Source organism: Gluconobacter thailandicus F149-1 = NBRC 100600 (assembly GCF_000964465.1).
In the GTDB taxonomy this organism is placed as follows: domain Bacteria; phylum Pseudomonadota; class Alphaproteobacteria; order Acetobacterales; family Acetobacteraceae; genus Gluconobacter; species Gluconobacter thailandicus.
The window spans coordinates 1-57,671 of record NZ_BANH01000028.1; the positions used below are offsets into that span (position 1 = coordinate 1).

Consider the following 57,671-nt stretch of genomic DNA (forward strand, 5'->3'; position numbering starts at 1 on the left):
TAAGACTACCCACCGAACCCGTCAATCACAAAATCATAAAAAAAACGAAAAAACTCCACCCTTCGCTTCTCGCCGTTCATGATGGTCAGATAAGAAGCACTCTGTTAACGCTACAAAAAGCTTTCCGCGGTATTCTTCACCGAGAATCAGAGCGCACTTTTGCACTTTGTATCGTACGCATCCCTATTTCTCGTGAGCCGTTTTCCGTTCCAGGAGTCTCCGTTGACGGTCGATACATTGCCCATAACTACCGCTTCCCTCTCCCCGGATGAGATGGAGTGGCAACTCATCATCGATGCCGTAGAACCCGCTATCCGCTTGATTGTCGCCGATATCGTGGAGGACAGGGCCCCTGCGGGTGTGGAACACTTTTACTCCACTCTTTTAAATCACCCGGAAGCAACCCCGTTCCTTTCTAACCAGATCGTCAATGACCACTTACATGCCGCGCTCCTAAAGTGGTGCCAGTCTCTTTTCACTCCTGTTGCTCCGGATCTATCTTCGCTCGTTGCAACTCAGCGAAGGATTGGCCTTGTCCATGCCCGAATCAGGGTTCCCCTTCACGTTGTCATGCACGGCGCACGCCTTCTTAAAAGCACTTTGAGGCAATCTCTTTTTGAAAGTCTGACCTCCTCAACAGATCTGGCGAAAGCGATCGACTATGTCGAAAACATGATGGATCTCGCCATAGAGATGATGAGTCGAGAATTCGTCAGGGATCTTCAGAAGGAAATTGAAACCGACGAGGCATATCGACTGGTCACATTAGGGCAGGACGTTACTCTTGAGAGAGAAATCCAGCGTGCAGCTCTTCTCGACTGGGGCCACAAAATCCTGCTTGCTATTTGCTGTAATGCCCCCCCTCCCCTTCCCCTGCTTGAAGCATCGGGTTTCGGGTTGTGGCTCAATCACAAAGGTAGTCTTCTTTTCCCTAATACCGGCGGGATCGAGCATATCAAGATTGCCATCCGCAGGATCGATCAGGTTCTGATTCCATCCCTCGCCACGGAAACTCCTCCGGCTGCAGCCCGCATTCATGAACTCCAGGCGCAAATTGAAGAGATCCGATTTTTGATGGATGATCTTTTCAAGAAAAGTGAAGCGCTTGAAAGTGGTCGCGATCCCCTCACCTGCACTCTGAACAGACGATTTCTGCCTACCATCATGGCGAGAGAGGTCGCGCAATCCATCAGAAGAAAGGTTCCTTTCAGCATTCTGATGATCGATATCGACTACTTCAAAGCAATCAATGACCGTTACGGCCACACTGGAGGAGATGCTGTTCTCCGGGAAGTCGCTGAAAAATTGATAGCATCCTGCCGCACAAGCGATTTCATTTTCCGTTACGGAGGAGAGGAATTCCTTGTCGCCCTGGTGGAGACCGACCTGCAACGTGCTTTCCAGATCGCTGAAAGCATTCGCGAAAGTGTCACCAAAGTCTCAACACAACCCACCGGAACCGCTCTGTCCGTAACGGTCTCGATTGGCGTTGCCCACTTCGAAGGGCATCCTGACTATACTCATCTTATTGAGGACGCCGATCGCGCCCTCTACTATGCAAAAGAACGCGGCAGAAATTGCACTGTCATTGCAACTCCAGATCTGGCTAGCTTGCCGCGTTTGTAGTTCTCAGGACGAGAATGTTTAGAGAGCGCGTCTGGGTTTATTCATGACCAAGCGCCGCATTCAGAACTGCGGCCAGCCGGACCCCTGCCTGCTGCAGGCGAAGCTGAATAACTGGCCACGCAATAGCCGTATAGGCGTCTCGAATGTCCGCTCCGTTGACGTGTGGAAGAGCACCATAGGAAATGGAACGGGCCAGTGCATGACTTTCATCCGCCCAGTCGACCACCGCATGGTGAACATCGCCGTCGGAAAGGTCGGCAACCCAGTAGGCCGTTTCATCTGCTGTAATAGTTGAGCCAAGCTGGTTCGCCTCCGTACGGGCCTTGGCAAAATCAATCGTATAATGCGGCCCAACCACCAGCGATGCCTGACGATCCAGCACACCCTCATCCCACAAGGCATGAAGGTTCATATGCCCGTTTTCCGTCTCTCCATAATAAGAAAGCCGAACGGCGTTCCCTCCCTTGTCATGGTCCCGCTCAGCTGCATGTAAGGGCTGATGAAGATCGCCGACAAGATGAACGACCCATTTAAGCGCATCCAGCCTTTGCTGCGATGTTGCTGAGCGATCTGCCAGTTCTTTTTCCAATTCGGGCAGCTTCTCGACAACACAATTTCCGTCAGCACAATCACGCTCACGTTCGTAGGCCGGATTGGAAACGTCCGTGTCCACATAATGCCACACCAACGTTTCCGGGAGGCCGCCTTTTTTCTTTGGAACATGCCCTATCGTATCAGGCCAGGATGCGACCTGATCCAATGTCTGGTGCCCTTCCTGCGCGAGGAGAGCCTGTACCGCCTTGGCGGCTTCCGGGGTTAAACGATCCTGAGCAATATCAGCAACAATAGCGTGACCATAGGGGCCCCATGCACGAGCCTGCGGAACACTCATGACTACAGCCGCACAGACAAACGAAACAGGTAAGATCCACGAGCGCATAGAGAATATCTCAGATGAAAATGAAAGCTGACTTCGTTCTCTCATCCTTATGCAGCCCCCACAAGGAAAACTGATTTGTTCACAATGATGGACGAGCCCCATCCGTCCTCAATCAAAAATGACCGAACGGTTCAGTTCCCCCTTTTCACTGGAGAAATCTGGTCCTACACAAGAGAAAGAACAAGCTGACGGAAACGACGAGGCAAACTTGCAACAGCCGGATTTCCCAACAAAAGACACAGCCGCTCCAGACTGGCATCTGTCTTCTGGCGAGAGTGGTCCGGTTTTGACCCTGCAAGGCTCCTGGATGGCCCGTACCGGCAATATTCCGTCGTTTCCAGGAAACGGCCTTGATGCCGCTCCTGCCGGCAGCACTCTTGCATTTGATACGCGGGCAACGACCCGTTGGGACACAGGACTCATCGCCTTCCTGTGGGACGTCAAACGCGTAGGCCATGACAGACACATCACTCTGGATACACAAAGTCTTCCGGCACCGATGCGGCAACTCCTTGATTTGCTGCCTGATGTGCCGGCCGACAAGCCGACCTCCCATAAGAAACGTTCTACTTTTCTGGAAGTTATCGGCGCGCGCACGCTGAACGGTCTAACCGAAATCGGAACCGTTGCGGAGCTTGGGGCCATGACCGTCAAAGGTGGCTTCCTTGCCTTGACCGGTCGCAGCCGCATGCGGTTTGTCGACCTACTGACAGACACAACGAATGCTGGTCCTTACGCGCTCCTGATCGTCGGGATCGTCAATTTCCTTGTCGGCGCCATCCTCGCCTTTGTTGGTGCCGTCGAACTCCAGAAATTCGCGGCTGGCATCTATGTTGCGAGTCTGGTCGGTATCGCGATGGTGCGTGAGATGGCAGCCGTCATGACCGCGATCATCATGGCCGGCAGAACCGGCGGGTCTTATGCAGCCCGTATCTCGACCATGCAGGGCAATGAAGAAATCGACGCTCTGAATGTTTTCGGCATCCCAACGTCCACCTATCTGATTTTGCCTGCCGTCCTGTCACTCGTCATCACCATGCCGTTTCTATATCTCTACGGCTGTCTGGTCGGGATTCTTGGCGGCTTCGTCGTGGCTATTTCAATGCTCGATATTACGGCTGCCGGATATTTTCATCAGACCGTGATTTCATTCGGGATCGGTCAGTTCATCTTTGCTTTTGTTAAAAGCATTGTCTTTGGTGCATTCATTGGGCTCACCAGCTGCCGCATTGGTCTGAAGGCTGGACGATCAGCGGCGGACGTCGGAATTGCCGCAACCCGCGCCGTGGTCGTGGGAATTGTCGGCGTCATCGCCATCGATGCCATCTTTGCGGTTATCGCCGATGTGGTGGGGATCTGATCCATGAGCGATACCAGACCAACCGTTCTTTCCATGAAAGACGTCACACTCGCCTTTGGCCCCAAAGTGATTCAGAAGAACATCACGCTGGACGTTAAAAAAGGCAGCATTTTTGCTGTCATGGGCGGATCAGGCTGCGGCAAGAGTACTCTGCTGAAAAGCATGATCGGCCTCCTTCGCCCGACTGCTGGTGAATACCTGGTCGATGGCGACAGATACTGGGACGGCTCGGAAGCAGAGAGAACAGAGCTGAATCATCGGTTCGGCGTTCTTTTCCAGAGCGGTGCACTCTGGAGCTCCATGACAATCGGGGAGAACGTCGCCCTCCCCCTCCAGATGTTTACGGACCTGAAACCCGACGTTATTCGCAGACTGGTTGAACTGAAGCTTGGCTTTGTGGGCATGCTACAGGCCATAGACCTTCAGCCCTCCGAAATTAGCGGAGGCATGCGCAAACGAGCGGGCCTGGCGCGTGCCATCGCCCTTGATCCGGACGTTCTGTTTTTTGACGAACCCTCCGCCGGCCTGGACCCTATTACATCGGCCCGTCTGGATGACCTGATCCTCAATCTTCGGGATGGGCTGGGTGCGACGATTGTTATCGTCAGCCATGAACTCTCAAGTCTCTTCCATATCGCTGATGATGGCATCTTTCTGGACGCCAAAACCAAAATACCCATCGCCCATGGGTCTCCGAGAGACCTGCGCGATCACTGTGATGAACCTCAGGTCCATGCTTTCATGCACCGGGAACGTGACGAAGAAGGACGCAATTGATGAACAGGCAAGCTCTTGTCGGTGCCTTTGTCGTAGGCGGTATCGGGCTGGCCGTTGGCGCATTTGTGCTTTTCGGCAACTTCCATCCGTTTACCCGCATGGAAAAGGCTGTTCTGATTTTTCACGGCGCCTCATCCGGGCTTTCCGTCGGGGCACCCGTTACGTTCCGGGGCGTACAGGTTGGTGCAGTGGACAAGGTCGTCATTGAATATAATCCGGAGACGAAAGACGCCTACATCCCGGTGTATGTGACCATGCGCCCGGACAATATCAGCTTGACCAGCAACGCTACGCATCACCTGCCAACAATCAAGGATCTGGTCTCCCAGGGACTACGGGGAGAAATGAATCTCAAAAGCTTCGTTACCGGCTCGTCCGAAATTGATCTGGATTTTGCCCCGGAAGTTCCTGCCGTTCTGCACCCTGCGATTGCAAAGGTCACCGAGATCCCGACCAAGCAGTCCTCCATACAGGCCATGTCTCAGACCTTGCAGAACCTTCCCATCAAGGAACTGGGGGATAATGCCAACGCCTCTCTCGCAGCAGTGCGGGAACTTTCCGACAGGCTGGATCGCGACCTGCCAGCGCTGATTGAAAGCGTGCGCTCTACGTCCGATCATAGTCGCGATATGGTGGATGCCAGCCGCAACCTGATTACCCATCTTCAGCCCGAACTGGAACAGACGCTCAAAAGCCTGAACAGGCTGGCAGATACCGGATCGGAGCAACTGAGCGCACGCGGAAAAGAACTCCACACACTTCTGGAAAACAGTAATGCCACGATCCAGAAAGCTGATCAGACTTTGGCCAATATCCAGAGCATGACTTCACCCCGTTCCGTTGACAGAGCCAATCTCGATGCCAGCCTGCGGGACATTGCATCAGCCGCCTCTGCGCTGCGCGGCTTTGCCAATGATGTCGAACGCAATCCGCAACTTCTGCTGACGGGACGCCACCAATGAAACTGTCTTTTGCTTCTCTGGCCGTCGCAGGACTTCTGCTGAGCGGGTGCGCGTCTGCCCCCATCAAGTTCTACACCTTGGGGGCACCGGCCATCGCAACGGCGACAAGCCCGCTGAATGCGACAACCTCTGTCCTGTTGGTCGATCCCATTCTGCTGCCTGACTATCTGGATAGTCAGGACATGGTCGTCAGACACGGCGACTTACTGGATCGCAGCACAAACGGTCGATGGGGCAGTCGTCTGTCGCGTGGAATGACAGATCTGGTGACAGCAAAGCTCTCGCAGATCTGGCCAACTGTTTTTGTGACCTCCCATGCCTCCTCCTCGACACATGGCACAAGACTGAACATCAACGTCACCCGACTGGATATTGCAGCGGACGGTCAGGGTACACTGGAAGCAGACTGGTCTTTCATCCCGTCAGACGAACAGAAACCCGTGACGCATCATCGCGCAAGTTTCACAGCACATGGGCCGATTGCTACAGATGCCGAGAACGTCGCTCTGACACGTGAGCTTGTTGAGCAGCTTTCTGCAGCAATTGGAGCCTCAACTCCGTCCTTCTGACGCATCCCGCAGAGGGCATTGAATTCCCCCTACGGTTTTAGCTCAATCAATTCTCGGGCTGAGCAGACATCAGGGCCGTGACAGCATTCCACTCCGGCGCTGCATCAGCCGCACCATGACGTGTTGTCGCGAGTGCCCCGCACGCTGATGCGATACGGACCGCCTTTTCGAGCGTTTGTCCCTGTGCCAGAGCATACGCCAACCCGGCATTGAAGCAGTCTCCTGCCGCGACCGTATCGACAGGCTGTACCTGAAATGGCGCGCTGTACCCGCTGCGCGTGCCATCGTGCCAGAACACACCCCGGCTTCCCATTTTCACGAGGGCGGCTTTCGCCCCTTTTGCCAGTAGAACCTCCGCTGCGCGCGCTGCGTCCTCAACAGTTTCGGCACGAATGCCGGTCAGCTGGAATGTTTCACTCTCATTAGGCGTCAGAACATCTATTTCCTGCCAGAGCGCTTGCAGAAGTCCATTTTCCGGCGCAGGAGCAGGATCAAGGACAACAATCGCCCCCGCGTTCCGAGCGCGGCGTGCTGCGGCAAGAACCGCAGGCTGTGGGATTTCCAACTGAAGCAGCAAGACTTTTGCACGGCTCAGCCATTGTTCAGCATGCAGAACGTCTGTCTCATCAACAGCCATGTTTGCACCGCCAACGACGGTAATGCAGTTTTCGCCGCTTCCATCAATTCCGATCAGGGCAATCCCTGTTGGGTTGGCAGCATCCTTAAGTAGAGGAGAAAGATCTACGCCGAAACGCTCAAGCTCCTGATGCGCCTGCACACCAAATCCATCCTTCCCGATCCGCCCGGCGAGTGCGACCTGAACATTCGAACCTGCCGCAAGACGCCCCGCTGCTGCTGCCTGGTTACTTCCTTTTCCACCAAGCATGACAGCATAGCTTTCCCCATGAACTGTCTCTCCGGGTCGCGGCAGACGAGCAGCCCGAGCCGTGACATCTATATTGATGCTTCCAAAAGAGAGGATCAAAGGGGTGTTGTCTGGCATGGCTTCGTCTCAGCAATAAGGAAGCCCTCCCATTAACACTTCCAGCCGGTGTCCGTCAGTATGCCGTATAATCCTCGCCGGGAATTTAATCAGGCATCACAGCGCGCTAACGGAAAAGTCTCGTGTATAAGAGGGTTGGGTTCGGGAACGTGACTGCCGAAGACCATGGATCGCCGCATCTTCTGGAAACAGGCACTTCACATGCCAGGCTGTATCAGGAGGGGAGCCTTGATTAAGGTAAGCCAGTCGAGACTTCCCGTCTTAAAGCCATGCAGCTGAATAGCACTCGTCCCCGTACCCGCTTTCATTACGGCAACTGATGGGAAATACACCTCATAGATCTGTTTTGTAGGTATGGTCTCTTCCGATGCCGTATGTTGAAAAAACATGGTTTTTTTGATGACCCTGAACGCTGTGTTGTCGAGACGCGCCAGTTTTTTGTGTAAGGAACAAGACACATCTGATTGCCTGACAACCAATGAAGCAAAATCCGCAGAACAGATCTATCATGGTCCTGTTGATCCAATACCTGATCAAGTGATTTTCTCGGGTCCTGCGAGAGAAAGCTTTTCCTGTCGCTTTGGAGCTCTTTAAATATACGGCTTTCCAGAATCCGGAATGGGACTGGAACACAGGCACTGCCAACGGCCACACGCAAGCTCGGCCCGTGCTGCATGGTGAAGAACAACCTGACACCTTTCTTCCAGCATGCGAGGAAAGCTGTTGATGTATATTGACTGAAATACCGTGCACAACCCTGAATAACTAATAATATATTTCGTTATCGTTATAAATAGACCAGATCTTCTTCCAGGAATTCTGCTCGCCTTATGACTATCTCCGGCATGCAGCATTACCAAGATCAATCCGTATTCGATACATTTAGCACGTCGGAAGCCAATGATGGCTGGGTTTCTAACGGGCAGTCACCTGAAATAATTTTCGCGTCCTGTGTATCCGACGAATAAATCCTTCGGACAAGCCGAACCTGTTCGTGGCCAACAGTAGCGCATTACAACACGCAAGATAGTGTGAATACAGTATCCAGCTTTGCCTGCATCAAGGCAAACACAGTAGCCTCAATGACACGAGGCATGTTGTATTTGTTTAAGACGCCCCTAAGGGACGCACCTGCGCAGGCGCCCCATGGGAATGAAAAACTTTGTAATTGCGTTAAAAAACAAAAATCGTCCGAACTCCTTGTATTTGACCCCCTAAAACCTTGCAGCGATGCAACGCTATTCGATAAATAACGGCGGATAACGGATGTTTTCTCACACGCAACATGATCTTTTGCACACCGGATCTGCATCAATGCTATTTCCTGTCACAATAGTGCAAATTTCATTTTAATAATTATCTTGTTAAGCTATCGTTCACTCATTCGAGACGTTTTGCACTGAGGTCTGGATGGGCCTTCTGTGTGTCCCGCTCCAAACAGATATAGCTCAAAAGGTTCCAGCCATTATGTCTTCTACCAGCCGCCAGACATCCCCCCGTCCCACATCAAAAAAAACTGCAGCATCGTCTCGCGCGAAAAAAATTGCTCCGGTTGCAGAAGCTGCGCCAGAACCTGAAATCACAGTCGTAGAGACAATTGCCGAAATCGCAGAGCCAGTCGTAAATCCTTTTCTCACTGACATGGTCTGTGCTTTTGACAGAGCGTGGTACGAGCGCGAATACCCGGACGTTGCAGCAGCCGGATTTGACGCCGCGACACATTATCGCGAAACCGGGTATCGAGAAGGCCGCCAGCCAAACCGCTTTTTCAATTCCAATGATTATCGCGCTGCCAATCCTGATCTTCAGGAATATGACGGCGATCTTTTCCTGCACTTCATTTTCTACGGCATTCAGGAAGGCCGACGTCTGCGCTAATTAGCAGAGCAAACATTGCCTGACCGGTTTGTGCATTAAAATCGGACTCTAGGCAGATTGCACTAAAACCCTGAACGGGAGAGACTTCTTCCTCTGATCCCGTTCAGGAGTCCGGAAATCGTGAAAAATAATCGCCTCCGCGTTGCTATCGACATGGACGAAGTGATTGCAGATACTTTTGCAGCACAACGTCTCTGGTATCTGGACGTCCATGGATACAACTGGAACGATGAAGAGCTGAAAGGCTGCCATCTCGGTGATTTGGCTGCCCCGGAACATGCCGAAGCCATGCAGAGCGTTCTTCATGCTGGAGCGTTCTTTGCCGAGCTGGGCGTTATGGAAAACGCACAAGATGCTCTGAAGCAGCTCAGTCAGGATTTCGATATTTTCATTACGACGGCAGCAATGGAATATCCTGCTTCCTGCGGGCCAAAATTTCAGTGGCTTCAAAAGAATTTTCCTTTTATTTCCCCTTTGAATATAGTCTTCTGCGGACATAAAAATATTCTTGCTGCCGATTACCTGGTTGACGACAATGTCCGACATTTTCATGATTTTCAGGGTCAGGGTGTTCTATTTTCTGCCCGTCACAACCAGAAGGTCAAATGGTCTCCACGCGTGAGTAACTGGCGCGAGACCGTTTCATACCTTACGGCACAACGTCTGGCTAAAAACCCGTAAACCCTCGGGACGACCGCAAACGACAGAGACAGTTCGTCGAAATTACAATATTGTAAGCCTTTCCGGTTTTTTGCTTTTGGATTTGTGCTCCAGTTTACGATACAGCTTTGCTCCCGTTTTTAAGCTTCTGGTCTGTGAGCACGTTTCCTTTATGTCCACTCCTTTCCGCTCTGGTGCGTTTCGCCTTTCCCCTTCCGATTATCGCGCCCTCACAGACACAGCGCGCCAGAACCCGGAAGCTTACTGGCAAACACAGGGCACGAGACTGGAATGGGTGAACGCGCCCTCCTCAGCGCAGGATACCGGAAACGGCTGGTTCGCCGATGGCACACTGAACGCCAGTGTAAACTGTCTGGACCGCCATCTTGAGACCAGAGGCGATCAGACGGCCCTGATCTGGCGGGCGGAAGAAGCCGATCATGTTGTTCGCCTGACATACCGTGACCTGCATGCGCGCGTCTGCCAGATGGCCAATGTCCTGCGTGCCCATGGTATCTCTCGCGGAGACAGGGTTGCCATTCACCTTCCTACCGTCCTCGAAGGTGTGATCGGCATGCTGGCCTGCGCCCGGCTGGGTGCCATTCATGTTGTTCTGTTTGGCGGATTTTCTCCGGAAGCCATTGCAGATCGACTGGCCGATAGCGGCACGGCACTGGTCATTACTGCCAATGTCGGGCGTCGTGGTGCAAAACGCATTCCTTTCAAGACCACCATGGACTCTGCTCTGAGCCTGCGGCCTGAGACCCTGTTTGTCCGCAGCGTTCTGGTTGTCAGTGTAACGGATGAACCAGTTCCCATGCAGGCGGGTCGCGACGAAATGCTGACCCCGCTTCTGGAAAAGGCCGAGGCCTCCTGCCCTGCCGAAACCATGGCCTCTACGGACCCATTATTTCTGCTTTATACGTCGGGCAGCACCGGGAAACCCAAAGGCATTGTGCACGGAACGGGTGGCTACCTGACATGGGCCTCCTATACGCATGAACTGGTTTTTGACCATCAGCCGGGCGATGTCTTCTGGTGCACAGCAGATATTGGCTGGATTACAGGCCATAGCTACGTCGTTTACGGCCCGCTTTCGAACGGTGGCACCATTCTTCTGTTTGAGGGCATGCCGTCTCACCCGGGTCCTGGTCGTTGGTGGGAAGTTATTCAGTCCCACAAGGTTACGACATTCTACACGTCCCCAACGGCCATCCGTGCCCTGATGCGGGAAGGCAATGAGCTCCCACGTCAGTATGACCTGACGTCCCTGCGTGTTCTGGGAACTGTCGGCGAGCCAATCAGTCAGGAAGCCTGGTCCTGGTTTGATGACGTGATTGGCGGTGGCCGATGTGCATTTGTCGACACATGGTGGCAGACCGAGAGCGGCGGCATCATGATTTCCCCTGTGCCAGGTGCCGTAAAGGAAAAGCCGGCGTCTGCCACCCTTCCCCTACCGGGCGTTCATCCTGTGCTTCTGGATGACAAGGGGCAGGTTCTTGACGGCGCAACAGAAGGTGTTCTGTGCCTGGATGGGTCCTGGCCAGGTCGCGCACTGACGATCTGGAACGACGATACGCTCTTTCAGACAACCTACCTGCGCCCCTACCCGGGCCATTACTTCACGGGTGACGGCGCCCGACGGGATGAAGACGGGTATTACTGGATCACCGGGCGCGTCGATGACGTGATCAACGTATCTGGTCATCGTATCGGATCCGCCGAAATTGAAGATGCCCTCGCCGCCGAGCACGCCATTGTTGAAAGCGCGGCCATTGGCATCCCACATGACCTGAAGGGCCAGGGGATCGTCGTGTACGCTGTTGCCCGCGATCCGTCTCATCCCGAACTGGAAATGCTTGCGGTCCGCGCCATCACAGCCAAGGTCGGACGCTACGCGGCACCGGAAAAAGTCTACATCGTACCGGATCTTCCAAAAACCCGTTCGGGGAAAAACGTGCGCCGCCTGATGCGCAAGATTGCCTGCGGAGAAACAGACGGGCTGGGTGATCTGTCCACGCTCGCAGACCCCGAAATTGTGGACGTTCTGATCCGCATCGTGCAGGGCTGACTGATGAAACCTGCCGGATTTTGGTCCAGGATCTGACGAGGTATCCGAAAGGCGAATAATATGGGGCAGTCCTGGCGCAGAGTTCTTCCTGCCACCTGGCGGAGCGACATTCTCGCCGGACTATCTCTTGCCTTTACCAATATTCCGCAGGTCCTGGGTTACGCCCGGATAGCGGCCATGCCAGCAGTGACAGGTCTCTATACTGTTCTGCTTCCGCTGGCGGGTTTTGCACTCTTCGGATCATCCAAACACTTGGTTGTTGCTGCTGATTCTGCCACAGCGGCTATCCTTTCAGGCTCCCTCAGCGCCTTGGCCCCGCTTGGAAGTGCTCATTATATAACGCTTGTCAGCGCGACGACGCTGATTGTGGCGGGGCTGCTCCTTGTCGCGCGCCTGTTCCGGCTTGGCTTCCTGGCAGATTTTCTTTCCCGAACAGTGCTAATTGGCTTCATGACGGGTGTGGGGCTCCAGATCATGATCGCCATGCTTCATGAACTCATTGGCGTTCAAACTGATGCCCACAATCCCATTCTCCAGCTTGCACAAACCGTTGCCAACCTACATCACGCCAATGGCGTTTCAGCATGCCTTGCAGCAGGAACAGTAGGCGTCATACTGCTTCTCAACCATTTCTGTTCGCGCTTTCCCACCGCATTGTGCGTGGTCGTCGGAAGCATAGTCCTGAGCAAATATATAGGGCTTTCGCGCTTTGGCGTCTCTACTCTCGGGCCTGTCAGTGGGGGCCTTCCTCATGTCCGGCTTCCGGTCATTGGGTAAAATGAATTCGCCTCTCTTCTTCCGGTCGCAGCATCGTGTGTTTTCGTGATCATCACGCAGAGTGCTGCAACCTCTCGCTCTTTCGCGACACGTTTCAACGAAGCGCTCAACGAAAACCGGGATCTGGAAGGTTTGTGGATCGCCAATGCGGCGGCGGCACTCAGCGGAACATTCACAGTCAATGGCAGCCCCACACAGACAGCCATGGCTGTTCGCTCCGGTGCCCGCAGTCAGATTGCGCAACTGACTTTCGTAATCGTTACCCTACTTGTTCTGCTCTTTTTCACTGGACCGTTGCAGTATCTTCCACAGTGCGTTCTGGCAGCGATTGTTTTCACTGTGGCCATCGGCATGGTCGAAATCCGTGCGCTGCTGGCTATCCGCCGCGAAAGCCCCGGAGAATTCTGGCTCGCGCTTACAACGGCGGTCATTGTTCTGGCCGCCGGAGTTGAGCAAGGCATTCTTATGGCCATTGCCCTTTCGCTCTTTCGCCATGTCCGCCATAGCTACGCTCCTCATACGGCGGTTCTTCAGCCTTTCGGAGCAACGGGAGCCCTTGAATCTGTTCCAGCCCATGGAGGCCTCGAAACCCAGCCTGGTCTCATCATCTTTCGCTTCTGTGCAGACCTGTTTTATGCGAACTCGGCCCGGTTCAGTCGGGACGTTATCACCCTCCTGAATGATGCCCCTCATCCCGTTCGATGTATTGTGGTAGAGTGTAGTCCGATCACGGATATTGATTATTCGGCTGCGGAGGACCTGCGTGCCCTCCTCAAAAGTCTCAAACAACGGGGAGTCAGGATGTTTTTCGGGCGCGTCAGTCCTGAGCTGAAAGCAGACATGAACCGCCATCGGCTTGTAGGCGCGATTGGCGCTGAGAACCTGTTTGAAGAACTCCACACCGCTCTGGCTGCCGCCAGACAGTCCATCCAGACTGCTGCAACGCCATGATGGACGGGCAGCAGGATGACAAAAAAGACCTTACCCGCCGCCAAAGCAAGAAAGACCGTACGGCCACAGCTCTAGCGTGGGAAGCCTTGCGGCTGTTCTCAACGCAGGGATACGAGGAGACATCCGTCGAGCAGATTGCTGAAGCCGCCAATGTCTCGCGTCGGACCCTGTTTCGCTATTTTTCAGGGAAAGGCGATATCATCCTCGCCTGGACCAGTGAAATGACAGAGGCGCTGAAGAACGCAATCGCTTCAGCCAGCCCGGATGCTTCTCTTCAGGACATGGTGCTGCTGGCACTTCTGCCCGTGGTGCATCGTATTACAGCGAACAGAGAGTATGCTTACGCTCTGGTCCAGCTCCTGGAGCTTGAGTCGGCATTACGCAGCGTCAGTTTGCAGAAATATGAAGAATGGGAGGAAGCGCTGGCCAAAGCTTTGATGGCACGCCTTCCTCCCACCGATATGCCCTCTCTTGCCGCGCGGTTGATTGCCCGCACGGCCATCGCAACATATCGGACGGCAGTTGATGAATGGATGAAAACGGAAGGCAATGCAGATCTTGAAGGTCTGCTTCGTCGCGCCTTTACCTTCCATCCCCTTCTCTGGATGGAAGACAGCCCTCTCAGCCTCGGCTGAAAGGGCTCATGCGGCTCAGAGATCCAGTTCGATGGAGAAGTGGTAGGTTCTTGGCAAACCCGCCACTGCGGAGTTAGTGGCCGTACCGCCACCATTGATGCTGGAGGGGTAGACAGATGCCCAGTAGTTCTGGTTCGTCACATTATTGACCCCGAAGCGGAAGACCAGTGGCTGCTGATAAACATGCGTTGCGTAACGGGCACCCAGGTCAAGCGTCACATAAGATGGCGCGAAGGTGGTGTTATAAACATTCGCCGCACGACGGCCCATGTAATGAACATTCGCATTCACCGCTCCGCCCTTCAGGAAGGGCAGACGGTAATCGAGCAGAACATTCGCCATCAGCGGTGGTACGCCCACGACCTGTTTGTAGGACGTCTTCGCCACCCCTGTGTTCAGAAGCTGTGCATCAAGCCATGTCATACCGCCAAGAACACTCAGGCTTTCCGTGATGTTTCCAGAAGCCTGGAACTCGACACCATAGTTCCGCTGTATGCCGTAATTCGCATAAACATTGGTCACAGGATCCGTATAGCCAAACGGCCGAGCCATGCGGAACCCGGCAACATTCAGCTGAAGCCGTTTTGCGACAAGGATCTTGTAGCCAACCTCATATTCTTCTGAACGCAGCGGTGCCGTAACTTCGTTTACATTGACAGCCCCAGATGGAGCCGTCGTTCCCGCCTGCAGAGAACGGCCCCATGTGAAATAGACCGTCTGATTGGAGGCTGGCTTGTAAAGCAGGCTCGTCATCGGACTGAAGGCCGCAGAACGGCTATAGGTCGATGTTTTGACAGCGCCTTTGGAATAGTTGTTTGTGCTCAGCCAGCTCCAGGCCAATGTGCCCATGATGGACCAGTGCTTGCCAAGGGAAATCGTATCGCCCGCCAGCAGGGACTGCGTCATGGTATCTGCAGACTTGTAACGCCCGGAATAATAAGGCTGGGCGCTCGAAACGGTCTGCGGATTGCCGATCGTGGCCTGCCCCAGGGTAATATTTCCTGTAGAGGATGTCGGGTTGTAATTCCCCATAACATAGCCGTTTGTCCCAACCTCGATCTGATGCTTCAATGGCCCGGTATGGAACACGCCATTCAGGTAGGCCATGTTGCTGCCCGAGACGAAATCGTTCGCCGTTGTGGCTGCCGAAATCGTCTGGCTGTAACGACCGGCAGAATTGAGCAACTGATTACCAACACTGAAGACGTTTCTGCCTGCATTTTCCCACATGCCGCCCAGCTTCAGGCTCCATTCATCATTGAAGTGATGAATGATCTTCATCAGAGCTGTGTCGGTTTCCATATTGTAGCCAGCTTGCTTCTGGCCGTAGCCCTTCTGGCTCAGGTCCGGCGCATCAGGCAGCTGAATAGCGGTGCTGTACGAAAAGCCACCCGGATATCCGCGCTGGGCGTAAGTGTACTGGCTGGCATCAATCTGGATGACGGTTTTGGGTGAAATGTGAATGTCGAAGTCACCACTCACCAGATTTCGGCGCATATGGGAATCTGCAACATACCCTTCACCATTCTGGTTCAGCAGGTTCAGGCGATATCCAAACCACTTGTTGTGTCCGACACGCCCTGAGACATCCACGCTCTCCATCGGCGCACCATTTGAATCTACACCGACGACAAAGCGCTCGGTCTGGCGATCCGTCGGGCGCTTCAGGGTAAAATCAAACGTGCCTGCTGGATTTTGCGGCCCATAGACAGCACCTGCAAGACCATTGAGAACCTGCAGACTATCAAACTGCTCGGCAGCATAAGGCGTGGTGATGACCATGTTGAGGCCATCCATCCGGGAGTTGGCGATCACATCCCCTTCAAACCCACGGGACTGCGGTCGGCTGGTGTTTGGATCTCCACGCATCTCAAGCTGGGCAGATGGTACAAAAGCAATGAGATCGTTGATGTTTCTGGATTGCTGATTGACCAGGACGTCATGGGGCACCACCATCACGGACATCGGCGTATCCAGAATGGAACGGCTTCCAAGAGGGCCGAGGGCAGCCTCCTTCGTCCGGTAATCTGCAACCGTTCCGCTTCCACTCCGACGGTGAACCGTAATCTGCTCAGCTTTGGGCGCACTCACGGCTTTTCTTGAAGATGACGGATGTTTCGCAGCATCTGTCTGGGTCTCCGCAGCGTATACCGAGACGCTGCTCATGACTGAGCCAGCCAGAAGACACATCGCAAGCCGCGAGATTTTCATTCCATTATCCTGTATGCTGTCTTTCAGATTCTGTGGGCTTTCTATATTTTGGCACTGAGTGCCACAATTTATATAAGCTTCGTTTTCGCGTGGAAGTGCAATTTTCCGGGCCGAGTGTTTCCAAACTGGCACAGTCTGACCTGAATTTTTGTTACAATCCGAGATTTTCCCTCAGGGGATACGCCATATTACTGCCACGCTGGACCCGTCATATTTCTCTCAAGACCATGTTCGGACAAGTGGTTCTGCCCCTCCCCGAACCATGTTGAGAAAGGCAGTTTTATGCGTAAAAAAATTATTGCTGGCACTTTGATGAGCTGCATGCTGGCAATCACGATGAACCCGGCTTCCGCCGACCCGCGCGACGGCGGTCCAGGTGGACGTGGTGGCCCGGGTGTACAAGACGGGCCGGGTAATCAAGGTGGCCCGGGCGGACAAGGCAGGCCAGGTAATCAAGGTGGGCCGGGCGGCTTTCAGAACCGTGGCGGCTACAACGGTGGTCCAAACTCATTCGATCGCAACCGGGTGTGGCGCAAGGGTGAACGCTACACGGGACCACGGAACAACGGATGGATTGTCAACAACTGGCGCGGTCGCCCAGGTCTTTGGCAGCCGCCTCGTGGTTACTACTGGATGCAGTACGGAAACCAGTATCTGCTGACGGCTGTTACAACCGGCCTTATCGCAGGTGTTGTGGGTGGAATGGTTGCCAGTCCCCAGCCAGTGGCTCCGGGGTATCAGCCAGTTCCTCCCCCGCCGCCGCCGCCTGGCCCCGGCCCTTACTGAAGCACAAACAGGCTCGGGTGAATATTGACCCGAGCCTTTTCTTATCTATCGACGATATTATTTTCAGACGTCTGGATTTCGACCGCTTGCACGGTCTTCCCCCCCACCCACCTCCGATAAAAGAATATTTTAGATGCGCCAGACGAATGATCTGGATATGTGCATCTGATGTTTTCAGGAAGGGGTCTTTATGCCGCTCTCACCTAACTCCAAGGACTGGTTAGGCTTGGCCTCGGCCCTCGTTCTTGTTGCGGCTTTGAGCTTATTCGGCTGGCTGGGTTGGGAGAAAGTCTCGGGCGATGATTCCATCACGCATGTCGCGATTGCCAAGGTCATCAGTGTCGAAAAAATCACCGGGGATAGTGATGATCCTGTCTCATACAAGGTAACCTATGATCTCCACGGCCATCCCTTGAGTAACTATTTTTCTGCCGAATGGTACGAGAATCACAAGACAAGAAAGCACTTCCTGATTACCTATCGCATGGCCAACGGATACCACATCGACAGCGTTCGATAAGCCTCGCCTGCTCTGCGTAGAAAGCCGGGCCAACAAAGACCCGGCTTGACCGTTTTGTAGCTCAGGCGAGCCCTTCTTCCTGAAAGGCACGCTTCGCAGACGGGCGCGCCATGACCTTTTCCCTCAGTGCCCAGGCTTTGCGATGATGGGAAATATCCAGCTTCTTGAATACCGACCATGTCATGATGACAGCAGCATAGGCATCAGCCTGAGTGAAATCGTCGCCCAGCCAATAGGCATGCTCATCGGAAAGCATCTCTTCAAACTGGCTCATTCGACGATGGATCTGCTCATGAACAGATTTCTCGGCCTCGGCCGTCAGGCCCGGCGCAAACAACCCGCCAAAAGCACTATGCAGGTCTCCACAAAAGCCGAGCGCTTCCTGTAGGCGGCCGCGTTCCAGGGAACCAGACGCGGGTTTGAACGCGGCAATATCGGAATGGTCACCGATATACTGAAGAATGGCCGAGTTCTGTGTCAAAACGACACCTGGCTCAATCTCGATTGCCGGAACTGCACCACGAGGATTGATGAGAAGGTAATCTGCGCCAGTTTCCGTCTTTTTGGTGGATGTATCCACTTTCTCAAGACTGTAAGGCTTCCCGATCTCATTCAGAATGATGTGGGTAGCCAGTGAACAAGCGCCTGGCTTGTAATACAGCTTCATAGTACTCTCCTCATTTACAGCACGTACGCCGAGTTGCGCTTATTCAAAGAGTGAAAGACGAGAGGCCGCGGCCTCTCGCCTTCCCTCACCTGAACGCTTACGGCTGCTTTTCGAATGCACCTGCAATTGTCAGGTTCACGTCATCGCTGACATAAGGCACGTACTTCTTCACCCCGAAGTCGCTGCGATGGATTGTCCCTGTGGCCTGAAAACCTACCGTGTAGGCCTTATCCATCGGGTTCACGCCAGCACCGACGAAATGCACATGCAACACGACCGGCTTGGTCACACCATGAAGTGTAAGGTTGCCGCTCACAACAGCGTCTTCCGCACCGGCCGGAGAAACCTCTGTCGAGACAAATGTCGCCTCAGGATACTTTGTGGCATCAAACCATTCATTGTTCTTCAGTTCATCTGTCAGGACTGTGCTGGACGTCGCAACGCTGGAAACTGGAATGGTCACTGACAGCTTTGACGCTGACGGATGAGCAGCATCAAGCTTCAGGCTGCCGCTGACGTTTGAAAACTGTCCCGAATAATACGTAAAGCCAAAATGCAGAACGGAAAAATTGACCTGGGTATGGCCGGCCTCAACCTTGTAAGTACCGGATTTAACGTCTGCCGGAGCCGCCGCAAGGGCGCTGGTGGCGGCAAGCGTAAGCGAAAGAGCAGCGACGGCGCCGGAGAGAATTGTCTTCATGACAAAGTCCTTTTCTGAACGTTAAAAAAAGAAAATGGTGTCAGCCGAAACGGAAGCCGGACAACGTTTTTCCCATGATGGTATCACTGTAATCCCGAGAACCAGGATCAGTTCCCGCAGCCCCGGCAACAAACATCAATGGCATCAGATGGTCTGCTTCCGGATGACACGCCTTCGCGCAGGGAGCATCTTGCCAGGAGGCCAGCAGGGAAGCACGCTGCGAGGGCGCAGCCTCGACGGCCTGGGTCAGCCAGTTGTCGAACTGTATCGCATGATGGGCCGCTTCGGCATCAGGCCGCAGAAAGCGGCGCAGGTTATGATAAGACATGCCAGCCCCGACCAGCAGGACATTTTGATCCCGCAGGGGCTCGAGTGCTCTGCCAATATTCATGACCTGGTCTGCTGAAGCATGATGCGGCAGAGACAGTTCAACGACAGGGATGTCCGCTTCCGGGAAAGCCAGCATGAATGGAATGAACACACCGTGGTCGAAACCGCGCTGATCATCTTCATCACCGGCAATACCGGCCTCTTCCAGAAGATGCCGAACCTGACGTGCCAGATCCCGGGATCCAGGAGCGGGATACTGGAGTGCGTAGGTATGTTCCGGGAAGCCGTAATAATCGTAAATCAGTGAAGGCGTTTCACCGGATGTTACGGTAGGGCGATCAGTTTCCCAATGTCCGGACATGACGACAATTGCCGAGGGGCGGCGTGGCAAGGTACTCCCGATGCCACGCAGGTGCTCTTCCATACGATCCCAGACGGGAGACCATCCCATGAAAAAGCATGGGCCGCCGCCATGAGGCATGAAAATCACGGGCTGCCGTTTCCCATCGACTTTCTTCGCTGAAATGTCTGTCATCAGAAGCTACCTCCCTTCATCTATTGAAAGGCAGATTGTCATCGAACCGGCATGACGATAATCCTGACTTCAGGAAAGTCATTTAACACCTGGAGTGTGAGATGCTGGATCGCATAACCAGTATGCAGGTTTTTGTCCGGGTGGTCGGGCAAGGCAGCTTCGCAGCGGCAGCCCGCTCTTTTGGGCTCTCTCAGACGATGGTCACCAAGCATGTCTCAGCCCTTGAAGACCACCTTGGCATCTCGCTGTTCCATCGTAGTACCCGGGGTCTGTCTCTGACGGAACCAGGGCGCCTCTATCTGGATCGATGCCAGAAGCTGCTTTCCAACCTGGAAGAAATGGAACAGGAAGTGTCCGCCGAGGCCCTGGAACCACGAGGCCTGCTGCGATTAAACACACCGGTCTCATTTGCAATCCGCCATGTCGCGCCTCTGTTGCCTGCCTTCAGCCGAAAATACCCGCTTGTAACGGTTGAGCTTGGTATGGATGACCGCCGTGTCGATCCCCTGACGGAGGGTTGGGATCTGACCCTGCGCATAGGTCATCTCTCGCCCAGCAGCCTCAAAGCCCGGCGCTTGGCTCACATCACTTTCACACTCTGCGCGGCTCCATCCTATCTGGAGCAGCATGGCACCCCGAAAACAGTCAGTGACCTCCAGCAGCATGCCTGTCTTGGATATACATTGAGTGATGCCGGGGGCTCAACACGATGGAGTTTTGGGCGAAAGGGAGAGCGCACCATTCCCATCCGGAGCACTCTGAGGGCCAATAACGGGGACGTCCTGAGAACGGCAGCCCTTGCGGGCCAAGGCATCCTGTATCAGCCGACCTTTATCGTAGCGGACGAACTTCGCTCCGGACTATTACGCCTCATCACCCTCGATATGCCTGTTCTGGATGGGCCTGACCTGCATGCCGTCTATGTTCCAACTACGCATGTCCCCCTGAAAGTCCGGGCGATGATCGACTTTCTGGCTGAACGCTACGCTCCTGTCCCCCCTTGGGAAAGCCCGGCTCCTTAACCGTGAACGCGGTATCGGGCGCGAACGAGGACATCCTGCTCCAGCAAGGCAAGAACTTCGGGACGTTCATCCGTCTTCACGAGCAACACAACTGTACTGAAGGGTTGCCCAACGCCCAGAATACGGTCCTGAAACAGTTGCGCCATGGTGACGGAAAGACCTTCCCGCGAACAGCAGGAGCAACCGGCCCCATGAACTTTGCGAAACGGAGATGGAGGAGGAAGCGAAATCTGTCTCGCCCAGCCTTCTGCAGCCTGATCCGCAACCAGCACAGCGCCAGACCGGCGAGCCAGCGGCCAGTCTGACAGATCCGTCACGACATAAACGGAAAGCTGCATCCCGTTATCCCAAAGTCCGACCAGCTTTGGAGATCACAGTGCGTCTTCCCCAGGTGTTGGTCAGCACCACACCTGCCATGACGATACCTCCTCCCAGAAGCGTTCGAACTGTCGGGATTTCATTCGTCAGAATATAGGCCAGAAGCATTGTCACGGGTGGCAGGAGATACAGAAGCGCAGCCCCACGGGTTGCCCCCAGATGGCCAATCACGAAGGCCCATGCCGCGTACCCTATGGCCGCCGGAAAGGTACCCAGTTCCAGCACCGAGGCCTGACTTGCAAAAGACCCGTGGACGAAACTGCGGATCCCAGCCGGAAGCCATGGGCTGAGAAACAACGCCCCACTGATCAGCACATAAGCAATGGTTGTCAGCGCGCCATACCGGTGGATAAGCCCTTTTTGCAGATTGGTGTAAAGCGCCCCACAGACGGCAGCCCCGAAGACCAGCGTCGCACCAGAGCCGAAGGACAAGCCGCCTGACTGCCCTTCTGCAATCAGGACCACACCTGCAAAACTAAGCACGGACCCAGCCCAGCCCCAGAGAGACATGCGCTCTCCAAGAAAAGCCATGGCCATCAAGCCTGCCATCAGAGGAGCCGCACTGATGAGAAGGCTTGCCGCGCCAGCGGAAACTGTCATTTCTCCGCAGTTAAAGAAGATATTGTAAAGCGTGATGCCGACCACACCACAGGCCAGCACCTGCGGAAAGTCAGAGAAACGTAAACGTGCCGGTCGCTTCCAGAGAAGCCATCCCGCCGCAATGACTGCCGCAATCGCATAACGCAGGGCAGCCAGAGGGATAGGAGCAAAATCATGAAGAGCAATTCGCACAACCGGGTAGGCACTGGCCCACGACAGAATGGCGACAGCTACGAACAGGAGAAGAAAGCGACCATCTGAATTTTTCATTACAATGCCGTAGCAAATATGTGTCCCCTCGGGGAGGTAGTTCTCATTATGGCAGGAGGCCCGAAAGAAGGACAAGAGAGATCCGGTTTGCCAGCAGCTTCCGGGAACCGTTATACAGGCGAACCTCCGACGCAGACTATGCCCGCGTCATGGTCTGTCCTGTTCCGTTTCCTTCCTGAAGAGCGCCTCAATGTCCTCACGTCCCCATCTTCTTGATGCCCTGTCAGACCAGGTTCTGCTCTGTGATGGTGGTATGGGATCGCGTGTACAGATGCTCGATCTGGAAGTTGAAAAAGACTACTGGGGACAGGAAAACTGCACGGAAATCCTGAACCTTTCCCGCCCGGAACTGGTCCGTGAAATTCATCGCGGCTATTTTGAAGCCGGCGCAGACATGGTGGAGACCAACACGTTCGGCGGCTCCATCATCACACTTGCCGAGTTCGGTCTTCAGGATCGCGCCCGTGAGATCAATCGTGTCGCCGCGACCCTTGCCCGTGAGGCCGCAGACACGTTTGCAGACAACCGACACCGTTACGTCATGGGGTCCATCGGGCCGGGCACGAAGCTCCCAACGCTAGGCAACATCGACTACGACACGCTTGAAGCTGGTCTGGTTGAGCAATGCCGCGGTCTGATTGACGGTGGCGTGGATGGCTTTCTGATCGAAACCTGTCAGGACACGCTCCAGATCAAGGCTGCGGTGAACGCTGCAAAGATCGCCCGGATCGAACTTGGATCGGACGCACCGATTTTCGTGCAGGTTACGGTTGAGACGACCGGTACCCTTCTTGTCGGGCCGGATATTGCTGCTGCCGCGACAACCGTTAATGCACTTGATGTTCCGTCGCTCGGTCTGAACTGCGCAACCGGTCCGCAGGAAATGGCCGAGCATGTGCGCTGGCTATCTGAAAACTGGCCGGGCCTGATCTCCATGCAGCCCAATGCCGGTCTGCCGGAACTGGTGGATGGCAAGACGGTCTATCCGCTCAGCCCCGCTGAAATGGCTGTCTGGATGGAGCGTTTTGTCCGTGAAGACGGGTTGAACCTGATCGGCGGCTGCTGTGGAACATCCACGCCGCATATTCAGGCCCTGGATGGCATGCTGCGTCGTGTAGGTGGCGACAAATATCGTCCTGCGCCCGTCAAGCGTAGCACGATCTGGATGCCGTCCGTTTCCAGCCTCTACACCCAAACGCCACTGCGGCAGGAAAACAGCTATTTCTCCATCGGCGAACGTTGCAACGCCAACGGTTCAAAGAAATGGCGCGAACTGCAAGAGAGCGGTGACTGGGATGGCTGCGTTGCCGTAGGCCGCGAACAGGCTGCCGAGGGTTCCAACGCGCTCGACATCTGCACAGCCTTCGTAGGACGCAACGAAACCGCGGAAATGAGCGAAATCATCACGCGTTTCACGTCCTCAGTGAATGCGCCACTGGTGATTGATTCAACGGAAACGCCCGTTATCGAAGCTGCCTTGAAGCTGCATGGTGGCAAGCCGATCATCAACTCCATCAATTTCGAAGATGGAGAAGAGCACGCGCACGACCGCATGAAGCTGGCCCGAAAGTTCGGCGCTGCCATGATCGCCCTGACGATTGATGAAGTTGGTATGGCGAAGGAGCCGCAGGACAAGCTGCGCATCGCTGAACGCCTCGTCGATTTCGCCTGCAATCAGTATGGGCTACCCCAGTCTGACCTAATGATCGACCCCCTCACCTTCACGATCGCCACTGGTGTGGAAGACGATCGGAAGCTGGGTCAGTGGACGCTTGAAGGTATCCGCATGATCCGGGACAAATTCCCGGACATCCAGATCATCCTTGGTCTTTCCAACATTTCCTTTGGTCTGAATCCGGCCGCCCGTGCAGTCCTGAACTCTGTCTTCCTTGACCATGCCGTCAAGGCAGGCATGACAGGCGCTATTGTCCATGTCTCCAAGATCCGTCCGCTGCATCTGATTGCGCCTGAAGAAGTCAAGGTCGCGGAGGACCTGATCTTCGATCGCCGGACCGAGGACTACGATCCGCTCCAGAAACTCCTTGAACTGTTCGCCGGACGTAAGGCTGCCGATGCTGTCAAAAAGCGCCGCGCAGAAACCCCGGCTGAGCGCCTCAAGGACCGGATCGTCGATGGTGACCGCAAGGGCATTGAGGAAGATCTCGAAGCCACAATGCAGGAAATGCCCGCGCTGGACATCATCAACAACGTGCTTCTGGATGGCATGAAGGTTGTTGGTGAACTGTTTGGTTCAGGCAAAATGCAGCTGCCGTTCGTGCTGCAATCCGCCGAGACCATGAAAACCGCCGTTGCATGGCTCGAACCGCATATGGAGCGTGTCGAGGGCCAGCATCGTGGTACAATGGTTCTGGCGACCGTGAAGGGCGACGTTCACGACATCGGTAAAAACCTTGTCGATATCATCCTGACCAATAATGGCTACCAGGTCATTAATCTGGGCATCAAGGTTCCCCTCGCGGACATGATCACGGCGGTTAAGGAGCACAGGGCCGATGCCATCGGCATGTCCGGGCTGCTGGTCAAATCCACGGTCATCATGCGCGAGAACCTGGAAGAGATGAGACGTCAGGGCTTTGATGTTCCCGTCATCCTGGGGGGCGCCGCCCTGACGCGAAATTACGTCGAGGAAGAATGCGCCCTCTCTTATGGCGGCGAAGAGCCCGGTCGCGTGGCCTATGCGCGTGATGCGTTCGATGGCCTCTCTCTCATGGACAAGATTTCCCAGAAGGAATTTGACAGCTATCTGGGGGCCATCCAGACGCGCCGTGCTGGCAAGGCCAGCCGCAAAAACGCCCGCGCACCAGAAACAGCAGAGACACGCGGCTTCGGTGCCGTAGATCCGGCTGCGGCCCGCGAGCGCCGGAACCGCGTTGCAGGCGAGCTTCCTCCGCTTGAGCCACCGTTCTGGGGCGCCCGCCAGGTGGAAGCCACGCCCAACGCCGTTCTGCCGTTCCTGAATGAGCGCTCGCTTTATCAGTTCCAGTGGGGCTTCCGGAAACAGGGCCGTACCCTTGAAGAATTCATGGACTACGCGAAGACGGAACTCCGGCCCGTCCTGAAGCGCATGCTGGCTCTGAATGCGGAACAGAACATTCTCCGCCCGCAGGCCATCTACGGCTACTGGAAAGCCGCAGGAGACGGGAACGATCTGATCCTGTTCGAAGAGGACGGAAAAACAGAAGCCACCCGCTTTACCCTTCCCCGCCAGCCCAAAGAGGACGGCGAGTGCATTGCCGACTTCGTGCGGGACATCAACGATGAACAGCGCGATGTCGTTGGCCTTCAGGTCGTGACGGTCGGCCAGAAGGCATCTGATCTGGCGCGTGAATGGTTTGAGGCCAACCGTTATCAGGACTATCTGTACCTGCACGGCCTGTCGGTCGAAATGGCGGAAGCCATGGCCGAATACACACACAAGCGCATCCGTGCCGAACTCGGCTTTGCTGCGGAAGACGACCGCGACATGGAGAAAATGCTCTCCCAGTCCTATCGGGGATCACGATATTCCTTCGGTTATCCGGCCTGCCCGCGCCTTGAAGATCAGGAACCCATCCTGCGTCTTCTGGATGCAGAACGGATCGGTATTTCCCTGTCTGACGGGTTCCAGCTTCACCCGGAGCAGTCGACGTCCGCTCTGGTCATTCTGAACCCGCGCGCCAAATACTTCACAGTCTGATCCAACGGAGACCCACGCTCATGGCATCCCAGCAAATCGACGGGCTTTTGACCCAGCTTCGGCAAATCAATGGTGAGCGTGGTTTCTTCGCAAACTTCTTCGGGCTCTTCTGCGTGACGTGTCTTCTCGGGCTCGCCAACATGTTCAGCCGCTCCGTTCTTCACGCCGATATGGGCTGGCTTCTCAAGCCACTGATGGTCGTGATGGCACTATATTTCTTCCTGCCTTATCTGTTGCTCCTGTTTTTGGACCGTCGCAGAAACGGCTAGTTCCCTCCTCCTTCAAAACGCCCCGTCATGGGGCGTTTTTTTTGCTCTCCTGCGGAGCTGGCAGAGAGAGAGATTGTCTTTCCACGTATTAAATTTATAATAATAATACAAAATTACGCATTTTTCATTCTGGATATTCCATGACGGTTCTCTCCCCATCTGCCGAAGAACGCCTTCAAACTGTTCTGTCCCGCCTTCGCCCGAGGCTGGAGAACCAGATCAGCACAGCGTCTTCCGTTCTGGAGGAACACAGCCACGGTGAGGCCATGGATGCTGCCCGCCTTCCGGCTGCAGTCATTTTTGCGGACAACTCCGAGGACGTCTCGGCCGTGTTGAAAGAATGCCACATTGCCCGTGTTCCCGTAGTGGCTTTTGGTGCAGGCACATCCGTTGAAGGGCACGTCACACCACCGGAGCACGCCATCAGCCTCGACCTGTCTCGCATGACGGCCATCGTGGAATTAAACGCCGCGGATCTGGATTGCCGCGTTCAGGCTGGCCTGACACGGCAGTCTCTCAATACCCAGATCCGGGATACTGGCCTGTTCTTCCCGGTTGACCCCGGCGGCGAGGCCACGCTTGGCGGCATGTGCGCAACCCGAGCCTCCGGTACGGCAGCCGTGCGCTATGGAACGATGAAAGAGAATGTCCTTGGTCTGACCGTCGTACTGGCAACGGGCGAAATCATCCGCACAGGGGGCCGCGTCCGCAAATCCTCAACGGGCTATGATCTGACATCGCTTTTCGTCGGCTCAGAGGGCACACTGGGCATCATTACCGAAGTCCAGCTTCGCCTTCACGGCCGCCCCGATACGCTATCTGCCGCCGTCTGCCAGTTCGAAAACCTGCATGACGCTATCCAGACGGCCATGGAAATCATCCAGTGCGGCATCCCCATCAATCGCGTTGAACTGATGGACAGTGTGCAGATGGATGCCTCGATCCGCTTTTCAAAGCTCGAAGGCTTCCGCCCTCTTACGACCTTATTCTTTGAATTTGCGGGCGCGCCTGCTGCCGTACAGGAACAGGTCACTGCTACGGAAGAACTGGCACTCGCCAACAATGGACTGGGATTTGCCTGGGCCGAGAGCGCTGAAGACCGCGCGCGCCTCTGGAAAGCCCGGCATGACGCTTTCTGGGCAGCCAAGGCGATTGAGCCAACCGCCCGCGTTATTTCAACGGACTGCATCGTCCCGATTTCCCGTCTCGGGGAACTGATCGAAGGCGTCTCGCAGGATATTGCGGAATCCGGCCTGAAAGCTCCCCTTCTCGGCCATGTCGGAGACGGTAACTTTCACACACTCATCATCACGGAACACACACCGGAAGGATATGAGCGCGCCCTCGACCTGGACCGGAAGATTGTTGGTCGCGCCCTGGCCCTTGATGGCTCCTGTAGCGGTGAACACGGGGTCGGCATGGGGAAACTGGAGTTTCTGGCGACGGAACATGGAGAAGGCGCCCTGAGCGTCATGCGGGCGCTGAAGACCACAATGGACCCCCATCACATTCTCAATCCGGGCAAATTGCTTCCCAAGGGCCCCGTTTATAGAGGATAAGGGCCCCTCTTCTATTCTGCTTTTACGGACCCTGCCCGCAATGTCTTCAGCTTCCGCCACATTCCCTGATGTCGTCCTGATCGGGGGCGGTGTCATGAGTGCGACGTTTGCCGCACTGCTGAAAGAACTGTCTCCCGAACTGTCCATCACGATGTTCGAAACACTGGAACAGTGCGGACAGGAAAGCTCCAAAGCCTGGAATAATGCCGGCACAGGTCATGCAGGCAACTGTGAGCTGAATTACACGCCCCGACGCCCGGACGGCAGCGTGGACATCTCCAAGGCTCTGGCAGTCAATACGGAATTCGATATTTCCCGGCAGCTCTGGTCTCACTGGGTTCGCAGCGGACGTATTGCCGATGCGAACTCCTTCATCCATGCCTGCCCGCACGTCAGTCTGGTCTGGGGTAAGGAAGATGTTGCATTCCTCAAGGCCCGATATGACGCTATGGCAAGCCATCACTGTTTTGACGGGATGGAATACAGCGAAGATCCCGATGTCATTGCAGACTGGGCTCCACTGGCGATGGAAGGACGCGATCCCTCCGTCCCGGTAGCGGCCACACGGATCCGAAGCGGAACAGATGTCGATTTCGGCGCACTGACATGCAGCCTTTTTTCCAGCCTGGAAAAAGAAAACGGCTTCCACAGCTTTTATCGCCATCGCGTCACGGATCTCGTCAAAACAACAGATGGTCGCTGGCGCGTTACGGCGGTGAATACGCAAACGGGTGTAAAACGCTCTGTTCTGACGCGCTTTGTTTTTGTCGGCGCTGGCGGGGCTGCCCTGCCACTGCTTCAGAAATCCGGCATCCCGGAAGCGCGCCGCTACGCAGGCTTCCCAGTCAGTGGGCTGTGGCTGCAGTGTACTGACCCGGCCATCACCCAACGCCATCATGCGAAAGTTTACGGGAAAGCGCCGGTTGGCTCGCCTCCCATGTCCGTCCCTCACCTTGATACCCGCGTGATCGACAGAAAATCCTGCCTGCTTTTCGGGCCTTATGCAGGGTTTTCGACAAAATTTCTCAAGACCGGCTCACGGATGGACTATTTCCGCTCCCTGAATGGCGGCAACATCATTCCTGCTGTCACCGCGGCCAAGGATAATCTGTCTCTGGTGAACTACCTGGTCCGGGAAGTCACACAGAGCGATCACAAACGCTTCCGCTCCCTTCTCAACTTCTACCCACTCGCCAACGAGAACCAGTGGACGAAAATCGTGGCCGGACAACGCGTCCAGATCATCAAGCCCGATAACGGCCTGCATGGTGTCCTGCGCTTCGGAACAGAGTTGGTGCGCAGTTCAGACCAGTCTCTCGCTGCCGTTCTTGGCGCGTCACCGGGCGCATCCATTGCTGCATCAGTAGCATTGCAGGTCGTGGAAAAATGCTTTCCACAGAACGTAACTGCGAACGGGTGGCTGCCTCGCCTTAAAGAGATCTTCCCGGCTTATGGTGTAGATCTGAAGACCACTCCGGAACTCTGCCGTAATCTTCGTCAGGAAACAGCTCGGATCCTACAGATCGAAAACTGAGGCCTCGAGGCATCCAACTCTCAATAAAAAGGCCGGTTATCGTCCCCCGACGAACTAACCGGCCATATCAGACAGACCTGGAGAGCGGTCAGGCTGCCTGAACTGTACTAACCTTCTGCGCTGGCGAACGTGCTGCAACAGCACTGGCCGCATGTGGCGTCAGCGTACGTTGAACGGCATCGTGCCAACCATCGATCATGATGCGACGCTGTGCCGGGTCCATCTTGGGTGAGAACAGGCGCTCCTGCTCCCAGGTGGCCGCGACCTCATCAAGACTTTTCCACAGACCAACATGCAACCCGGCCAGAAAGGCCGCACCAATCGCCGTGGTTTCGACATTGACCGGGCGCTCGACGTCCGCCTTGAGCATGCTGGCCAGGAACTGGGCGAACCAGTCATTGGCAGCCATGCCGCCGTCAATACGCAACGTCTTGGCCCGCATGGCGCCATCCTGACGCATGGCATGAACAAGGTCATACGTCTGGTAAGCGACGGATTCCAGCATCGCACGGGCAATATGAGCCTGCGTTGAACCCAGCGTCAGGCCGCAGATCATGCCACGGGCTTCCGGGTCCCAGTGAGGCGCACCGAGGCCAACGAAGGCCGGAACCATGTACACGCCATGGCTGTCAGGAATGCGCGTTGCCATGTCGTGGGTCTGGGAGGCATGCGTGATGAGATGCAGACCATCGCGCAGCCACTTGATGCCAGCGCCGGCTACGAAAATGGAGCCTTCAAGTGCATAGGTCGTCTTGTTGCCAATGCGATAACCAATCGTCGTCAGAAGACGGTTATTGGACTGGATCGGTTTTTCCCCGGTGTTGAGGAGCATAAAGCAGCCCGTACCGTAGGTTGCCTTGGCCATGCCCTCTTCAAAACAGGCCTGACCGATGAGCGCGGCATGCTGATCGCCAGCCATACCACCAATGATAACAGACTCACCGAACAGTTCGGGATCCGTTCGGCCGAACTCGCCGCTGTTGTCCTGAACCTCTGGAAGAAGCGCACGAGGCACATTGAACAGGCTCAACAGTTCATCGTCCCACTGGAGGGTATGAATGTTGAACAGGGACGTGCGACAGGCATTCGTGATGTCTGTGGCATGTTTCTTGCCACCCGTCAGACGCCACAGGAGGAAACTGTCAATCGTTCCGGCAGCCAGTTCTCCGGCTTCTGCACGCTCACGGGCACCGGGAACATGATCGAGCGTCCAGGCGATTTTGCTGGCTGAAAAATAGGGGTCCAGCAGGAGACCGGTCTTGTCCCGAATGATCTCTTCTGCCCCCTGCTCCCGCAGACGGTTGCATTCATTGGCCGTCCGGCGATCCTGCCAGACCAGAGCGTTATGAATGGGCTTGCCTGTCTTGCGATCCCAGATCACCACAGTCTCGCGCTGGTTCGTGATCCCGATCGCAGCGATACGACCGATGCCACCCGCCAGCGATACGGCTTCCTGTGCCGTTTCGAGAACATCTTCCCAGATATCTTCGACGTCATGCTCCACCCAGCCCAGTTCAGGATAATGCTGAGGGAATTCGCTGCGGGAAATCGACAGAGCCTTTGCATTGCGATCAAAAACAATGCTGCGGGTTGACGTGGTGCCCTGATCAATCGCCAGGATGCAGTCTTTCTGTGTCATGGTACTTACTCCGGAAACGGACAGATCAAGAAACCTTGTCGATGACGGGGCCTGTTGAAGCAGGCACGGAAGGGTTCGAGACAACAAGAACAGGTTCTGCTGTGTTTAGCGCTTCAGATGAGCGCTCAGTTGCCATGACAGAAACCCGTGGCATGTAAGGGCGGACCCCATACTGATAGATTGCAGCACCGATCGGGCCACCCACCATCGGAGCCGCAATCGGCACCCACCAGTAGTTGGACGGCGCCGGAATGGCAGCCTGCCCCCATCCTGCAAAGAAGCAGAACAGACGCGGCCCGAAGTCACGAGCCGGGTTGATGGCCCATGCTTCAAGATAACCGGCAGAAGCGCCAATGATTGCCACCAGCAGGCCGATAATCAATGCTCCGGAATTCGCCTGTGGTGCCTGCGTGTTATACTGGCAGGTCACGGCGAAAATACCGAACACCAGAATACCGGTCAGAACAGCCTCATCCCAGAACGCATGAGATACGGTGATGAAATCGCCCGGATGCGTGAAGAACACGCCGGCAGAGCCACCATCAAGAGCACGCGTCAGGCCATGAGCCGCATTGTAGTGATCAATAACCGGCACATAGAGCGAATACACCAGCGCCGCACCAGCCAGACCTCCCAGCACCTGAGCCCCCATATAGGGCACAACTTTCTTCCATGAAAATCCACGGAAGAGCGCGAGTGAGAGCGTCACCGCCGGATTGGCGTGCGTCCCACTAACCGCGCCGGTGGCGTAAATCGCAACCGTGACGGACAGTCCCCAGACGATACAGACACCCCAGTACGCCGTCTTGTACGGACTGGGATCGTAAAGTGAGTACATGGCGGCCACACCATCTCCGAAGAGGATGATGATGGCGACGGCAAAGAACTCAGCAAGGAGTTCACCAAAGTAGCGTTTATTCTCTGACATGACCGGATATCCGACATGAGAATTGAAGAGAAGAAGATCAGGCGACGTCCTGCCGCCAGGTCTGGGATGTTTCGGAATGCGCCGGACGACCTGCCCCGCCACGTTCCTCGATATAAGTCTGGAGAGACGCCTTCTCCGCATCGGTCATGAACAGACCAAGCTTGGACCGGCGCCACAGAATATCTTCGGCGGAGCGGGCCCATTCGTTGTCGATCAGATAATCGACTTCACGGGCACTTAGCGTCGCACCAAACCACTGCCCCATTTCGGCCTCGGCAGCCGTCGCAATATCAAACGCTCGCAGACCGTAATTCCGAACCAGACGCCACGCTGTTTTCGGCGTGAGATGAGGCGCATAAGCCTGAAGTTTTGCGACCTGACGATCGAACTCGGCCGACGCAAAATCACCACCTGGCAGCGGTGTCTCTGCCGTCCAGGACGGGCCGCCCAGTACCAGCAGGTACGTCACGAGTTTCTCAAGTGCATGCTCTGCCAGCTTGCGGAACGTCGTAATCTTGCCGCCAAAGACAGACAGGATTGGCGCACCAGAGGCATCAACATCCAGCACATAGTCACGGGTCACAGCAGACGCATTGCCGGAATTATCGTCATATAAAGGACGAACGCCAGCATACGTCCAGACCACATCATCCGGGCTGACGGACTTCTGGAAATAGCGGTTCACGCTCTCGCAGAGATACTGGATCTCGTCCTTCGAAATCTCGACTTTGCCGGGATCCTGCTCCCACGGCACGTCCGTCGTGCCGATCAGCGTGAAGTCCTGCTCATACGGGATGGCAAACACGATCCGCTTGTCAGGGTTCTGAAGGATGTAAGCCTGCTTGCTCTCGAACAGTCGAGGCACAACGATGTGACTACCCTTGACCAGACGCACCTTGTTCTTGCTGGCAACGCCAACACGATCCTGCAGCAGTTCTGCGACCCATGGACCAGCAGCATTAATGATGATCTTGGCCTGAACGGTGCGTGTCTCGCCACTTGTGCGGTCAAGAAGCGTAGTCGTCCAGAGCTTTGATCCACGCTCTGCATGGATCAACTGCGTACGTGTGTTGATCGAAGCCCCAAGACGCGCAGCATCCATGGCATTCATCACGACAAGACGGCTGTCCTGCACCCATCCATCGGAATACTCGAAGCCACGGACATATTCGCTCTTGAGCGGCCGACCTGTTACATCAGTACGCAGGTTAACCGCACGCGTCTTCGGCAGTGTCATGGTCGTGCAGAGGTGATCGTACAGAAACAAGCCCGTTCGCAGCAGCCATGCGGGGCGAAGCATCTTGGAATGCGGCAGAACGAACCGCATCGGCCAGATGATGTGCGGTGCGATTTTCAGCAATCGCTCACGCTCAATCAGCGCCTCACGGACCAGCCGGAACTCATAATATTCCAGATACCGAAGACCGCCATGGATCAACTTCGTGCTGGCAGAAGAGGTATGGCTGGCCAGATCATCCTGCTCGACAAGCAGAACACTAGCGCCCCGGCCTGCGGCATCACGTGCGATACCACAGCCGTTAATGCCCCCACCGACGACAAGCACGTCATAAGGCGCGCTTTCCCGGTTCAAAGGCGAAACTTCACGAATCGATGACATAACACTCTCCTGTCACCACGCTCCAAAACGAGCATCTGATGTTCGTTTTCGCGCATATTGAACGATAAAGTAAAGAGCGTTCTTCGTTTTATAACATATTAGTGTTGTTTTTTCTCTTTCTACTGTGATGTTTGAGCGATGTGGAGCGTGACGTTTTCTGCATCCAGAAGGGCTTTGAACTCAGCGGAAACCGGCCGATCCGTGATCAGATCATCAATATCGGCCAGTCCTCCCACACATCCCATAGGCTGCCGACTGAATTTGGTATGATCGGCGAGAAGAAGAACACGCTTGGAATTGCGAATAATCGTACGGGCACACTGAATTTCGGTGAGATCGAAATCCAGAAGTGTTCCATCCTCAGCGATGCCACTGATACCAATCACGCCATACTCCGTCCGGAAAGAGTCGAGCGTCTCAATAGCTGCTGCCCCAAGAATTGCTCCATCCTTGGGACGGAGTTCACCGGCAGCAATCACAGTGCGAAAATCGGGCCGGCCGGAGATCAGAGACGCAACATGCAGGTTGTTGGTGACAATCCGAAGATCACGATGGCCACCCAGAGAGCGAGCAAAAGCCTCGGTCGTCGTGCCGATATTGATAAAGAGAGACGAGCGATCCGGTATAAGTGCTGCCGCGCATCGTCCAATCGCGTCCTTCGCCTTCAGGTTGAGGATCTGGCGCTCATTATAGGCAATATTTTCAATCGTGGAGTTCGGCGTGGCCCCTCCATGATGCCGGATCAGAAGCCCCTGCTCCGCCAGGAAACCGATATCTCTGCGGATGGTCTGGACCGCTACATCGAACTGCTAGGCCAAGTCTTCATTAGAGACATATCCCTGACTGCGAACCAGCCGAATGATCTGCTCCTGGCGAGGATTGATCCGAAGAGAGAGATTGCTCATGCACACTGACCTGAAATGATTTTCAGGTCAGTGTGACAATCCGAACAAAAACGCGCAATCAGGAACTTTCGTTTCTGTTCGCCCATCGCATGTCAGACTTCAATGTTCTGAAGAACCTGAAACCCCTCGAACACTGGCGGTCCGACTGTCAGCACCTTGCCCTGCCCTGCACCAGCATGAGCGGCACGGAACTGCTCCGACTGTGTCCATCCAACAAAAGCGTCATAGGACTCCCAAACAGTATGGGACGCATAAAGAATATGATCCTCCCGGTTGGGCCCCTGGAGGAACTGGAAGCTGACAAAGCCCGGTACTGTCTTGAGCAGAACTTCGCGCTCCAGCCAGCGCTGGCGGAAAGCCTCTTCGCTGTCCGGGCGGACCTTGAAGCGATTCATTGCAATATACATGATGTCTCCTTGTTCGATGCTCTGCCCGACATGACGAGATCATGAGGGACAACATAGGGTCGGCCGGAACTGTCATGATAATGAATGCAGCCGTCCGGAATTCCGAAAACGTTATTCAGCAGTTCGGAGGTCATGATCTCCTGAGGCGTACCCTGCGCCTGAATCTCCCCGTTGTGCATGACAACAACCCGATCAGCACAGGCGGCGGCCCAGTTCAGATCATGCAGGACAAGCAACACTCCGCCCCCTCGTCTCGCATGGGCTCCCGCAATCTGAAGAACAAGTCGCTGCCGAGCCATATCCTGCGCTGACAGCGGTTCATCGAGCAGCAAAAATCCCGGCGCGTTATCCTGGGCAGCAATCTCAAGCTGGGCAAGCACACGAGCCAGATGAACACGCTGCCGCTCCCCGCCTGACAAGGTCATGACATCGCGGGCGGCAAAAGCAGAAAGCCCGACATGCTCCAGCGCAGCCTGCGCGGCAGCAGCCCTTTCCGAAGCAGACCGGGACTGTCCTGAAATGGCTGTTCCCATCAGAACAAGCTCCAGAGCCGTAAACCTTGCCCGCATGGGACATTCCTGCGGCAACAATGCCCGGCGCTTTGCAAGTTCGCCACTTGAGAGAAGACTGATGCTCTCTCCCCCAAGGCTGACAGAGCCCTGTTGCAGAGGCATCAACCCTCAGGCCAGTTTCAGCAACGTGCTTTTACCTGCTCCATTCGGCCCGATGATGGCGACCGTCTCTCCTGCCGCCAGGGACAGATCAAGATTCCGCACAAGGCTTCGCCCATTCACGGCGGCGGAAACATTCCGGATTTCAAGCGTCATGATGGAATATCCGCTCCATGAATACGGCTGAGAAGCCAGACAAAGACAGGTGTTCCCAAAGCTGCCGTCACAATCCCGACCGGCAGTTCCGCAGGAGCGGCAATAATGCGGGACACCGTATCCGCAGCAGTCAGAAGGATAGCTCCAAGCAGAGCACTTCCCGGCAGGACAAAGCGATGGTCCGGCCCTGTTACCAGTCGCACCAGATGAGGCACGACAACACCAATAAAACCGATAGCTCCCACAAACGCGACAACCGGCCCGACTGACGCCGCGACAGCCAGCATGGCCAGCCGCTTGGTGCGTTCAACAGGATACCCCATCAATGCCGCATCCGCTTCACCCAACAGCATTGCATTTAATGGTGCGGCAATACGCGTAGCGATAATTCCAGAGATGAGCAGAAAAGGCGTAAGAAGCGCAATCCGCTCCCAGTTTGCGCCAGAGAAGCTCCCCAGCGTCCAGAATGTCAGGTCCCGTAACGCCGTATCATTGGCACGGAAAATGAGGATTCCCGTCAATGCTCCCGAAAAAGCCCCGAAAGCAACGCCCGCCAGCAGAACTGTCGTGACGGAAGTAATTCCTGCTCGCGTTGCAAACACGTACAGCAGGATCGTGACCAGAAAACTTCCTGCCATTCCGGCAACAGGTACGGCCCAGCCATTGAGAAGCCCGGGCTGCGCCATATCGACGCCCAGCACAATCACGCAAGCCGCCGCGAGAGCCGCTCCGGAAGAAACACCAATCAAACCTGGATCAGCCAACGGGTTCCGGAACAGCCCCTGCATGATCGCTCCTGCGGTTCCAAGAGCTGCGCCCGCCATCACGGAAAGGACAACCCGAGGCGCACGGATATGGGCCATCACCATCCAGGACAAGGATCTGCCAGCATCCTCAGATCCATGTAGCAGTGAAGCAATTCCGATACCGCTTGCACCAACGTCCAGAGCACCCAGCATCACCAGCGCCAGTACCGGGAGAAGAGACAGAAGCCAAAGTTTTACGTGCCGCCGCACGTCGATCATACCGGTTTTCCTGCATTGGCCATCATATGCGCCAGATCAAGCGCAGCTTCTGGTGTGCGTGGCCCAAAGCCCAGAAGTCGCTCGCCTTCCATTTCCACGATCGCTTTCTTCCGGCCTGCCGGCGTCATGCTGAAACCCGGATCGTTCAGCAAAGCCTGGCGGATTTCTGCTCCGCCCTGACTCATGGTCAAAATAATATCCGGACGAAGCGTTACGAGAGATTCCGTATTGAGCAGCTTGTAGCCCTGCAGATCAGCTCCAACGTTGATGCCCCCCGCCAGACGGATCACGGCATCAGCCGCAGTGCCCTGACCAGCAACAAGAGGGCGGTTATTGGTCATCCGCATGACAAACAGAACTCTGGGAGTGCCAGAATGATCCGCGCGCCACTGTTTCAGCACATTGAAATGGCTCTGGATATCCCGGCACATCTCTTCTCCGGCCTCTTCCCGCCCTACCGCTCTGGCCAAAAATCTGGTGCGCTCCAGAATAGCGTCTGGCGACGAAGTGGAGTCTACGAAAACAATCAGAATACCGGACGCAACAAGCTGATCCATCGCATCCGCCGGGCCTGACGCATTCATGGCCAGAATGAGGTCCGGCCGAACGGACAGAACGCCTTCTGAGGAAATGGCGCGCATATAACCGAGAGATTTCTTGTCTTTAAGTGCCTCCTCCGGCCAGGTCGATGTTGTATCAACGGCAACAATTTTGTTCGCTACCCCCAACCGGTAAAGCGTTTCCGTAATGGTACCTCCGATACAGGCGATACGGGATGCACTTCCCACTGAAACGGACCGCCCACGACAATCTGTTATCAGACTGGTCTGCGCCTGCACGGCCGTAGGGAAAAGCGCTCCTCCCACAAGCAGAGCGACAAAGCCTCGACGATCAAGGCTACGACTATGCATCATGCCTGTTCTCCCTCATCCCCAAACAAATCATGCGCCAGAGACCATATAATGAAAATGACATTCATTCTCACTTAAAGCATAGCACGACCTTTTACAGCTCCGTTGATGGTATCGTCTTCCATCAGCTTCTGAGCCAGATCCAGACACGTGACGAACCTTGTAAAAGCTTCATCTCCGGCAGCCACACACATGTTTTGGTCAAATTCGGCCCCATCAATCGCCGCTTTGAACACTTTCCATGATTGACCCCGCCCCTCTGGCGCCGGAGCGAGATGCCGAGCCCCGAAACTCTCCGTCAAACCCAGCGCCAGTGACATGCGAGACAGAATATTGGCGCCGAGCTTCGACCCTTCCGCAACATAGAGCCAACCGACTGCAACCGAAGGGTTGAATGGGATCACATCTCCGCTACTGGCTGGAGGGGGCGGCAGACAAAGATCACGCATATCGGCTTCTATGCACGCAAACCGGTTACGTGATTTCAAATCGGGAAGAATGCGAAGTAATGTTTCGTCTTCGTAAATTTTCGTTATGTCACGATGAAAAATATACTGTGACAGAAGGAACATTCTGTAACCGTTCAGACTTGAGAACAGCCCCATGGACATGATCCGATGATCCGTCCGGTCATGAATGGCTTTTGTCTTTTCACGCAGCGCGAATGATAGCGTATTTTCCGCAAAAAAGGCGCACATGGCTAGGCTTTCCCTCCTGTTTTCCAAGAAACACAACTTTTCAAAAACCAAGACTCCCCCATCAGATTTGAAGAGCCGGCTCACTGTCTATGTGGCAGATTTGCTTTCTCACCTCAATGAAAATGAGAATCAATATCAACTAGATTGACGCAGCGAAAAGTCTGGTCGATTTAATGAGAACAATTCTCATTTAGAGGCTGAAAATGATTCGACATATATCGGCTCTGACCCGCCACAGGCATCAGACAATGCTGGCAACATCTGCCCTGGCCTGGGGGCTTTCAGCCTTCCCTGCCGCAAAGGCTCAAACACCAGCATCACCTGACGAAACTCCAACCACGGCAGCCAGTGCCCCCACGGTAAAGCTCCGCCCTCTCCATGTGCGCGGACAGGCTTCGGCAGATGTCATTAATTCCATGAAGGTTGACCCGGACGCAGACTATAGCGCTGTCGGAAAGCCCCGTGTCATGACGACGACAGTGACACTGAAAACACTCCAGTCCCGCATGATCGACAGCATTGCAGATTATGCCCGGCGCGTGGATGCCGGGATAAATTACAACAACAACAATCTGAGCATTAACATGCGTGGATTGGATCAGAACCGCATCCTGACCACGATCGACGGTATTCGGACAATCTGGGCCAATGACGGCGCCCGCGGCGTGGGTGGTGGCGTATCATCCTACGATTTCAACTCGCTCGGATCGATCGATATTGTCAAAAACGCAAATTCCGGTTTTTTCGGAACGGGTGCCCTTGGAGGTGTCGTCTCCCTTAAAACTCTGGACCCGGAAGATATCCTGACGGGTAACAAGGTTTTCGGCGGACTGACAAAACTGACCTATGATGGGTCCAGCGAAAGCGGATACCTCAATCAGGCTCTCGCAGGGCGTTACCACAACACAATGATCCTTGTTCAGGGCGGCTATCAGACCGGAAGCCAGACCGGAAACAGAGGCGGCACCGGTGGCGTAGGCACGACGCGTTCTGACAAGGATCCTGCCTCTTACACACAGGGTAATTTCCTCGGAAAAATTCACCAGTATGTCGAAGGTGGCCATCGTTTTGGCCTGACAGGAGAAGTTTTCGACCGCAACTATAACGAAAATACGTTGAGCAGCATCAGTTCCACATACAGCCGCTATCACACGCTTGAAGAAAGTAAACGCTCTCGCGTCTCCGGCAGCTACGACTACAAGGCGGAACGCCCTTCTGCACTCATCAGTGAGGCCCATCTCATTGCCTACTGGCAGAAGGTCAATATGATTACCGATACAGCCGCCAATCGCCTTACAGCCCCGCTCGGCGAGTATGATCGGAACAGTAATCTTGCCGTTCAGTCTTACGGTACGAGCGGATCAGTCACTTCAAACGTCTTTACTGGCCCCCTCCATCACGTCATTACATTAGGGGGCGAAGCCTACATCACCGATACCAGTCAGTACGCAGGCGGATTGGATAACTGCACTGCAACTCTCTACGCATGTAGATTCTTGCATGTTAACCAGTCAGATATGCCAGATGTTCATGGCACAGACCTGGGTGCGATTGTGCAGGACCGCATTGGGGTCGGAAAAATGGAGTGGCTTCACATCACACCAGGCTTCCGCTTCGATTATTACAAGCGCAGCCCGCAATATACAGCGACATATGCAAATAATGCCGCCTATACCGGAACACCTAACGATGCCAGTGGCTCCCATTATTCGCCAAAAGTTCTTGTCGAAGCCCGTGTTCTGAAGAATCTCACACTGTATGGGCAGTACTCCGAAGCTTTCCGCGCACCTTCCGCAACCGAAATGTATCTGACATATGGTGGCACAGGAAGTTATGTTTCGATTGGTAATCAAAATCTGAGACCTGAATCCAGTCGAGGCTGGGAGGTCGGTGCCCGATATGGAGATACTAAGCGGGGCGCTACGATTTCATTCTTTGACAATTACTATCACAACTTCATCGACACCATCACCACGACGGCCGCCGCCGCAGGCATTGGCGGCTATTATCCGTTCGGTGTCTTTGAATATGTCAATCGTCAGCATGTTCGTATCTACGGCGTAGAGGCCCGCGCCAACTGGACATTTGCAAATTACTGGCAGGTCTGGACCTCCCTCGCGTATTCAGATGGACGCGACACGGATGAGAATGTTCACCTGAATTCCGTAGCACCATTTCGTGGCATTGTAGGCGTTGCCTATAACCGGGAGCATTGGGGCGCGAACTTCTCAATGACCTTTGCCGCTGCGCGTAACAAGGTCGAAAACATGGCGTCCAATGCCAACAAGACGCCAGGTTACGCGATCTTTGATCTGACAGGTTGGTACTCGCCAAAATTCTTCCCGAACCTGCGCGTTCAGGCCGGTATGTATAACATGTTCAACAAGCGTTATTATAATGCGCTGGATATTCCGGACAGCATCAGCGTTCCAAAATCCTATTACTCACAGCCTGGTCGCAGCTTCAAAGTCACGACCCTCATCAACTTTTAAATGACTCACCACTTTTCTGAATGGCCCGTACACTCTACCAGCCATTCAGAAAAAACCGAGCGTCTCACAGCCTGATCCAGCTTTAACCGTCCTCACAGGTTTCCGGGTCACAAGGTCGATTTCGGTCAACGTGCCATCATCTTCATTCGCTACGATCACGGTCGTTCCGTCAGGCCTGAAAGCTGCATCCATCGGCTTGTTCCCGACTGCAACGGGGTACTGATCCCACTGCGGCAGACTGATCAAGGTCACGACAGACTCAGAATCGCCAATCACCAGAAGCCACTGTTCGTCGGGGCTAAGACGCACGATCTGTGCGGCTTTGCGATGATGCTTGAGTACGATCTCCTGCCGCAACTCCCCTGCATCCACGTCCATCAGAAACAGAGACGGCTTGAAAGCGTTTGTCACCACGATGAATTTTTCGTCCGGCAAATGCTCGATCCCAGCGACAGATACGGGAAGAATAATTGTCCGCCTGACGGTATCATCGCCAATCCGGATAACAGATAAAGTTGCGTCTTCTTCATTCTCCGTCACGATAAGCTTGCGGCGGGGAAGAATGGTCAGCCTATGGGAATTGCAGGAATATGTAGGCAGAACCGCCGTGACGCGTTTGGTTTCCGGGTTGATCACCGCGAGCGCGGAACTGTTTTCACAACAGACATACAACAAACCATCAGGCCCAAAGCGTAGAGTGTGCGGCGCTTCCAGAGGTGTCAGGTCAATATCGGCAATACGCTTTCTGGCCATTAAGTCGATTACGGTAACGAAATGGTTTGGGTTGGGATTATCGCCATGCACGCCATTTCCGAATGCAGGTATAAATGCCAGTCCGCGTTTATGATCAATTGCCAGTTCATGAGGCAGAACCGGCATTCCCGTAATATGATCCAGCGTCTCCAGTGTATCAGGATCAAGGAAAAGAACCTGAGCAGCTTTTTTATCGACCGCAATAAGCCCGTTGCCGCGTGCACTGATCATAAGGGCTATCCTTTGGCTCGTTTTTCAGAAGTATTCTCTGAATGAAAACGAGCTATTGGACGTTCAGTTTTGTGTTTTTTCTTCTTTGAAAATCACGAAAAAACCAGCTCTGACAGCAATTTCGTGACTTTCGATTTTCAGAAATCTTACTCTTATCTCTGATAAATATCAGGCCACAGCCACGACAGGAGTTTCCATAGGCTGCATTTCTGCAATACGGAGATTAATACCAGCCCTGACCATACGATCAGCAACTTCATCCGGAAGCCCGGAGTCAGTTATTACGGTATCGAAATCTGATAGATTGGCGAGATGGTTGAGTGCGCTAATGCCAAATTTGCGACTATCCACCATTAGAATTCGCCGGTCTGCCATGTTCATCAACGCACTTTTTGCTTTAATCAGATCTTCGTCCTGATGGTAAGCTGAAAGCCCGTGAATGGCAGATGTGGACATGAACAGCGTGTTGATCCGCAGAGACGTGACACTCCGCTCGCACAGGACTCCCAGAAATGCATCGAAGGTCGGATTATAATGTCCACCCAGTGCAATCAGGCTGATATCCCTTGAACGCCCAACCTTGGTGCTGATCCCAAGACTGTTTGTTACCACCGTGAGTTCCCCGATTGAACTCAGGCGTTCAGACAAAAACCGGGACGTCGTGGAGTCATCAAGTGCAATAGTATCGCCCTCTTCAATCAAACCTGCAGCAATGGCGGTAATTCCAAGCTTTTCCTGAACGGCCTGGCGAGCCCTGTGCGTAATACTGCTGGCAGCAACAGCATTGGACAGTGTCGTAACACTCTCGCCGACCTTTCGAATAAGCCCCTGTGTGGCTAGCGCATGCAGATCTCGGTTCATGGCAGCCCGCGTCATGACGAAATGCGAAAGCAGGTCCTGAATCAGGACGCAGCCCTGTTCGGTCACATAATCCAGTACGGCCTGTCGGCGCGTTGAAAGCCCATGGCTTCCGGGAAGAAAATCGGGAATCATGCTGGTGCCCTTTCTTCAATGATACGGTCAATCAGCTTTTCGAAATCAGGAACATTCCAGCCAGCGCGCCCCACGAACACTCCGTCCACATTGGGCTGTTCAACATAGCTGCGCGCGTTGTCCTGTGTAACGCTGCCACCATAAAGCAGCGGCACGCGCGCGCCGATCTCCGCACCTGCAATTTCGTTCAGAACCCGACGCAGGCCGGTATGAACACGTGCGACACAGTCCGTATCGGCAGCACGCCCCCCTGCACCGATTGCCCAGACAGGTTCATAGGCAACAAGAATGTCAGGCAGATCTTCTACTGCAACATCATGCAGGGCGATCTTGAGCTGCCGTGCCAGCGTTTCATCTGTCACGCCATAATCATACTCTTCAAGGCTTTCCCCAATGCAAAGGAGTGGACGCAGACCGTGACGCATTGCTGCGGCCATCTTGCGACTCACGGTCCAGTCCGTTTCAGCAAAATGCTGGCGGCGCTCGGAATGACCAATCAGCACAATATCAGCGCCACATTCCTTGACCATTTCTGGTGAAATTTCACCCGTCCAGGAGCCACTCTCTTCCCAATGCATGTTCTGTGCACCGACCACAACGTCGGAAGTTTTCAGAACGCCTGCAACGGCCTGAAGAGAGGTGAAGGGTATGATGACGAAGGGCTTCACCCCCTCTGGCGGGTGATAACTCTTCAGAGCCTCGGCCGCTGCAAGAGCCTCTGCCGGCCCTTTGTTCATTTTCCAGTTCGTGCCGATCCAGACTGTCTTGCGTGTCACCATTCATCTCCACACAGAAGAGAGCAATTGCCTATTCTTTATCGCTCAACATAGGAAAGCTTTAACGCTAAATTCTAACACCCAAAACAAAGGAAGTTTCAAAACGAATGATATTTTCCAGTCAACTCTCCGCGCCTAATCACTATGGATAATACCCAGATAGACGCGAAGAAGTTGGAATATAAAGATCTTTTCAAGATCAGGCGGCCTGTTCCAGCAGAACGCTTTCCGTCACCAGACTATCAGATTCGGCCGGACGCAGCATTTTAATGCCCTTTCGGCTCAGCCCATCATGATAGAAATGCGTTGCCTCATTGGGCGACAGATCACCATCCGTCACACGACGCATGGCTTCGATCAGAAGCAATGGATCATCAGCATCGACGATCTTGCGTCCAAAGAGCGCGGCGCGTGCACCGCGGCTCTGAGCCTGATGCACCAATTCAAGGCAGTCGCGTGTTGTTCCGCTGCCGCCGCCCATGATCCCGACAATGACCGTCGGGTCATAATGGCAGAGTTCACTCAGAGCATCTCCCCCATTGAACGGCACCTTGAGGAAAACAGGCTTCTCTTCCTTTTTGAGACCTGCAAGAGATCGGGTGATCATATCATTAAGGAATACGCCGTAATCGTTAGGCGCGATCCGGCTTTCGTTAGGATTGAAAACTTCCAGAAAATACGAGAACCGGTGGATCTGCGCTTCCTCACGGAAGCGGGCAAAGTCTTCCAGAGCCAGCGTATCCTGCTCAACATCGCCGTTAAACGTCATTGAATACAGACCAAGGCCCGTCTGGGCGCGCTCAAGGGACGCCGAGCGAAATGGCATAGATTTCTGGGACCGATAAGAACTTCCCCGACCACGCCAGAGATCGGTCGTATCGTTCGCGCGAATGGCCGTCTGTACTTTTGTTCCGTCGAATGCGTCCCGCTCCAGAAGGTCTTCCAGAATGGAAGCGGACGTCAGCATGATGTCCACAATATCCTGACCGATGATGGACTGGATCTCAGACAGATATTCCGGTCTGGTCCGAAAGTCAGACTGCCCCGGCCGCGGGTTCCGGCGGCGTCCCATGGCACTGATCCCGGCAGCCATATCTGAATCCTTGGCGTCTGCCAGGATGAAATCGTAGCGCGTGTCCTTGCCAGCCACCATGCGTGCAATTTTTTCTTCGTAACGGTTCATGGCTCAAGCCTTCAGAATTTCCTTGGGTTCAGACGAAAGAAGGAATTCACCCGGAAGATTGTGGCGTTCACGCCCTTCCTGCCAGGCAGCCTGAGCTTCACGAGCAATATCCTGCTCGCTCCAGCCAAGCTCTTCCCCAACGACACGAGCAACCTCCTGCACCACGTCCGGTGTCATGTGTCCGCTCAATGCAATAGGTGTCCGCCGGTACAGAACGTCCGACAGTCGGCGGACAAGTTCATTTCTGGCAATAAACGCCAGCTCACGACGCGTGTACGACGGCAATGTTCGCAGGGGCGCATCCGCTTCTTCCTGACAGAACGCCGCAATTTTCCGCGCAAGCGTACCATATCGATCCAGAAGGTCCGCAGCCCGCGGGCGCGGTATCCCGCAGGAGATGGCCAGCTTGTCCAGATAGGCGGTATGCTGTTCCACAGACGGGAAACTACGGCCGCCACCAATAGGCAGCTCTTTCGTGGACGTGCTTCTGGGGTAACCCAGCACATTCAGAATGCGATCAGCCACCTCTTCACCAAGTCCCCGGAACGTCGTCCACTTACCTCCTACGAGGGACAGCAAAGGCGTTCCTGCGAGATTGTCTTCGTGGGTGATGTGATCCCGGCTGATAGCACCGGGGTCCGCCGCGTTCGTCGCTGGCAGAGGTCGCACACCACTATAACGGTAAACAACCTGTTCCTTGGCAATATGGAAACCGGGGAACAAATCCGCCAGCATGCGGAGCATGTAATGCTGCTCCTCATCCGTGCAGACAGCTTTGTCCGGATCGTCAATCCGCAGGTCCGTGGACCCCACGAGCACCTGGCCAAAGAAGGGATAAGCAAGACAGATACGCCCGTCGGGAGTACCAAAATAAACCATCCGTCCCTTTAATTCCCGAAGCAGATCATCATGCTTCAGAAGCAGATGGGAACCCTTGGTGCCTCCAATATACTTTGTCGGGAAGCCAAGAATCGCATTGATCTGATCAATCCATGCGCCGCCCGCATTGACGATCACACGGGCCTTCACAATACGCGCTTCATCCGTCAGAACATCACGCAGCACAAGCTGACCATTCTGCAATGAAACAGGTACGGTATATGTCAGCGCTTTACAATTCGGCGCTGTTTCAAGCGCATCCTGCACACATTCATAACCAAGCCGCTCAGGCTGTGTGATGGCGGCATCATAATACTGAGCTGTCGCTACAACATCCCTAGCCATATGCGGCCATTCGCGACGCGTACGACCGTTCAGGAACAGCGAATGCCGCGGCATGACCCTGGCCCGACGTCCGAGGAAATCGTAGATCTGCAGACCGACTTCCAGAACAAGCGCGCCCCGGTCCGTCATTTTGCCCCCAAGCTTCAGGAAGCGGCGGAAAGACGGAACAATGCCTCCAAACCATGTGCGGATTGGTAGGACCGTCGGTAATGGACGCACCACATGCGGCGCATTTCTGAGAAGCAGATTACGCTCAAGCGTGGACTGCGCCACAAGCTTGAACTCACCTGTTTCCATGTACTTGATGCCACCATGAATCAGACGGGAGGGCGCGCAGGATGCACCCGTGCAGATGTCGCTCCGATCCAGAATGAGCGTTTTGACGCCCTGTAAAGCCAGTTCGCGGAACAACCCTGCGCCATTGATGCCCGCGCCAATAATGACAACATCAAATTCAGCGTTGTCCGAAACAACGGAAACGGATTTCATGGCCTGATCTCCTGCGTCTTTTCAGCTGCGACAAGAAAATTCGATACCGGCATCTGGTCAGTCGTCTCTTGGGCCGACCGCTCCGCCGCCCCCTCATACAGACCTGACCAGAACGGCTTCATGGCCTGAGTAAGCGCAACATAACGCTGGTAAATGCCCTCATAGACGCGGGTTCGGACAGGTTCAGGCTGATAGACAGTCATGGGAATATCCTGCGCCGCAACAGCGTCTTCGAGACTGTCATGAAGACCAACGGCCACACTGGCCGTCAGGGCCGCGCCCAGCGCTCCGGCTTCCCGAACCCCGGAAATTTCCACCGGCATGTTGAGAATATCGGCAAACATCTGAGCGATTGAGGGTTGACCACTCCCTCCTCCCGAAACCCCAAGACGACGAACAGCTCCCGTTAGACGAAGAGTTTCGACATGCTCTCGATGATTGAAGATCGTCCCTTCAATCATGGCCTGAAACAGGTCAGCACGATCATGCCAGGACTGCACGCCAAAAAGAGACGCACTGGCCGGTGCTTCGTAGGGGGACCCGAACAGGAAGGGGTGATAGAGTGGAACCGGACGCTCCGCACGTGAACGATCAAGCCGGGCTTCGACTTCCCGCATCAAAATCTGGGCGGCCTCCTTTTCTTCCGGCAAAAGCAGGCGCGCCAGCCATTCGAGATTACTGGAAGAAGCAGGCGAAATTGCCATGCAATTCCACAATCCGCGCCGGTATCCGGCACGACAGGACCACCCATCCCCAATGACCGGGCGGCTCCGGAAAATTTCGTTGATAGAGAAGGTCCCGGCCGTAATGGAGAGGTCACCGGGCTGGGTGTAACCCAACCCCACAGCCGCAGCCGTCACATCATGCAGCCCCACCGAAACAGGCGTTCCTTCCAGAAGTCCTGTCGCAACCGCGGCCTCACGCGTGATCGCACCACCCCGGTCGCAGGAAAGACGTATCTGTGGAAGTGCGTTCCTGATCTCCCTGATGTCCAGAATATCAAGAATGCTAGTGTTATAGTCCTGCATGTACAGATCGGTGAACGACGTACTGGCTTCCGTCAGATCCGTGGCAATTTCTCCGGTCAGGCACAGCCGGATCCAGTCCTTGGCAAAAAAGACCGTGCCTATCGCGCCATATCGTTCCGGCTCGTGACGCTTCATCCATGCGAGAAGCGTATTGGCCGAATAGGGATAAGGCCGCTGCCCCGCAATCGGAACGATCTTCTCAAGGCGCCCCGCCTGCTTCCACTCTTCGTGCAATTCCGTCGCACGGCTGTCGAGCGACATGATCCCACGCCCCAAGGGTTTACTTGAGCGGTCAAGAACAAAAAGCCCATCTCCATGTGCCGTCACGCCCACACCAGCAATCGTTCGGGGATCCACGCCGGACGTCTCCACCGCATCCCTGACAGCCTCAACGACAGCCTGCCATGCTTCATGCATGTCACGTTCGACGTGTTTCGGCTCATCCATATGCTGTGGAACCCGCCGACGGCCCAACCCTAAGATTTCTCCCGTTCCCGAAAAGACAACAGCCTTCGTCGTAGTGGAACCGCAGTCGATCCCGATTGTGAAATCCTGGCGCATTACTGGCCCTCCGAACGCTCTCTCGCCATCAGCCTTCACGGAACACGCGACTGATAACATGAGAAATGTTATTATCAGGTGATATAAGTGTTATTATGTCCGCGTCAACGTGATAAATATCACTTTCAGCGCTAGAGAGCTTCTTGTGTGATATTTCCTCGCAAAACCTCATCAAACTGCACATCCGAACATTACAAATCCGGCTAGCGCTGGTATGTAGAACTCCCTTTGCCGCGAAACGGCCTTCCCGATGGACAAGGATCTTTTTGACAGATGACTGATGGTTCGGGCGTGATAACTGCCTCCCCTGGCGTCCTTCTCAGCAAACGTCGGGACAATAGCGCCAGGCAGCAGCAGATCCTCGATGTCCTTCTGGAAACCGGAAGCGCGACGATCGAGACACTTTCAGAACGCTTTGGCGTCAGCCGGATGACCATTCACCGGGACGCACATGCCCTTGCCGACCAAGGTTTGATCGATAAACTTCATGGCAGCATTGTTCTTAAAAACCGGGTAGTAACCCAGAAAACAGTCAATTTCCGAAAATCCCGCGCACCTGATCTGAAACAATCCATCATCCATCGAGCCATCTCGATGATTACGCCGGAACAGATTCTGGTATTGGATGACTCGACAACAGTCGCAGCAATGCTTCCTCTCCTGCCGGCTCTTGCTCCCCTGACAATCATTACTAACGCAGTCGGGGTTATTCAGGCTCTTTCCCCTTACCCGAACCTTAAGCTCATCTGTCTTGGGGGAGATTATAATCAGCCGCGCAATGCATTTTTTGGTCTCGTGTGTGAACAGGCGGCCAAGTCTTTGCGCGCCAATACGATGTTTCTCTCAACATCAATCATTCACAATGAAACTGCTTTCCAGAACGATCAGGACGTCGTGAAAGTGAAGCAGGCTCTGATGCAGATCGCAGATCAGACAGTCCTGCTTGTGGACAGCACGAAATTCCGAAAAGGTGGCCTGCATCGACTCGCCTCCCTGAACGAATTCGATCTTGTCCTGACGGACTCTCAACTCAAACCATCCATTCGGAAGTCTCTTATCCAGGATGGAATCAATATAGAAACCTGCGGTTGATTTCTTATTCCGGGAAATTTCGAAATCGAGTTTCCCGGAACATTCATGTTGCGCTTCATTGTCAAACGCAAATGCAGCCATGATTGACTGATGTGCCAGCTTTAAAACTCGAAAAAACACTATTTTAAATCGTTTTTAATGAAAAGACACAGCGCAGCCAAACCTGAGAAGGCATAAAATCTCACTGTTATCACGCCGATCATTTGTGGAAGCACTGACTGGCCAGAATCGGCTTCGAATAATGTCTGGAGCAGAGCGATCTCGCCGCTCCATACCCTTCGCAAAGCATTTTTTCATGTATCTCACACGCCCACACAAAAAAGTTATCTATTTTAACTATATATTTTAGTGAAAAATTATTCCTTGGGCAGACTGTCCTGTTTTCTGCACTCCTGCTCCTTTTTTCCTAGAATAACTGCCACCTCAATACGGGCGGTAGGTATCCTGCGAAAACCTTCATTTTCGTTGAAATATGGCCAAAAACGGAACGGAAGTTTCAATTGGTATCATTTGTGTCCACAATGATATTAACGATATATTGACGATCGCCCAATAACCCGCGTACCCCTTTTTCTCCGTCTTCCTCGACACACCTGGAGATGCTGGAATGTCTGGCATAACATTAAACGATTTCCTGAGTGTCACGCGCTGGACACCAGCCGAACTTGCCGCCCAGATTGATCGTAATCCGGATGACGTCGAATGGTGGTTAAACAACCAGGAACACGTCCCTGAGCGTCTGACTGTCTGGATGAGCCAGATTGTTGACGCCTTTCGGAGCAACCCCGCTCCTAAAGGCTATGCGATGGAGCGTTCAGAGGGCTGCATTTTCAACGATGACCCGTCCATCACGGTCGTATGCTCCGTATGCCGTTTTGCTGCGACATGCACAGCATCCCGGATAATCAGGAACTAACGGCCCGCTTTCTGGCTTTCGTCTCCTACCACGGATGACGTCTTCATGAAGTCTGCCAACCCTCTCTTGAGAGCTTTTTCAAATACTGCGAGCGTTTCTGCTCCGACATAGTGCTCAATACCCTCAGCATCGATGCGCGCGTTCTCTTCACTAATTCCAAGTGCGAGAAGAAAAGCCTCCACAATTCCATGTCGATGCCGGGCCTTGCTGGCCATGTCTTGCCCGGCATTCGTCAGGAACACCCCCCTGTAGGGCTTCTGCGTAACCAACCCTTCCGCTGAAAGCCGCGCAAGCATCTTGGCCACCGTTGGCTGAGACACCCCCAGGCGTCCAGCGATATCAACCTGACGAGCCTCCTGCCCTTCGGACAAAAGATCGGAAATCAGCTCGACATAATCTTCAACCAGAACTTTCTGCCGCGCGGCCCGGTTGGCACGAAACCCCTCTGAATGGGTTTCCATATCCAAAAGTGTCTTCTGCCTGCTCTTTTTCCGTTCCACTGTTCGGCTACCAACTTTCAATATAAATTATTCAGCGAAGAATAAAATATTCCTCTTCTTAATTCCAGCCTCTGAAAAATCGAAAGTCACATCCTGAATATAGCACATTGCATAATTTAGAGATTCACGTTTGAATGGCATTCTGATGCCAGAACAGTCCCTCCCCCCCGAAACAACCCCACGCAACCTGCCTCACAAAGCTGCGGCATGGCGTTTTTCGCGTGATGAGGACAGGACACGCCCTTCTCTTCCGGAAGTTTTTTCCAGTGTGCATGTCCCGAATGGGCAAACATCCTGGGTGAAGCGTTTTCTGGCCTTCGTTGGCCCGGGCTACATGGTCTCCGTAGGCTATATGGACCCTGGCAACTGGGCCACGGATCTTCAGGGGGGTGCCCAATACGGTTACAGCCTGCTCTGCATCATCATGCTTTCCAACCTGATGGCTATTTTGCTACAGGCGCTCTCCGCCCGGCTGGGCATAGCTACCGGCCGTGATCTGGCGCAGGCGTGCCGGGATCAATACCACCCGGTAGTCAATATTATTCTATGGCTAGCCTGCGAGCTCGCCATCATTGCCTGCGATCTTGCAGAGGTGATTGGCACGGCGGTGGCATTGCAATTGCTGTTCGGCCTTCCCCTCCTCCCAGGGGCCATCCTCTCGATCCTCGATGCGTTTATCGTGCTGCTTCTGATGGGGCGTGGCTTCCGGTATCTGGAAGCCTTTGTCATCAGCCTCCTGTCCATCATTGCCCTCTGTTTCGGCGTTCAGCTTATCGCTGCTGCGCCCCCTGTTGCCGGTGTTCTGAAGGGGCTGATCCCCACCCCTCAGATCGTTACGACACCCGGAATGCTCTACATTGCTATCGGCATTATCGGTGCAACCGTCATGCCGCATAACCTGTATCTGCATTCTTCCATCGTCCAGACTCGTGCTTATGAACGCACGCCTTCCGGGCGGCGCGAGGCAATCCGGTGGTCAACCTGGGACAGCACGATCGCCCTCATGCTGGCCCTGTTCATCAATGCCGCCATCCTGATCGTGTCAGCCGCGGCTTTTCATGAAACAGGCCATCAGAACGTTGCAGAAATCGAGGAGGCTTATCGGCTTCTGTCACCCATTCTGGGCTTGGGGATTGCCTCCACTCTATTTGCTCTCGCCCTCCTCGCCGCAGGAACGAACTCGACTGTTACCGGCACCCTTGCCGGCCAGATCATTGTGGAAGGCTTTCTGCGGCTACATATCCCGCACTGGGCCCGACGCCTCCTGACGCGGGGCCTGGCCATCATTCCGGTTGCTGTTGTGACAGTAATCTATGGGGACCATGGTGTCGGTACGCTCCTGCTGGCCAGTCAGGTCATTCTTTCGCTTCAGCTTCCGTTCGCTGTCATTCCTCTCGTGATGTTCGTATCTGACTGCCGCAAGATGGGAGAGTTCACAATCTCCCGGGTAATGACTGCTCTGTCCTGGGGAGTTGCGGGGCTGATCCTCCTCCTGAATTTCAAACTCCTCTACGACACACTGACCGGGTAAAACCGGCCCTTATCCAACGGCTTCTCCATTTTCAGGACGATTGCATCTACGTATCCAAGGCGCGCTTTTTTATATAGTAATTGCTATATTTTTAAATATTGCACTTTCGGGCGCGCCCCCTGGAAAGTCTACCCCCCCTCCGTTCAATTCCGCTTTCTGGAGGATGGCCAAGCAGAGCAGAATTACTATGCTGTCGTTTCCTATCAGCACAGTGCGGAAAAGCTGAACTTCCAGTTTCTCCCTATTTCCGTTCGGCCCGCATTGATTTTACGCCTGCCGCGTTCGTGATCTAGTTTTCCGGATGTGGCCGAACACGAGGCCAAGGATTTTACAACCGGCGGATCACGGCTCGATCTGTCTTCTCACTCCGGATCATACGATCCGCGCTGGCCTGCTATAGTTGCATACAGCCAGCCCGGGAGCCTTCTACACAAACAGCCGCAATATGCAGCCTTCAATATGGAGTACCAGTCACTCACGCACTTCCGTTCGGACGTGACCTGGAAATTCGCGATGGCAGCAGTGTCGGGACTTATCAGGGCCAGTACAGTCAACGCCGGAGTGTTTGTTTTTCACTCGTCTCTGATTTCTGATCCCTCAGACCTTGCTAAGACCTGAAGGCTGCTCCTTCCGGAAAAGTGGCTGTCCCGCTTGAGGCCGGATAGCCCATAGCAGCAGAAGTGCGCCGTAGAGAATGGCGGTGCAATCAACGATCAAGCTTGATGCCGTCACCTGAGACAGTGGCGTTGCAACGGATGCGGAAATTGGCATCAAAAAAGTCAGAATAGCCGATACGAACAGAAGTGTTCGAATAGCCTGCCGTTCCTTGAGGCAAAAACAGACCGCCACACAGGAGAGAAAAACGGCGAAATAAATGATCTGAACGTGCGACATCTCTCCGCCGGCCGGAAGCAATGGAGCCGCGGCCAGAACAGTGGACACACCGGCAACACATCCGAGAGAACAACCAACTGTAAGAGAGCAGAGCAACCGGGTGGAACGCGTATCCTCCACACACCCACTTCCTCTCTCCCGGCGCCTGCGTGAGACAATCCAGAGCTGGTTTCCAGCGTAAAACATGAATGCACCAGCCAACCCCAGCACGGCATATCCCCAGCGCACACCTTCCCCGCCAAAGCTTCCAAAATGCAGGACAAAAAAGGATGTCAGAACAGCCATGGGAAGGGTCTGATGTCCTGGAAGATAATCCGTTGAAAGCAGTTTGCCACTGTACGGATCCACGCCCGCAAAGCCTCCGCCAGCACCACGAGCGCCATATCGCGGGTCATGTCCCGTAACCCGCAAGGCGAGATGACCGCCATGCGAGTTATCATACACCAGCGTTTCCGGCATAAAGCCCGGAGCCTGCTTTGTGATGGTGGCAACGATTTGAGCGGGTTCCAGCGGAGCCCGGAATTCTCCCGCTGGCACTTGCTGTTGATGCAGACCTGAAGCTCGGTCAGCGTGCGGATGACCTTGCACCTGATGAACCGCTTTTCCACCCAGCAAAGCATGTTCAGCGACGTAAATTTCATCGTGAAATGCAAACACCACCGACGTCAAAGCCATGATGATGTGAAACGGCAATGAGAACAGCCCAAGCATACTGTGCAGATCAAGCCACATGCGTTTGGCGTTCTGGCCCAGTCGAATTGCAAAAAGATTTTTTACCAGCCCTGGCAAAACAACAAGCGTGCCTGAAATCAGCGCCACTGAATATAATAACGCCACCACCCCCATGAAGAACCGGCCGACTTCGTGGGGCATCCACAAACCCACCTGCTGATGCAGCATATTGATGAAATGTGCAGCTTCAGAAGGGGGCTGCCGCCTGGTCACTAACGACCCATCCTCTGCAAGAGCTGAATAACTCGCTGCCGCAGGTCCGTGCATCCGTTGCGGCATTCCCCAGACGAGACTGGCCGGCTGAGAGGGTGTTGGATGAAGAACAACCGTGTAAGCGTTTCTGGCTTCCGGATGCTCTGCGAATGTCTTTTCCAGAAGCTCAGGGAAACGTTCCAGAGAAACCGGTGGTGGAAGCGATACCGGCGGGGACGCCCAATCCTGCAGAGGGCGCTCAAACATCGTTATGGCACCTGCATAAAATGCCACAAACAGGAACAGACCACAGACAATTCCGACCCAGCTATGGATCTCACGATACATCCGGACGATATCGGCACGGATTTTCATGACATTATACTCCGCACGCCAATATAGAGGGCCCAGAGCAGGACATTAATGCCCCCCAGAATACCCCAGGCTCTCCAGCCTGTCCGAAACATGAAGCAACTCCCCAATACGGCCGTCCACATCGGAGCTACGAGCCACATCAGGTACTGGGATGCCGGCGAACGCGGATCTCCATTCGTATGGCAAAGCAGCCCCAAAATTCCGACGCATGACAACGCCAGGGTCAGTCCAAGCACCAGACCGGCGCTCGCTTTGGGAAACCAGTTCCTGCTGGAAAGCGGCGCTGACCTCATGGCGCTTTATGCCCCTGTTTCAGAAGAGCCAGTCCGATTGGCAACAGGCTCCAGACAATCATTAAGAGGGTCAGCAGAGCGAAAAAAGCCGTTCCGCTCCCGTAGATCATGAGATGAAAAAGCAGGGACAGACAAAGCAATCCCGTTCCTGACAATGCGCAGATCCTGTTTGTGAGGCGGCATTTCAATAGACGCTGCGCTGGAGCGGCAAGGTACAGAAATACTGCCCCTATCACCCCAATCAACATCGCAAAAAACGTCATCATCATGATGGCTCCGAACACGTTACCAGCGGTATTCCAGACGCGCCGTCAGATTGCGTCCCTGCCCGTAATAGCAGGCGGAAACAGCCGTGCACGTAGCCACGAACCGCTTGTTGGCAATGTTTCGTGCGTTGAACGAGAATGACAGTCCTTTGTAGCGCGGATGAGCAAGCGCAAAATCATACCGCAGAAACAGATCGAACAACGTGTAATCCGGAATCCGGAGCTTATTTGCCGTATCACCGAAGCTGGCGCCCGTATAACGGACGCCACCCCCCATCCCGAGGCCGGCCAACGCTCCGTGCTGAATCCGCTGATCCACAAACAGGGACGCCATCCATTTTGGTGCCTGACCCAGATAATTTCCAACTTGAGACGCCGTATTGGAACGGGTGATTTTTGCGTCGCTTCGGGTTCCGGTAAAGATTACAGACATATCCCAGGGAAGGTTGGCTTTCCCTTCCAGTTCAAGCCCGCGAACACGTCCCTGCCCCGTCTGGACAAGACAGGTGGCTGTGCCACACAGACGCCCGGCTGGATCAGAGGTTGTCATGTTGTTCTGGGTGATCTGATAGCCCCCGAACGTGACGTAAATGCTCTTTCCGTACTGATACCGGATGCCGCCTTCGTACTGGTCACCGGTTGTTGGCTTGAAAGGCTTACCATCCACCGACGTGGACGGATCAGATACCTGAGGTTGGAAGGACTGGGCGTAGCTGAAATAGGGTGCGAGACCATTATCGAATAGATAAACTGCGCCTGCACGCCATGTGAACGCGTTCGAATTGGTGATGTAGCGGGACTTCGTCAGAACATTGAGCGTGTTGTCACGAGCCCAGTCCTGACGGCCACCGATCGTGACGCGCAGACGGTCAAACTTGAGTTGATCCTGGAAATAAATACCGTTCTGCTCACTCACTGTGGCCGAATAGATCTGCGGACCCAAACCAGCAGAATACCCTCTGCTGCCTCTGGCCTGCGGGTTAAAAATGTTCAGAACGGGCAAAACAAGTGATGAATTCACCAAATCACGGCTATGGCGCCAGTTCGTGTAGAAATAGTCCGTTCCAACCAGCAGAAGATGACGCACGGGACCAGTCTGCACATGCCCCTCAAGCTGTGTATCGGTTGTCACGCCCTGTGACTGACCACGTCCTTCAACAGCGCGTCGGCCAACCGTTTCCCCGGCAACACATCCAGCAATAGCCGCCGTACATTTCGAGATCGTATCGCCCGACAGAACTGTGGCGCGATAAAGGGTGTTGAGATAGGTGTAGCGGGTGTTGTTCCGTACCGTCAGATAGCGGTTGAATTTATGCTCAAAGAACGACCCGGCAAGCGCCTGATTGCGGTCAAACGTATCCCACGTTGGTTCACCGATATTGGCATCATTCGCAATATACCGCCCCTTGGATGAATAAAGCGTACCCGTGGAAGGGAGGAACTGGAACGTCGACCCTCCCTGGTCCCGCTGGTATTGTGCCAACAGGGTCCAACTGGTCCGCGGTGTAATCTTCCAGGTCAGACTGGGAGAAATGTAATAACGCCCCGTGCGGACCTCATTGACCTGCGTATCACCATACCGGGCCAATCCGACGATACGCCCGGTGACGGTGCCATCCCTGGTCAGACGACCGGAAACATCCCCGGAAGCCTGCCCTTGCCAGTTGGAAAGGTTGGTGAAACCACTGCTCTGGAGAAAAAATTCACCTTCGCTTTTGTCGGTCGGCCGCTTTGTCACAAGATTGACCACGCCACCCGGTGCCGTCTGACCATAAAGCGCTCCTGACGGTCCCTTCAGGACTTCAATCTGCTGAAGGGCAAACGGATCAAACGAGGTTCGCGTCCACTGCCCTCCGGATGGCAGACGCAGGCCGTCTACAAAGTTGTTGTTTGATGAGAAGCCGCCCGCACCAAATCCACGAACAGAGACTTCATCGACACGACTATCAATACCTGAAGGCTCAGCCTGAACACCGGCGGTATAGGCCAGCGCGTCTGCAATTGTCGGTGAGGCACGCAATTCAATTTCTTCGCGGCTCACGATGGAAATTGATTGAGGTGATTCAATAATGGGCGTCCGCGTCTTTGTTGCCGATGATGCATGCGACATGCCTGTAGCCGTCACAACAATAATTTCTGCTTTGGATTTTCCGGGAACTGCTGATGCCGTATGCGGCTGTGTTTTTGGGGCAATTTTCTGCCCCTTCCCTTCAATATCTCCTGCATTGGCGGGGACTTCCGCACCGGCAGCAGCCGAGGTCAGCCCCGCCAATACAAGAGCAGGAATGAAAGTACGCTTAGCGAAGGGAAACGACATGTGCAGCTCACCGAAATGCGATCGGAAATGCCGCCTCATATTTGCAATTGATAATCAGTGTCAATTGAAAGGTATTCACTGCATTGCATCAAAACATGGCTGAAAATATTCGTTTCTATAGAGGAATTAAATTAAGTTTGTTATTCAATAGTTTATTGTTGTTTTTTTCTTATCGACTAGCGCGAAAAACATTCCACCCTGTGTGCTGGACAAGTCGCTCGAGCGCACGCGTTCCAAGCAGGGAGTTGCCTTGCGTGTTCAATCCTGGCGACCAGACGGCAACAGACGCCACCCCCGGCGTAACCGCAAGGATACCGCCGCCAACACCAGATTTTCCGGGAAGCCCGACACGAATGGCGAAAGACCCAGAACCATCATAATGACCGCACATCATCATGAGGGCGAGGACTGTCTGTGCATTGCGGGTTGAAATGACACGCTCTCCCGTACGGGAATTAATCCCGCCGGTCATCAGGTAAGTCCCCATTTCGGCAAGCTGGCGGCAGCTCATGGTCAGTGCACACTGATGAAAATAAAATGCGAGCGTCTCATCGACGGCGTTATGAATATTCCCGAAGGTTCGCATGT

46 protein-coding genes and 3 pseudogenes (1 of these 49 running past the window's edge) are annotated in these 57,671 nt (G+C 54.5%); 21 read left to right on the top strand and 28 right to left on the bottom strand.

All coding sequences use genetic code 11. From position 1 onward, the window contains the following. The first annotated feature begins 222 nt into the window (after positions 1–222). Positions 223–1,626 (top strand): diguanylate cyclase, encoded by a 1,404-nt coding sequence (locus B7444_RS09235; RefSeq protein WP_231502928.1) that lies wholly within the window; start codon positions 223–225, stop codon positions 1,624–1,626. Positions 1,627–1,663: 37 nt separating this feature from the next. On the opposite strand, the gene B7444_RS09240 is transcribed toward B7444_RS09235, so the two are convergent. Continuing rightward, positions 1,664–2,518: a S1/P1 nuclease gene (locus B7444_RS09240; protein WP_007282140.1), complete on the bottom strand. Its 855-nt coding sequence runs from the start codon at positions 2,516–2,518 to the stop codon at positions 1,664–1,666. Positions 2,519–2,774: 256 nt separating this feature from the next. Between B7444_RS09240 and B7444_RS09245 the strand changes: the two genes are divergently transcribed. From B7444_RS09245 to B7444_RS09260, 4 genes are read left to right on the top strand one after another with little or no spacing between them, the layout of a single operon-like run. Beyond that, on the top strand, positions 2,775–3,926 hold the full coding sequence (locus tag B7444_RS09245; protein WP_007282141.1) for an MlaE family ABC transporter permease: 1,152 nt from the start codon (positions 2,775–2,777) through the stop codon (positions 3,924–3,926). A gap of 3 nt (positions 3,927–3,929) precedes the next feature. Beyond that, the gene (locus tag B7444_RS09250; RefSeq protein ID WP_007282142.1) at positions 3,930–4,703 is read left to right on the top strand and encodes an ABC transporter ATP-binding protein; all 774 of its coding nucleotides are present in this window, start codon (positions 3,930–3,932) and stop codon (positions 4,701–4,703) included. Further along, the gene (locus B7444_RS09255; RefSeq protein ID WP_007282143.1) at positions 4,703–5,665 is read left to right on the top strand and encodes an MlaD family protein; all 963 of its coding nucleotides are present in this window, start codon (positions 4,703–4,705) and stop codon (positions 5,663–5,665) included. Before B7444_RS09250 ends, B7444_RS09255 begins: the two co-directional genes overlap by 1 nt. Then, positions 5,662–6,234 carry a PqiC family protein gene (locus B7444_RS09260; protein WP_007282144.1) on the top strand — a complete coding sequence of 191 codons (573 nt, stop codon included), beginning with the start codon at positions 5,662–5,664 and terminating at the stop codon, positions 6,232–6,234. Before B7444_RS09255 ends, B7444_RS09260 begins: the two co-directional genes overlap by 4 nt. A 46-nt stretch (positions 6,235–6,280) precedes the next feature. Here the strand turns inward: B7444_RS09260 and B7444_RS09265 are convergent, their stop codons facing one another. Then, positions 6,281–7,237 (bottom strand): ribokinase, encoded by a 957-nt coding sequence (locus tag B7444_RS09265; protein WP_007282145.1) that lies wholly within the window; start codon positions 7,235–7,237, stop codon positions 6,281–6,283. Between the two features lie 1,467 nt (positions 7,238–8,704). On the opposite strand from B7444_RS09265, the gene B7444_RS09275 reads away from it, so the two are divergent. From B7444_RS09275 to B7444_RS09295, 5 genes and pseudogenes are all read left to right on the top strand, one after another. After that, positions 8,705–9,115, top strand: a complete 411-nt coding sequence (locus B7444_RS09275; protein WP_231502925.1) for a hypothetical protein — start codon at positions 8,705–8,707, stop codon at positions 9,113–9,115. A 120-nt stretch (positions 9,116–9,235) separates the two neighbouring features. Continuing rightward, positions 9,236–9,796 (top strand): 5' nucleotidase, NT5C type, encoded by a 561-nt coding sequence (locus B7444_RS09280; protein ID WP_007282149.1) that lies wholly within the window; start codon positions 9,236–9,238, stop codon positions 9,794–9,796. Between the two features lie 151 nt (positions 9,797–9,947). Continuing rightward, positions 9,948–11,846, top strand: a complete 1,899-nt coding sequence (acs, locus tag B7444_RS09285) for an acetate--CoA ligase (RefSeq protein WP_007282150.1) — start codon at positions 9,948–9,950, stop codon at positions 11,844–11,846. Positions 11,847–11,906: 60 nt separating this feature from the next. Further along, positions 11,907–13,574: pseudogene (locus B7444_RS09290) on the top strand (SulP family inorganic anion transporter). After that, entirely contained in the window at positions 13,571–14,209 is a 639-nt protein-coding gene (locus B7444_RS09295; protein WP_007282153.1) for a TetR family transcriptional regulator, read from the top strand. The pseudogene B7444_RS09290 and the gene B7444_RS09295 overlap by 4 nt, the downstream one beginning before the upstream one ends. Before the next feature lie 15 nt (positions 14,210–14,224). On the opposite strand, the gene B7444_RS09300 is transcribed toward B7444_RS09295, so the two are convergent. Continuing rightward, positions 14,225–16,420, bottom strand: coding sequence for a TonB-dependent receptor (locus B7444_RS09300; protein ID WP_035730105.1), 2,196 nt, complete (start codon positions 16,418–16,420; stop codon positions 14,225–14,227). Between the two features lie 282 nt (positions 16,421–16,702). Between B7444_RS09300 and B7444_RS09305 the strand changes: the two genes are divergently transcribed. Further along, positions 16,703–17,206 carry an RcnB family protein gene (locus B7444_RS09305; RefSeq protein WP_007282155.1) on the top strand — a complete coding sequence of 168 codons (504 nt, stop codon included), beginning with the start codon at positions 16,703–16,705 and terminating at the stop codon, positions 17,204–17,206. A 226-nt stretch (positions 17,207–17,432) separates the two neighbouring features. Then, positions 17,433–17,726, top strand: a complete 294-nt coding sequence (locus B7444_RS09310) for a hypothetical protein (RefSeq protein ID WP_231502924.1) — start codon at positions 17,433–17,435, stop codon at positions 17,724–17,726. 61 nt (positions 17,727–17,787) lie between these two features. Here B7444_RS09310 and B7444_RS09315 read toward each other — a convergent pair whose 3' ends face one another. The 3 genes from B7444_RS09315 to B7444_RS09325 all read right to left on the bottom strand — a co-directional run bounded on the left by B7444_RS09315 (position 17,788) and on the right by B7444_RS09325 (position 19,958). Then, positions 17,788–18,393 carry a glutathione binding-like protein gene (locus B7444_RS09315; protein WP_007282157.1) on the bottom strand — a complete coding sequence of 202 codons (606 nt, stop codon included), beginning with the start codon at positions 18,391–18,393 and terminating at the stop codon, positions 17,788–17,790. Between the two features lie 97 nt (positions 18,394–18,490). After that, positions 18,491–19,093, bottom strand: coding sequence for a YceI family protein (locus tag B7444_RS09320; RefSeq protein WP_007282158.1), 603 nt, complete (start codon positions 19,091–19,093; stop codon positions 18,491–18,493). A gap of 40 nt (positions 19,094–19,133) precedes the next feature. Continuing rightward, on the bottom strand, positions 19,134–19,958 hold the full coding sequence (locus B7444_RS09325; RefSeq protein ID WP_007282159.1) for a DODA-type extradiol aromatic ring-opening family dioxygenase: 825 nt from the start codon (positions 19,956–19,958) through the stop codon (positions 19,134–19,136). A gap of 101 nt (positions 19,959–20,059) precedes the next feature. Between B7444_RS09325 and B7444_RS09330 the strand changes: the two genes are divergently transcribed. After that, on the top strand, positions 20,060–20,980 hold the full coding sequence (locus B7444_RS09330; RefSeq protein WP_007282160.1) for a LysR family transcriptional regulator: 921 nt from the start codon (positions 20,060–20,062) through the stop codon (positions 20,978–20,980). Here B7444_RS09330 and B7444_RS09335 read toward each other — a convergent pair. Further along, positions 20,977–21,318: a hypothetical protein gene (locus B7444_RS09335; RefSeq protein WP_007282161.1), complete on the bottom strand. Its 342-nt coding sequence runs from the start codon at positions 21,316–21,318 to the stop codon at positions 20,977–20,979. The genes B7444_RS09330 and B7444_RS09335 overlap by 4 nt on opposite strands. A gap of 4 nt (positions 21,319–21,322) precedes the next feature. Beyond that, entirely contained in the window at positions 21,323–22,228 is a 906-nt protein-coding gene (locus B7444_RS09340; RefSeq protein WP_007282162.1) for a DMT family transporter, read from the bottom strand. Between the two features lie 190 nt (positions 22,229–22,418). On the opposite strand from B7444_RS09340, the gene metH reads away from it, so the two are divergent. The 4 genes from metH to mqo all read left to right on the top strand — a co-directional run bounded on the left by metH (position 22,419) and on the right by mqo (position 29,287). Further along, positions 22,419–25,925, top strand: coding sequence for a methionine synthase (metH, locus tag B7444_RS09345; RefSeq protein ID WP_007282163.1), 3,507 nt, complete (start codon positions 22,419–22,421; stop codon positions 25,923–25,925). A gap of 20 nt (positions 25,926–25,945) precedes the next feature. Continuing rightward, the gene (locus tag B7444_RS09350) at positions 25,946–26,194 is read left to right on the top strand and encodes a hypothetical protein (protein ID WP_007282164.1); all 249 of its coding nucleotides are present in this window, start codon (positions 25,946–25,948) and stop codon (positions 26,192–26,194) included. Between the two features lie 140 nt (positions 26,195–26,334). Next, complete coding sequence (locus tag B7444_RS09355; protein ID WP_007282166.1) at positions 26,335–27,753, top strand: FAD-binding oxidoreductase; 1,419 nt, start codon at positions 26,335–26,337, stop codon at positions 27,751–27,753. Positions 27,754–27,793: 40 nt separating this feature from the next. Next, the gene (gene mqo, locus B7444_RS09360) at positions 27,794–29,287 is read left to right on the top strand and encodes a malate dehydrogenase (quinone) (protein ID WP_007282167.1); all 1,494 of its coding nucleotides are present in this window, start codon (positions 27,794–27,796) and stop codon (positions 29,285–29,287) included. A gap of 88 nt (positions 29,288–29,375) precedes the next feature. Here mqo and glpK read toward each other — a convergent pair whose 3' ends face one another. The 9 genes and pseudogenes from glpK to B7444_RS09405 all read right to left on the bottom strand — a co-directional run bounded on the left by glpK (position 29,376) and on the right by B7444_RS09405 (position 38,245). After that, positions 29,376–30,926: a glycerol kinase GlpK gene (glpK, locus tag B7444_RS09365; RefSeq protein WP_048855156.1), complete on the bottom strand. Its 1,551-nt coding sequence runs from the start codon at positions 30,924–30,926 to the stop codon at positions 29,376–29,378. A gap of 25 nt (positions 30,927–30,951) precedes the next feature. Continuing rightward, positions 30,952–31,854 carry an MIP/aquaporin family protein gene (locus B7444_RS09370; RefSeq protein WP_007282169.1) on the bottom strand — a complete coding sequence of 301 codons (903 nt, stop codon included), beginning with the start codon at positions 31,852–31,854 and terminating at the stop codon, positions 30,952–30,954. 37 nt (positions 31,855–31,891) lie between these two features. Continuing rightward, on the bottom strand, positions 31,892–33,472 hold the full coding sequence (glpD, locus tag B7444_RS09375) for a glycerol-3-phosphate dehydrogenase (protein ID WP_007282170.1): 1,581 nt from the start codon (positions 33,470–33,472) through the stop codon (positions 31,892–31,894). A gap of 119 nt (positions 33,473–33,591) precedes the next feature. Next, positions 33,592–34,377 (bottom strand): annotated as a pseudogene (locus B7444_RS09380) (DeoR/GlpR family DNA-binding transcription regulator). Between the two features lie 92 nt (positions 34,378–34,469). Then, complete coding sequence (locus B7444_RS09385) at positions 34,470–34,784, bottom strand: antibiotic biosynthesis monooxygenase family protein (protein ID WP_035730102.1); 315 nt, start codon at positions 34,782–34,784, stop codon at positions 34,470–34,472. After that, positions 34,769–35,611, bottom strand: a pseudogene (locus tag B7444_RS09390) (heme ABC transporter ATP-binding protein). Before B7444_RS09390 ends, B7444_RS09385 begins: the two are co-directional and overlap by 16 nt. Next, the gene (locus B7444_RS09395) at positions 35,608–36,636 is read right to left on the bottom strand and encodes a FecCD family ABC transporter permease (protein ID WP_007282174.1); all 1,029 of its coding nucleotides are present in this window, start codon (positions 36,634–36,636) and stop codon (positions 35,608–35,610) included. The pseudogene B7444_RS09390 and the gene B7444_RS09395 overlap by 4 nt, the downstream one beginning before the upstream one ends. After that, entirely contained in the window at positions 36,633–37,550 is a 918-nt protein-coding gene (locus B7444_RS09400) for a heme/hemin ABC transporter substrate-binding protein (RefSeq protein ID WP_007282175.1), read from the bottom strand. Before B7444_RS09400 ends, B7444_RS09395 begins: the two co-directional genes overlap by 4 nt. A gap of 71 nt (positions 37,551–37,621) precedes the next feature. After that, positions 37,622–38,245, bottom strand: coding sequence for a biliverdin-producing heme oxygenase (locus B7444_RS09405; protein ID WP_007282176.1), 624 nt, complete (start codon positions 38,243–38,245; stop codon positions 37,622–37,624). A gap of 248 nt (positions 38,246–38,493) precedes the next feature. Here B7444_RS09405 and B7444_RS09410 point away from each other — a divergent pair, with 248 nt between their 5' ends. Further along, the gene (locus B7444_RS09410; protein WP_007282177.1) at positions 38,494–40,737 is read left to right on the top strand and encodes a TonB-dependent hemoglobin/transferrin/lactoferrin family receptor; all 2,244 of its coding nucleotides are present in this window, start codon (positions 38,494–38,496) and stop codon (positions 40,735–40,737) included. A gap of 45 nt (positions 40,738–40,782) precedes the next feature. On the opposite strand, the gene B7444_RS09415 is transcribed toward B7444_RS09410, so the two are convergent. The 6 genes from B7444_RS09415 to B7444_RS09440 all read right to left on the bottom strand — a co-directional run bounded on the left by B7444_RS09415 (position 40,783) and on the right by B7444_RS09440 (position 47,975). Then, on the bottom strand, positions 40,783–41,721 hold the full coding sequence (locus tag B7444_RS09415) for a beta-propeller fold lactonase family protein (RefSeq protein WP_007282178.1): 939 nt from the start codon (positions 41,719–41,721) through the stop codon (positions 40,783–40,785). 168 nt (positions 41,722–41,889) lie between these two features. Then, positions 41,890–42,714 carry a DeoR/GlpR family DNA-binding transcription regulator gene (locus B7444_RS09420; protein ID WP_007282179.1) on the bottom strand — a complete coding sequence of 275 codons (825 nt, stop codon included), beginning with the start codon at positions 42,712–42,714 and terminating at the stop codon, positions 41,890–41,892. After that, positions 42,711–43,493 carry a triose-phosphate isomerase gene (locus B7444_RS09425; protein ID WP_007282180.1) on the bottom strand — a complete coding sequence of 261 codons (783 nt, stop codon included), beginning with the start codon at positions 43,491–43,493 and terminating at the stop codon, positions 42,711–42,713. The genes B7444_RS09420 and B7444_RS09425 overlap by 4 nt, the downstream gene beginning before the upstream one ends. Positions 43,494–43,689: 196 nt before the next feature. Next, positions 43,690–44,673, bottom strand: coding sequence for a beta/alpha barrel domain-containing protein (locus B7444_RS09430; protein ID WP_007282181.1), 984 nt, complete (start codon positions 44,671–44,673; stop codon positions 43,690–43,692). A 3-nt stretch (positions 44,674–44,676) separates the two neighbouring features. Further along, positions 44,677–46,386 (bottom strand): glycerol-3-phosphate dehydrogenase/oxidase, encoded by a 1,710-nt coding sequence (locus B7444_RS09435; RefSeq protein WP_007282182.1) that lies wholly within the window; start codon positions 46,384–46,386, stop codon positions 44,677–44,679. Then, positions 46,383–47,975 carry an FGGY-family carbohydrate kinase gene (locus B7444_RS09440; protein WP_007282183.1) on the bottom strand — a complete coding sequence of 531 codons (1,593 nt, stop codon included), beginning with the start codon at positions 47,973–47,975 and terminating at the stop codon, positions 46,383–46,385. The genes B7444_RS09435 and B7444_RS09440 overlap by 4 nt, the downstream gene beginning before the upstream one ends. Positions 47,976–48,248: 273 nt before the next feature. Between B7444_RS09440 and B7444_RS09445 the strand changes: the two genes are divergently transcribed. Together B7444_RS09445 and B7444_RS09450 are read left to right on the top strand one after the other, a co-directional pair. Next, a complete protein-coding gene (locus B7444_RS09445; RefSeq protein ID WP_007282184.1) occupies positions 48,249–49,067 on the top strand; it encodes a DeoR/GlpR family DNA-binding transcription regulator in 819 nt (272 codons plus the stop codon). 607 nt (positions 49,068–49,674) lie between these two features. Then, positions 49,675–49,983, top strand: coding sequence for a hypothetical protein (locus B7444_RS09450; protein WP_007282185.1), 309 nt, complete (start codon positions 49,675–49,677; stop codon positions 49,981–49,983). Here B7444_RS09450 and mntR read toward each other — a convergent pair. Next, entirely contained in the window at positions 49,980–50,483 is a 504-nt protein-coding gene (gene mntR / locus B7444_RS09455) for a manganese-binding transcriptional regulator MntR (protein ID WP_007282186.1), read from the bottom strand. The two genes, B7444_RS09450 and mntR, sit on opposite strands and share 4 nt — an antisense overlap. A gap of 145 nt (positions 50,484–50,628) precedes the next feature. On the opposite strand from mntR, the gene B7444_RS09460 reads away from it, so the two are divergent. Continuing rightward, positions 50,629–52,014: an Nramp family divalent metal transporter gene (locus B7444_RS09460; RefSeq protein WP_186810563.1), complete on the top strand. Its 1,386-nt coding sequence runs from the start codon at positions 50,629–50,631 to the stop codon at positions 52,012–52,014. A gap of 597 nt (positions 52,015–52,611) precedes the next feature. On the opposite strand, the gene B7444_RS09465 is transcribed toward B7444_RS09460, so the two are convergent. The 4 genes from B7444_RS09465 to B7444_RS09485 all read right to left on the bottom strand — a co-directional run. After that, positions 52,612–54,207, bottom strand: coding sequence for a PepSY-associated TM helix domain-containing protein (locus B7444_RS09465; protein WP_007282188.1), 1,596 nt, complete (start codon positions 54,205–54,207; stop codon positions 52,612–52,614). Then, complete coding sequence (locus B7444_RS09470) at positions 54,204–54,500, bottom strand: hypothetical protein (RefSeq protein ID WP_016737769.1); 297 nt, start codon at positions 54,498–54,500, stop codon at positions 54,204–54,206. Before B7444_RS09470 ends, B7444_RS09465 begins: the two co-directional genes overlap by 4 nt. 285 nt (positions 54,501–54,785) lie before the next feature. Beyond that, complete coding sequence (locus B7444_RS09480; RefSeq protein ID WP_007282190.1) at positions 54,786–57,083, bottom strand: TonB-dependent siderophore receptor; 2,298 nt, start codon at positions 57,081–57,083, stop codon at positions 54,786–54,788. Positions 57,084–57,252: 169 nt separating this feature from the next. Then, on the bottom strand, positions 57,253–57,671 hold the 3' end of the coding sequence (locus B7444_RS09485; protein WP_186810564.1) for a glutaminase. It continues 520 nt past the right edge of the window; only the last 419 of its 939 coding nucleotides appear in the window; its start codon lies beyond the right edge, outside the window; the stop codon is at positions 57,253–57,255.

Coding starts and splice junctions, on each gene's coding strand:
- mqo (WP_007282167.1), top strand. CDS start 27,794: ATGTCTTCAGCTTCCGCCACATTCCCTGATGTCGTCCTGATCGGGGGC.
- B7444_RS09300 (WP_035730105.1), bottom strand. CDS start 16,420: ATGAAAATCTCGCGGCTTGCGATGTGTCTTCTGGCTGGCTCAGTCATG.
- B7444_RS09465 (WP_007282188.1), bottom strand. CDS start 54,207: ATGAAAATCCGTGCCGATATCGTCCGGATGTATCGTGAGATCCATAGC.
- B7444_RS09265 (WP_007282145.1), bottom strand. CDS start 7,237: ATGCCAGACAACACCCCTTTGATCCTCTCTTTTGGAAGCATCAATATA.
- B7444_RS09415 (WP_007282178.1), bottom strand. CDS start 41,721: ATGATCAGTGCACGCGGCAACGGGCTTATTGCGGTCGATAAAAAAGCT.
- B7444_RS09395 (WP_007282174.1), bottom strand. CDS start 36,636: ATGATCGACGTGCGGCGGCACGTAAAACTTTGGCTTCTGTCTCTTCTC.
- acs (WP_007282150.1), top strand. CDS start 9,948: ATGTCCACTCCTTTCCGCTCTGGTGCGTTTCGCCTTTCCCCTTCCGAT.
- B7444_RS09325 (WP_007282159.1), bottom strand. CDS start 19,958: ATGACAGACATTTCAGCGAAGAAAGTCGATGGGAAACGGCAGCCCGTG.
- B7444_RS09405 (WP_007282176.1), bottom strand. CDS start 38,245: ATGTGCGCCTTTTTTGCGGAAAATACGCTATCATTCGCGCTGCGTGAA.
- B7444_RS09255 (WP_007282143.1), top strand. CDS start 4,703: ATGAACAGGCAAGCTCTTGTCGGTGCCTTTGTCGTAGGCGGTATCGGG.
- B7444_RS09335 (WP_007282161.1), bottom strand. CDS start 21,318: ATGCAGCTTTCCGTTTATGTCGTGACGGATCTGTCAGACTGGCCGCTG.
- metH (WP_007282163.1), top strand. CDS start 22,419: ATGTCCTCACGTCCCCATCTTCTTGATGCCCTGTCAGACCAGGTTCTG.
- B7444_RS09425 (WP_007282180.1), bottom strand. CDS start 43,493: ATGGTGACACGCAAGACAGTCTGGATCGGCACGAACTGGAAAATGAAC.
- B7444_RS09430 (WP_007282181.1), bottom strand. CDS start 44,673: ATGAACCGTTACGAAGAAAAAATTGCACGCATGGTGGCTGGCAAGGAC.
- B7444_RS09445 (WP_007282184.1), top strand. CDS start 48,249: ATGACTGATGGTTCGGGCGTGATAACTGCCTCCCCTGGCGTCCTTCTC.
- B7444_RS09250 (WP_007282142.1), top strand. CDS start 3,930: ATGAGCGATACCAGACCAACCGTTCTTTCCATGAAAGACGTCACACTC.
- B7444_RS09370 (WP_007282169.1), bottom strand. CDS start 31,854: ATGTCAGAGAATAAACGCTACTTTGGTGAACTCCTTGCTGAGTTCTTT.
- B7444_RS09260 (WP_007282144.1), top strand. CDS start 5,662: ATGAAACTGTCTTTTGCTTCTCTGGCCGTCGCAGGACTTCTGCTGAGC.
- B7444_RS09295 (WP_007282153.1), top strand. CDS start 13,571: ATGATGGACGGGCAGCAGGATGACAAAAAAGACCTTACCCGCCGCCAA.
- B7444_RS09320 (WP_007282158.1), bottom strand. CDS start 19,093: ATGAAGACAATTCTCTCCGGCGCCGTCGCTGCTCTTTCGCTTACGCTT.
- glpK (WP_048855156.1), bottom strand. CDS start 30,926: ATGACACAGAAAGACTGCATCCTGGCGATTGATCAGGGCACCACGTCA.
- B7444_RS09315 (WP_007282157.1), bottom strand. CDS start 18,393: ATGAAGCTGTATTACAAGCCAGGCGCTTGTTCACTGGCTACCCACATC.
- B7444_RS09355 (WP_007282166.1), top strand. CDS start 26,335: ATGACGGTTCTCTCCCCATCTGCCGAAGAACGCCTTCAAACTGTTCTG.
- B7444_RS09240 (WP_007282140.1), bottom strand. CDS start 2,518: ATGAGTGTTCCGCAGGCTCGTGCATGGGGCCCCTATGGTCACGCTATT.
- B7444_RS09435 (WP_007282182.1), bottom strand. CDS start 46,386: ATGAAATCCGTTTCCGTTGTTTCGGACAACGCTGAATTTGATGTTGTC.
- B7444_RS09410 (WP_007282177.1), top strand. CDS start 38,494: ATGCTGGCAACATCTGCCCTGGCCTGGGGGCTTTCAGCCTTCCCTGCC.
- B7444_RS09350 (WP_007282164.1), top strand. CDS start 25,946: ATGGCATCCCAGCAAATCGACGGGCTTTTGACCCAGCTTCGGCAAATC.
- B7444_RS09480 (WP_007282190.1), bottom strand. CDS start 57,083: ATGTCGTTTCCCTTCGCTAAGCGTACTTTCATTCCTGCTCTTGTATTG.
- B7444_RS09450 (WP_007282185.1), top strand. CDS start 49,675: ATGTCTGGCATAACATTAAACGATTTCCTGAGTGTCACGCGCTGGACA.
- glpD (WP_007282170.1), bottom strand. CDS start 33,472: ATGTCATCGATTCGTGAAGTTTCGCCTTTGAACCGGGAAAGCGCGCCT.
- B7444_RS09275 (WP_231502925.1), top strand. CDS start 8,705: ATGTCTTCTACCAGCCGCCAGACATCCCCCCGTCCCACATCAAAAAAA.
- B7444_RS09460 (WP_186810563.1), top strand. CDS start 50,629: ATGCCAGAACAGTCCCTCCCCCCCGAAACAACCCCACGCAACCTGCCT.
- B7444_RS09420 (WP_007282179.1), bottom strand. CDS start 42,714: ATGATTCCCGATTTTCTTCCCGGAAGCCATGGGCTTTCAACGCGCCGA.
- B7444_RS09385 (WP_035730102.1), bottom strand. CDS start 34,784: ATGTATATTGCAATGAATCGCTTCAAGGTCCGCCCGGACAGCGAAGAG.
- B7444_RS09330 (WP_007282160.1), top strand. CDS start 20,060: ATGCTGGATCGCATAACCAGTATGCAGGTTTTTGTCCGGGTGGTCGGG.
- B7444_RS09400 (WP_007282175.1), bottom strand. CDS start 37,550: ATGATGCATAGTCGTAGCCTTGATCGTCGAGGCTTTGTCGCTCTGCTT.
- B7444_RS09440 (WP_007282183.1), bottom strand. CDS start 47,975: ATGCGCCAGGATTTCACAATCGGGATCGACTGCGGTTCCACTACGACG.
- B7444_RS09470 (WP_016737769.1), bottom strand. CDS start 54,500: ATGAGGTCAGCGCCGCTTTCCAGCAGGAACTGGTTTCCCAAAGCGAGC.
- B7444_RS09340 (WP_007282162.1), bottom strand. CDS start 22,228: ATGAAAAATTCAGATGGTCGCTTTCTTCTCCTGTTCGTAGCTGTCGCC.
- B7444_RS09305 (WP_007282155.1), top strand. CDS start 16,703: ATGCGTAAAAAAATTATTGCTGGCACTTTGATGAGCTGCATGCTGGCA.